At 63.1% G+C, this 56,900-nt stretch carries 52 protein-coding genes and 1 riboswitch (1 of these 53 running past the window's edge); of the genes, 30 read left to right on the plus strand and 22 right to left on the minus strand.

The window, feature by feature from the left end; translation table 11 throughout:
• The first annotated feature begins 90 nt into the window (after positions 1–90).
• Together RPE78_RS15265 and RPE78_RS15270 are read left to right on the plus strand one after the other, a co-directional pair.
• Positions 91–936 carry a hypothetical protein gene (locus tag RPE78_RS15265; RefSeq protein WP_330646941.1) on the plus strand — a complete coding sequence of 282 codons (846 nt, stop codon included), beginning with the start codon at positions 91–93 and terminating at the stop codon, positions 934–936.
• 5 nt (positions 937–941) lie between these two features.
• Positions 942–1,958 (plus strand): endonuclease/exonuclease/phosphatase family protein, encoded by a 1,017-nt coding sequence (locus RPE78_RS15270; protein WP_330646943.1) that lies wholly within the window; start codon positions 942–944, stop codon positions 1,956–1,958.
• On the opposite strand, the gene RPE78_RS15275 is transcribed toward RPE78_RS15270, so the two are convergent.
• Positions 1,901–2,845 carry a hypothetical protein gene (locus tag RPE78_RS15275; RefSeq protein WP_330646944.1) on the minus strand — a complete coding sequence of 315 codons (945 nt, stop codon included), beginning with the start codon at positions 2,843–2,845 and terminating at the stop codon, positions 1,901–1,903. The two genes, RPE78_RS15270 and RPE78_RS15275, sit on opposite strands and share 58 nt — an antisense overlap.
• A gap of 259 nt (positions 2,846–3,104) precedes the next feature.
• Here RPE78_RS15275 and leuB point away from each other — a divergent pair, with 259 nt between their 5' ends.
• Positions 3,105–4,211: a 3-isopropylmalate dehydrogenase gene (gene leuB, locus RPE78_RS15280; RefSeq protein WP_330646945.1), complete on the plus strand. Its 1,107-nt coding sequence runs from the start codon at positions 3,105–3,107 to the stop codon at positions 4,209–4,211.
• 71 nt (positions 4,212–4,282) lie between these two features.
• On the opposite strand, the gene RPE78_RS15285 is transcribed toward leuB, so the two are convergent.
• From RPE78_RS15285 to RPE78_RS15305, 5 genes are read right to left on the minus strand one after another with little or no spacing between them, the layout of a single operon-like run.
• Positions 4,283–5,254, minus strand: coding sequence for a biotin-dependent carboxyltransferase family protein (locus RPE78_RS15285; protein WP_330646946.1), 972 nt, complete (start codon positions 5,252–5,254; stop codon positions 4,283–4,285).
• Complete coding sequence (locus RPE78_RS15290) at positions 5,244–6,119, minus strand: allophanate hydrolase subunit 1 (protein WP_330646947.1); 876 nt, start codon at positions 6,117–6,119, stop codon at positions 5,244–5,246. Before RPE78_RS15290 ends, RPE78_RS15285 begins: the two co-directional genes overlap by 11 nt.
• A complete protein-coding gene (locus RPE78_RS15295; RefSeq protein ID WP_330646948.1) occupies positions 6,116–7,501 on the minus strand; it encodes an acetyl-CoA carboxylase biotin carboxylase subunit in 1,386 nt (461 codons plus the stop codon). Before RPE78_RS15295 ends, RPE78_RS15290 begins: the two co-directional genes overlap by 4 nt.
• Positions 7,502–7,505: 4 nt before the next feature.
• Complete coding sequence (locus RPE78_RS15300; protein ID WP_330646949.1) at positions 7,506–7,742, minus strand: acetyl-CoA carboxylase; 237 nt, start codon at positions 7,740–7,742, stop codon at positions 7,506–7,508.
• A 32-nt stretch (positions 7,743–7,774) separates the two neighbouring features.
• Entirely contained in the window at positions 7,775–8,491 is a 717-nt protein-coding gene (locus RPE78_RS15305) for a LamB/YcsF family protein (protein WP_330646950.1), read from the minus strand.
• A 487-nt stretch (positions 8,492–8,978) separates the two neighbouring features.
• On the opposite strand from RPE78_RS15305, the gene RPE78_RS15310 reads away from it, so the two are divergent.
• A complete protein-coding gene (locus RPE78_RS15310; protein ID WP_330646951.1) occupies positions 8,979–9,872 on the plus strand; it encodes a LysR family transcriptional regulator in 894 nt (297 codons plus the stop codon).
• Positions 9,873–9,898: 26 nt separating this feature from the next.
• On the opposite strand, the gene RPE78_RS15315 is transcribed toward RPE78_RS15310, so the two are convergent.
• Entirely contained in the window at positions 9,899–10,900 is a 1,002-nt protein-coding gene (locus RPE78_RS15315) for a GntR family transcriptional regulator (protein WP_330646952.1), read from the minus strand.
• Between the two features lie 284 nt (positions 10,901–11,184).
• On the opposite strand from RPE78_RS15315, the gene RPE78_RS15320 reads away from it, so the two are divergent.
• The 15 genes from RPE78_RS15320 to RPE78_RS15390 all read left to right on the plus strand — a co-directional run bounded on the left by RPE78_RS15320 (position 11,185) and on the right by RPE78_RS15390 (position 25,420).
• Positions 11,185–12,255 (plus strand): ABC transporter ATP-binding protein, encoded by a 1,071-nt coding sequence (locus RPE78_RS15320; RefSeq protein WP_330646953.1) that lies wholly within the window; start codon positions 11,185–11,187, stop codon positions 12,253–12,255.
• Entirely contained in the window at positions 12,252–13,166 is a 915-nt protein-coding gene (locus RPE78_RS15325) for an ABC transporter permease (RefSeq protein ID WP_406721703.1), read from the plus strand. The genes RPE78_RS15320 and RPE78_RS15325 overlap by 4 nt, the downstream gene beginning before the upstream one ends.
• Positions 13,167–13,169: 3 nt before the next feature.
• Positions 13,170–14,009, plus strand: a complete 840-nt coding sequence (locus RPE78_RS15330; RefSeq protein WP_330646955.1) for an ABC transporter permease — start codon at positions 13,170–13,172, stop codon at positions 14,007–14,009.
• Positions 14,006–14,740, plus strand: a complete 735-nt coding sequence (locus RPE78_RS15335; protein ID WP_330646956.1) for an SDR family NAD(P)-dependent oxidoreductase — start codon at positions 14,006–14,008, stop codon at positions 14,738–14,740. Before RPE78_RS15330 ends, RPE78_RS15335 begins: the two co-directional genes overlap by 4 nt.
• Positions 14,737–15,495 carry an SDR family NAD(P)-dependent oxidoreductase gene (locus RPE78_RS15340; RefSeq protein ID WP_330646957.1) on the plus strand — a complete coding sequence of 253 codons (759 nt, stop codon included), beginning with the start codon at positions 14,737–14,739 and terminating at the stop codon, positions 15,493–15,495. The genes RPE78_RS15335 and RPE78_RS15340 overlap by 4 nt, the downstream gene beginning before the upstream one ends.
• Positions 15,496–15,562: 67 nt before the next feature.
• Positions 15,563–16,780, plus strand: coding sequence for an extracellular solute-binding protein (locus RPE78_RS15345; protein ID WP_330646958.1), 1,218 nt, complete (start codon positions 15,563–15,565; stop codon positions 16,778–16,780).
• 76 nt (positions 16,781–16,856) lie between these two features.
• A complete protein-coding gene (locus tag RPE78_RS15350; protein WP_330646959.1) occupies positions 16,857–17,915 on the plus strand; it encodes an ABC transporter ATP-binding protein in 1,059 nt (352 codons plus the stop codon).
• Positions 17,916–17,937: 22 nt separating this feature from the next.
• Positions 17,938–18,816 (plus strand): polysaccharide deacetylase, encoded by an 879-nt coding sequence (locus RPE78_RS15355; protein ID WP_330646960.1) that lies wholly within the window; start codon positions 17,938–17,940, stop codon positions 18,814–18,816.
• Between the two features lie 63 nt (positions 18,817–18,879).
• Positions 18,880–19,203 carry a hypothetical protein gene (locus tag RPE78_RS15360; protein WP_330646961.1) on the plus strand — a complete coding sequence of 108 codons (324 nt, stop codon included), beginning with the start codon at positions 18,880–18,882 and terminating at the stop codon, positions 19,201–19,203.
• Complete coding sequence (locus RPE78_RS15365; RefSeq protein ID WP_330646962.1) at positions 19,200–20,198, plus strand: GTP-binding protein; 999 nt, start codon at positions 19,200–19,202, stop codon at positions 20,196–20,198. The genes RPE78_RS15360 and RPE78_RS15365 overlap by 4 nt, the downstream gene beginning before the upstream one ends.
• Entirely contained in the window at positions 20,195–21,394 is a 1,200-nt protein-coding gene (locus tag RPE78_RS15370) for an extracellular solute-binding protein (protein WP_330646964.1), read from the plus strand. Before RPE78_RS15365 ends, RPE78_RS15370 begins: the two co-directional genes overlap by 4 nt.
• A 29-nt stretch (positions 21,395–21,423) precedes the next feature.
• Positions 21,424–22,407: an asparaginase gene (locus RPE78_RS15375; RefSeq protein ID WP_330646965.1), complete on the plus strand. Its 984-nt coding sequence runs from the start codon at positions 21,424–21,426 to the stop codon at positions 22,405–22,407.
• Positions 22,408–22,502: 95 nt separating this feature from the next.
• Positions 22,503–23,912: a capsule biosynthesis protein gene (locus tag RPE78_RS15380; RefSeq protein WP_330646966.1), complete on the plus strand. Its 1,410-nt coding sequence runs from the start codon at positions 22,503–22,505 to the stop codon at positions 23,910–23,912.
• Positions 23,913–23,930: 18 nt separating this feature from the next.
• Entirely contained in the window at positions 23,931–24,590 is a 660-nt protein-coding gene (locus RPE78_RS15385) for an ABC transporter ATP-binding protein (RefSeq protein WP_330646967.1), read from the plus strand.
• On the plus strand, positions 24,587–25,420 hold the full coding sequence (locus tag RPE78_RS15390) for an ABC transporter permease (RefSeq protein WP_330646968.1): 834 nt from the start codon (positions 24,587–24,589) through the stop codon (positions 25,418–25,420). Before RPE78_RS15385 ends, RPE78_RS15390 begins: the two co-directional genes overlap by 4 nt.
• A gap of 74 nt (positions 25,421–25,494) precedes the next feature.
• Here RPE78_RS15390 and RPE78_RS15395 read toward each other — a convergent pair whose 3' ends face one another.
• Positions 25,495–27,516 carry a polysaccharide biosynthesis tyrosine autokinase gene (locus RPE78_RS15395; protein ID WP_330646969.1) on the minus strand — a complete coding sequence of 674 codons (2,022 nt, stop codon included), beginning with the start codon at positions 27,514–27,516 and terminating at the stop codon, positions 25,495–25,497.
• A 206-nt stretch (positions 27,517–27,722) separates the two neighbouring features.
• On the opposite strand from RPE78_RS15395, the gene RPE78_RS15400 reads away from it, so the two are divergent.
• The gene (locus RPE78_RS15400) at positions 27,723–28,466 is read left to right on the plus strand and encodes a sulfotransferase family 2 domain-containing protein (RefSeq protein ID WP_330646970.1); all 744 of its coding nucleotides are present in this window, start codon (positions 27,723–27,725) and stop codon (positions 28,464–28,466) included.
• 3 nt (positions 28,467–28,469) lie between these two features.
• Positions 28,470–29,822, plus strand: a complete 1,353-nt coding sequence (locus RPE78_RS15405) for an oligosaccharide flippase family protein (protein WP_330646971.1) — start codon at positions 28,470–28,472, stop codon at positions 29,820–29,822.
• A gap of 21 nt (positions 29,823–29,843) precedes the next feature.
• Here RPE78_RS15405 and RPE78_RS15410 read toward each other — a convergent pair whose 3' ends face one another.
• From RPE78_RS15410 to RPE78_RS15435, 6 genes are all read right to left on the minus strand, one after another.
• Positions 29,844–30,968 (minus strand): glycosyltransferase family 1 protein, encoded by a 1,125-nt coding sequence (locus RPE78_RS15410; RefSeq protein ID WP_330646972.1) that lies wholly within the window; start codon positions 30,966–30,968, stop codon positions 29,844–29,846.
• Entirely contained in the window at positions 30,965–32,131 is a 1,167-nt protein-coding gene (locus RPE78_RS15415; protein WP_330646973.1) for a glycosyltransferase, read from the minus strand. The genes RPE78_RS15410 and RPE78_RS15415 overlap by 4 nt, the downstream gene beginning before the upstream one ends.
• Positions 32,128–33,408 carry an O-antigen polymerase gene (locus tag RPE78_RS15420; protein ID WP_330646974.1) on the minus strand — a complete coding sequence of 427 codons (1,281 nt, stop codon included), beginning with the start codon at positions 33,406–33,408 and terminating at the stop codon, positions 32,128–32,130. The genes RPE78_RS15415 and RPE78_RS15420 overlap by 4 nt, the downstream gene beginning before the upstream one ends.
• Positions 33,405–34,610 carry a hypothetical protein gene (locus RPE78_RS15425; protein ID WP_330646975.1) on the minus strand — a complete coding sequence of 402 codons (1,206 nt, stop codon included), beginning with the start codon at positions 34,608–34,610 and terminating at the stop codon, positions 33,405–33,407. The genes RPE78_RS15420 and RPE78_RS15425 overlap by 4 nt, the downstream gene beginning before the upstream one ends.
• An 11-nt stretch (positions 34,611–34,621) precedes the next feature.
• Positions 34,622–35,299, minus strand: coding sequence for a sugar transferase (locus tag RPE78_RS15430; protein WP_330646976.1), 678 nt, complete (start codon positions 35,297–35,299; stop codon positions 34,622–34,624).
• Between the two features lie 294 nt (positions 35,300–35,593).
• A complete protein-coding gene (locus RPE78_RS15435) occupies positions 35,594–36,877 on the minus strand; it encodes an Nramp family divalent metal transporter (protein ID WP_330646977.1) in 1,284 nt (427 codons plus the stop codon).
• Positions 36,878–37,069: 192 nt separating this feature from the next.
• Here RPE78_RS15435 and mntR point away from each other — a divergent pair, with 192 nt between their 5' ends.
• The gene (gene mntR, locus RPE78_RS15440) at positions 37,070–37,513 is read left to right on the plus strand and encodes a manganese-binding transcriptional regulator MntR (RefSeq protein ID WP_330646978.1); all 444 of its coding nucleotides are present in this window, start codon (positions 37,070–37,072) and stop codon (positions 37,511–37,513) included.
• On the opposite strand, the gene RPE78_RS15445 is transcribed toward mntR, so the two are convergent.
• The 3 genes from RPE78_RS15445 to RPE78_RS15455 are packed head-to-tail and all read right to left on the minus strand — an operon-like array spanning position 37,510 to position 42,202.
• Complete coding sequence (locus RPE78_RS15445; protein WP_330646979.1) at positions 37,510–38,481, minus strand: D-2-hydroxyacid dehydrogenase; 972 nt, start codon at positions 38,479–38,481, stop codon at positions 37,510–37,512. The two genes, mntR and RPE78_RS15445, sit on opposite strands and share 4 nt — an antisense overlap.
• Entirely contained in the window at positions 38,478–41,084 is a 2,607-nt protein-coding gene (locus RPE78_RS15450; RefSeq protein ID WP_330646980.1) for a chromosome segregation protein SMC, read from the minus strand. The genes RPE78_RS15445 and RPE78_RS15450 overlap by 4 nt, the downstream gene beginning before the upstream one ends.
• On the minus strand, positions 41,081–42,202 hold the full coding sequence (locus tag RPE78_RS15455) for a metallophosphoesterase (RefSeq protein ID WP_330646981.1): 1,122 nt from the start codon (positions 42,200–42,202) through the stop codon (positions 41,081–41,083). The genes RPE78_RS15450 and RPE78_RS15455 overlap by 4 nt, the downstream gene beginning before the upstream one ends.
• Before the next feature lie 221 nt (positions 42,203–42,423).
• On the opposite strand from RPE78_RS15455, the gene RPE78_RS15460 reads away from it, so the two are divergent.
• The 3 genes from RPE78_RS15460 to RPE78_RS15470 are packed head-to-tail and all read left to right on the plus strand — an operon-like array spanning position 42,424 to position 44,965.
• The gene (locus RPE78_RS15460) at positions 42,424–43,503 is read left to right on the plus strand and encodes a methionine ABC transporter ATP-binding protein (RefSeq protein ID WP_330646982.1); all 1,080 of its coding nucleotides are present in this window, start codon (positions 42,424–42,426) and stop codon (positions 43,501–43,503) included.
• A complete protein-coding gene (locus RPE78_RS15465; RefSeq protein WP_330646983.1) occupies positions 43,493–44,167 on the plus strand; it encodes a methionine ABC transporter permease in 675 nt (224 codons plus the stop codon). The genes RPE78_RS15460 and RPE78_RS15465 overlap by 11 nt, the downstream gene beginning before the upstream one ends.
• Before the next feature lie 21 nt (positions 44,168–44,188).
• Positions 44,189–44,965 (plus strand): MetQ/NlpA family ABC transporter substrate-binding protein, encoded by a 777-nt coding sequence (locus RPE78_RS15470; RefSeq protein ID WP_330646985.1) that lies wholly within the window; start codon positions 44,189–44,191, stop codon positions 44,963–44,965.
• Between the two features lie 44 nt (positions 44,966–45,009).
• Here the strand turns inward: RPE78_RS15470 and RPE78_RS15475 are convergent, their stop codons facing one another.
• Positions 45,010–45,141 (minus strand): hypothetical protein, encoded by a 132-nt coding sequence (locus RPE78_RS15475; protein ID WP_406721690.1) that lies wholly within the window; start codon positions 45,139–45,141, stop codon positions 45,010–45,012.
• A 104-nt stretch (positions 45,142–45,245) separates the two neighbouring features.
• Entirely contained in the window at positions 45,246–46,076 is an 831-nt protein-coding gene (gene yghU / locus RPE78_RS15480; RefSeq protein WP_330647277.1) for a glutathione-dependent disulfide-bond oxidoreductase, read from the minus strand.
• A gap of 221 nt (positions 46,077–46,297) precedes the next feature.
• Between yghU and RPE78_RS15485 the strand changes: the two genes are divergently transcribed.
• From RPE78_RS15485 to rimK, 3 genes are all read left to right on the plus strand, one after another.
• Complete coding sequence (locus RPE78_RS15485; RefSeq protein WP_330646986.1) at positions 46,298–46,789, plus strand: molybdopterin-dependent oxidoreductase; 492 nt, start codon at positions 46,298–46,300, stop codon at positions 46,787–46,789.
• A gap of 14 nt (positions 46,790–46,803) precedes the next feature.
• Complete coding sequence (locus RPE78_RS15490) at positions 46,804–49,371, plus strand: ATP-binding protein (RefSeq protein WP_330646988.1); 2,568 nt, start codon at positions 46,804–46,806, stop codon at positions 49,369–49,371.
• Between the two features lie 171 nt (positions 49,372–49,542).
• Positions 49,543–50,916, plus strand: a complete 1,374-nt coding sequence (gene rimK / locus RPE78_RS15495) for a 30S ribosomal protein S6--L-glutamate ligase (protein ID WP_330646990.1) — start codon at positions 49,543–49,545, stop codon at positions 50,914–50,916.
• A 24-nt stretch (positions 50,917–50,940) separates the two neighbouring features.
• Here the strand turns inward: rimK and RPE78_RS15500 are convergent, their stop codons facing one another.
• The 3 genes from RPE78_RS15500 to RPE78_RS15510 form a co-directional block, all read right to left on the minus strand.
• Complete coding sequence (locus tag RPE78_RS15500; protein ID WP_330647278.1) at positions 50,941–51,405, minus strand: cell wall hydrolase; 465 nt, start codon at positions 51,403–51,405, stop codon at positions 50,941–50,943.
• 124 nt (positions 51,406–51,529) lie between these two features.
• Positions 51,530–52,780: a D-amino acid dehydrogenase gene (locus RPE78_RS15505; RefSeq protein ID WP_330646991.1), complete on the minus strand. Its 1,251-nt coding sequence runs from the start codon at positions 52,778–52,780 to the stop codon at positions 51,530–51,532.
• Positions 52,781–52,913: 133 nt separating this feature from the next.
• On the minus strand, positions 52,914–54,932 hold the full coding sequence (locus RPE78_RS15510) for an FUSC family protein (protein WP_330646992.1): 2,019 nt from the start codon (positions 54,930–54,932) through the stop codon (positions 52,914–52,916).
• Positions 54,933–55,180: 248 nt separating this feature from the next.
• Positions 55,181–55,379, plus strand: a riboswitch (cobalamin riboswitch).
• Between the two features lie 100 nt (positions 55,380–55,479).
• Between RPE78_RS15510 and RPE78_RS15515 the strand changes: the two genes are divergently transcribed.
• Together RPE78_RS15515 and RPE78_RS15520 are read left to right on the plus strand one after the other, a co-directional pair.
• Positions 55,480–56,508 carry an ABC transporter substrate-binding protein gene (locus RPE78_RS15515; RefSeq protein WP_330646993.1) on the plus strand — a complete coding sequence of 343 codons (1,029 nt, stop codon included), beginning with the start codon at positions 55,480–55,482 and terminating at the stop codon, positions 56,506–56,508.
• Positions 56,509–56,528: 20 nt separating this feature from the next.
• Positions 56,529–56,900 carry the beginning of a FecCD family ABC transporter permease gene (locus tag RPE78_RS15520; protein ID WP_406721704.1) on the plus strand. Its footprint extends 636 nt past the window's final position, so 372 of the gene's 1,008 nt are visible here — the first part of the coding sequence; it begins with the start codon at positions 56,529–56,531; its stop codon lies beyond the right edge, outside the window.

Genomic DNA, 56,900 nt, shown 5'->3' on the forward strand with positions numbered 1-56,900 from the left:
GGCAAAATCATGGCAAGATTAAGGCAGTATCCAGATCCGGTATAAAACCCCGACAGTGTATCGCGGTTGTCCGGACCAGAGGGCAGGGCAGTGGTTTTACGTATCTTCGGCGCCAGTCTTCGGGCGCTATTACTGGCATTCGTGATCTGTGTTCCGGCGCTTCTTCTGCCCGGAGCAGGGGCCGATACGATGCAGGTCGTGGCCTTTGTCGCCTTGTTTCTCGCAGGGCTGACCGTGTTCGAATACAGTTCCGTCTATCCCTGCCTTGTCGAATTCCGCGATGCCGCGCCCTATAACCGCATCCGTTTTCTGGTGTTTTTCGGGCTGGTGATCCTGTTGTCTCTGGCCAGTATCGCCCCTGCGGTGCCCAGCACCTTCAACCGGCTTTTGCTGGCGCTCGGGCATGCTTTCGGCGGTCTGCTGGATTTCCCCTATAGCCCCTTGCGGCTTCTGATGCAGGTTCTGCCCGCTGCGGCGCAATCGCGTTTGGGGGTGTTGCAAAGCCTTGCGGGGCTTGCAAGCATGGTGTGCCTGACGGGCATCGGGGCTTTTCTTGTGGCGATTCATGCGCTGGGATGGCCCAACCGGCAGGAGCGGTTCAATGTCTGGGTCAATCTGCCGACCTTCGATCCGACGATGGGCGGGGATGTGGTGGACAGGTTGCGCCGCGATTCTTGGGTGAATGCGAGTGTCGGTGTGGTTCTTCCCTTTCTGCTGCCGGTGCTGCTGAAGCTGGTCTCTATTGTGTTTGTTTCGGTGATGCCGCGCAGCCCGCATGCTTTGATCTGGCTGGTGATCCTATGGGCATTCCTTCCTACGGCTTTGGTGATGCGTGGCATGGCGATGGGCCGGATCGCGGCGATGATCGCGCAACGCAGGCGTCACGCCCGTGCCGAGGCCGAAGCCGGAGACGACGGTACCTATCAGGCGGCCTGATCTGTGTGGCCCTGTGGCTATGGGGCCTGACACTGGCCGTGGCTGAAGAGGCATCGGGGCTGCGGATTGCGCTTTGGGATCCGCAGCTTGGCCGGAAGGGGCCGGGGCTTCTGTATCGCGATATTCTTGCGCGGAAGGACCCGCAGGTTGCGGCCAGTGTCGCGGAAATGGCCAGCTTGTCTGCGGATGTGCTGCTGCTTCTTGATTTCGATTGGGATGCGCAGGGGCTGGCGGCAGAGGCCTTTCGCAAGAGGCTTGCCGCGCAGGGTCTGGACTATCCCTATGCATTGCATCTCCAGCCCAATAGCGGCCTGCCATCGGGGGCGGATCTGGATGGGAACGGCGTTCTGGGCGAGGCAAGGGATGCGCAGGGATATGGCCGGTTTACGGGGCAGGGCGGGGTGCTGTTGCTTTCACGGTTGGAGATCGGGCCGGTGCAGGATCTGAGTGGCACGCTCTGGCGGGACATGCCGGACACTCTGATCGCGGGCGCGGGCCTGTCCGAGGCGGCGCAGCGGGTGCAACGCCTGTCCTCCACCGTGCATTGGGATGTGCGCCTGCACGAGGCCGGTCACGCATTGCGGCTTCTGGTCTGGGCGGCCACCCCCCCGATTTTCGACGGGCCCGAAGATCGCAACGGGCGGCGCAATCATGACGAGACGGCGTTCTGGTTGCCCTATCTTGCGGGCTTGCCCGACGATCCGCCCGTGGTGATGCTGGGGCGCGCCAATCTGGACCCCGACCAGTCCGAAGGACGCAAGGATGCGTTGCAGGCGCTTCTTGCCCATCCAAGATTGCAAGATCCCCGTCCCGCATCCACGGATGCCGCGCAGCAGGGAAGCCCCTTTGCCACGAGCGATCTGTCGGGCAGGCTGCTGCGGCTGGATTACATCCTGCCGGATCGGCAGTTGCAGGTCTCTGGGGCCGGAACGCGGTGGCAGGCTCCGGCCCATGTCTCGACGCGTTACAAGATGGTCTGGGTCGACATCGCTTGGCCATGCGATTGCGCACGGGGCGATTGATCGGCGGCGCGACCCTCGGGTTTGACCTTCATGCCGCGCATATAAAGGTGCTCGAAGGCGATCCGGTCCAGTGATTTGGTCTCATAGGTCGGGAACAGCATGCGGAACGGACCTTCGTCAATGACGTGGTCATTTTGGTAGAACGCACGGTTGGCCGCCATCTGACGCCCGCTTGCGCTGAACTGTGCCCGCCACCACGGATAGGATTTCAGGCGGATCTTCTTGTCGATCTGTCTGGAGAGGCTCTCGGCGAGCTGACGGGCGGAAAAGCGCGTGCCGGGGAAGGGAATGTCCAGAAAGCCGCCGCCTTCGTCTGCGGTTTCGGCCAAGGCCACGGCGACCCGCGTCAGATCTTCCAGATCGGCATGGATATGCAGCTTGTCCGCCGGACCCAGCGCCGTGATCTCGTGTTTGGCAAGCTTGGGCAGGACGAGGCTGTTCATCAAGGTGGCCTGTGCGCCCGGCATGACGAAATCGCCCGCCCGTAGCATCAGCATGGCATGATCGGCATCGGCGGCCTCGCGATAGCGCTTTTCGGCTTCGCTGCGGGCTTTGGCACGGCGGCTGACCGGCGCGTGGGGGCAGTCGGGGCCCCACGCCGTGCCGCTGCGGCCATAGATGTGGAAATTCCCCGGGACGATGACCGAAGCCCCCGAGTTGCGGGCTGCGGCAATCACCTTCTTGGTCAGGTCCGGCAGGTCGCGCTCCAGCTCTGCGGTATTGGCGGGATTGGTGGCGTTGATGATCCAGCGGGCGCCGCGCGCCGCAATCGAGACATCCGAGCCGCGATGGTAGCGGTCGACATCCCAGCCTGCGGCACGAAAGGCGCGGGCGGCGGCGGCTCCGAAAAGCCCCCCCATCCCGAGAATCAGGAGTCTGCGAGTCATGCGTTTTTCCGTTCTGCTCTTTATGGTCCTATCATGCAAAATCGGACGCCCCTGCGCGAGCGGCTGATTTTCACGACTGCGAAACCTCGCCTATGACGCTGCGTCACCTTCGATGCTGCCGATTTTTTCTCCCCGCGCACCGTCTTCCGGTGCCGTCCAAGTGCACGTTCGGAACTTGACCCCGAGGCGGGCATTGGCTACGCCCTCGCCCAACCTTGTCTTATTGGCCAGTTGGGCCTGAACATGCGGGAGGTATTTCATGGCAAACCCTTCGATCCTCATTCTGGCGGGCGACGGCATCGGCCCCGAGGTCATGACCGAAGTCAAAAAGGTCATCAACTGGTTCGGCGCAAAGCGCGATGTGGCCTTTGATGTCTCCGAAGATCTGGTGGGCGGCGCGGCCTATGACGTGCATGGCGTGCCGCTGTCGGACGAAACCATGGCCAAGGCGCAAGAGGTCGATGCGGTGCTTCTGGGCGCCGTGGGCGGCCCGAAATACGACGTTCTGGATTTCTCGGTGAAGCCCGAGCGCGGTTTGCTGCGTCTGCGTAAGGAGATGGATCTTTATTCCAACCTGCGCCCCGCACAATGCTTTGACGCGCTGGCCGATTTCTCCTCGCTGAAAAAAGATGTGGTCGCCGGTCTTGATATCATGATCGTGCGCGAGCTGACCTCGGGCATCTATTTCGGCGAGCCGCGCGGCATCATCGTTGAAAATAACGAGCGTGTGGGTATCAACACCCAGCGCTATACCGAGAGCGAAATCGAGCGCGTTGCCCGTTCGGCCTTCGAACTGGCCAAGCGTCGCGGCAACAAGGTCTGCTCGATGGAGAAGGCCAATGTGATGGAGTCGGGCATCCTGTGGCGCGAAGTCGTGCAGCGCGTGCATGACGAGGAATACCCCGAAGTCGAGCTGTCGCATATGTATGCCGATGCGGGCGCGATGCAGCTGTGCCGCGCGCCCAAGCAGTTCGACGTCATCGTGACCGACAACCTGTTTGGCGATCTGCTGTCGGATGCGGCGGCGATGCTGACCGGCTCGCTTGGCATGCTGCCCTCGGCCAGCCTTGGTGCGCCGATGGCCAATGGTCGCCCGAAAGCGATGTATGAGCCCGTGCACGGCTCGGCCCCCGATATCGCGGGTCAGGGCAAGGCCAACCCGATCGCCTGCATCCTGAGCTTCTCAATGGCGCTGCGCTACAGCTTCGATCTGGGCGCGGAAGCCGACCGTCTGGAAGCGGCCGTGGAAAAGGTGCTTGCCGATGGCGTGCGCACCGCAGACCTGCTGGGCCCCGAAGGCGGTGTGCCGGTTTCGACCTCGGAAATGGGCGACAAGATCATCGAAGCGCTCGACGCCTCGCTCTGATCCCTTTCGTTCCTGCACGCCGCGCCCCCGAACAGAGGGCGCGGCGTTTTCATGTCTGGCTTTGGCCCATATCAGGCCAATGCCTTGCGGATCCTGTCCAGTTGCTGGCGCCGGTCATGGCGCGCTTGCAGGGCGGTGGCCATATCGACCGGCACAAACCGGACATGCATATTGGGCTGGAGCTGGCCGATCAGGTCCATATCCGCCGAAATCACCGTGCCCAGCATGAAATACCCGCCGCCCGAAACCGCATCGCGGTGCAAGATGATGGGTTCTGCCCCGCTGGGCACCTGCACCGACCCGTAAGGGTAGCAGGCATCGGTGATATTTGACGGGTCCGATCCTGCGCCAAAAGGCTGGTCCTGTGCGACAAATTCCAAAGGCGTGCCGCCTTGGAACCGGTAGCCCATCCGGTCGGCCTCATTGGCCACGCGCCAGTCCTCCTTGAAGAATTGCGCAAGGCTGGCCTCGGTCAGGCGGTGGTTGTAAAGCCCCGGGAGAATGCGCAGCTCGGCGCGGGCGGCCGGAAGGCGGCGCAGCTCCGGCGGCAGGCTCTTGCCGGTGCCGGCCTTGGCCCCCGTCCCGATCGGTAATTCATCCCCCGGCTGCACGGCCCGCCCCTTGACCCCGCCAAGCGCGCCGATGGCATAGGTCGAGCGCGATCCAAGCGCCATCGGCACATCGATCCCGCCTGCCACGGCGATATAGGCTCGTGCGCCCGCTTGCAGATAGTCGAACGACAGCACCTGACCCGCGCGCACGTCCAGCGCGGTCCATGTGGGCTGGGGCGCACCATCGATCTTGGGCGGCAGCTCCGCGCCGGTGATCGCGATCACGGCATCTTCGGTAAATTCCAGCTCCGGCCCGAAAAAGGCGCATTCCAGACAGGCCGCCCCTTCCTCATTGCCGACCAGAAGATTGCCCGCGCGCAGCGCCATACGGTCCATCGCGCCGCCCATCGGGATGCCCAAGTGGTAATAGCCCGGGCGGCCAAGGTCTTGCACCGTCGTGGAAATTCCGGCGGAGATCACATTAATCGGCATGGAGCGCCTCCATCAGCTTGGCATTTGTGCCGTCGATATCGGCGTTGAACTCCTCAAGCGAGAAGCGCACGGGCCGGATGCGGGGGGTGTAGCTGCCCTCTTCGACCTCGCGCAGGATACGGTCATATTCCTCGCGGGTGATGGGTTTCCATTTCACGATGTCGCCGGGGCGGAAGAAGACCATGAACTCCTTCAGATGCGCGACCTTCTGCTCGGGGTCGTAGATTGGCATCGGCGTGATGCCGAACATCTGGTATCCGCCCGCGCCACGCACCGAATAGATGCAGGAGAAACAGCCGCCATAGCCTACGGTCTGCTTTGGCGTATCGGTGCGCGGGCGCAGATATTTGGGCACCTCGATCTGCCGGTCGCGATCCACCATCTGGTAAAGGAACGGCAGCCCCGACACGAACCCCACCATCGACACGAACCAAGGCGCGCCGGAATGCGCCTCGATGAAGGCCGCAACACTGTCATAGCCGTTGATCCGTGCGGCATATTCAAGGTCGGTGGCCGCGGGGTCCTGATGGCGCTCGCGAAAGCGCATCAGGGTCTCATGGGTCCAAGGGTCCTGATAATACACAGGAATTTCAACGATGCGGGTGTCGAGCACGGCAGGGGCCGCCTCGGCCTGTGCCTCCAGCTCCTGCAGCCGCGCCATAAGCATGTCGGGTGCGATCACATCAGGGTCGAATTTGATCTGGAACGAGGCATTGGCGGGGCAGATCTCGGTGATGCCCTCGATTTCGGCGTCGCGCACCGCATTGGTCATGGAAAGCGAGGTAAAGAACGCCTCGAGCGACATGGACGGGTCGACTTCGACGAAGATATGCTCGTCTCCGCCATAGGAATAACGGCAGCTCATGCGGCTTTATCCTTTTCTTGCGCGATCAGATGGGCGTGGGTCTCTAACCAGGGTTCCAGCCATTTGGTGTGGACGTGATTGGCGCGCAGCTCGGCATCGCCCAGAAGCGCGCTGAACAGCGGCGCGGTGGTGGGCAGGCCGTCAACCTGCAATTCGCCAAGCGCACGGCCAAGGCGGGTCAGCGCCGCCTCGCGGGTGTCCGCCCAGACCACCAGCTTGCCCAGCAGCGAGTCGTAGAAAGGCGGGATCGCATAGCCCTGATACAGCATGTGATCCATCCGCACGCCAGGCCCGTCGGGCAGGCGCAGCCCGCTGACCACACCGGGGAAGGGCATGAAATTATTGGCCGGATCCTCGGCATTGAGCCGCACCTCAATGGCATGGCCGCGCCGCTGGATGTCGGATTGGCGCAGCGAAAGGGGCGCGCCGCCCGCCACGCGGATCATCTCGGCCAGAAGGTCATGGCCGGTGATCATCTCGGTCACCGGATGCTCGACCTGAATACGGGTATTCATCTCGATGAAGTAGAAGGCCCCCGTCGCATCGTCATAGAGATATTCCAGCGTGCCCGCCCCAAGGTAATTGACCGACTTGGCCAGCGCCACGGCAGACTGACACAGCGCCTCGCGGGTGGTGTCATCAAGCGCGGCCGAAGGGGCCTCTTCCCAGACCTTCTGGCGGCGCCGCTGCAGCGAGCATTCGCGGTCGAAGAAATGCACCACATCCTGCCCGTCGCCCATGATCTGCACCTCGACATGGCGGGCGCGGGCGATCAGCTTCTCGATATAGATACCCCCATCGCCAAAGGCGGCCTTGGCCTCGGCAGAGGCCTGCGGGGCCAGCGTGCGGAACTCTTCCGCCGTCTCCGCCACGCGTATGCCACGCCCGCCTCCACCGGCGGCGGCCTTGATCATGACCGGAAAGCCGATCTGTCCGGCAAGGGCTTCAGCGGCGGCCATATCGGTGATGATCCCCTCCGATCCCGGCACGGTGGGCACGCCTGCGGCCAAAGCGCTCGCGCGGGCGGCAGCCTTGTCGCCCATCATGCGGATCGTGTCACCCGAGGGGCCTACAAAGATGAGCCCTGCGGCCACCACCGCATCAGCGAACTCTGCATTCTCCGACAGAAACCCGTAGCCCGGATGGATCGCATCCGCGCCACTGTCGCGGGCCGCTTTCAGGATCGCGTCGATATCCAGATAGGATTTGGCCGCAGGCGCGGGGCCGATACAGATGGCCTCATCGGCCAGTTTGACCGCCAGCATCTCGGTATCGGCTTCGGAATGGACCTGCACGGTCTTTATTCCCAGATCGCGGGCCGCGCGCTGGATGCGCAGCGCGATTTCACCGCGATTGGCGATCAGAAGTTTTGTGATCCCCATCCCCTTACTCCATTACGCAGACACATTGGCCGGGGGTGACGGGGGTGCCATCCTCGACGGTGAACTCGGCAATCACACCGGCATCGGCGGCCTTGATCTCGATGAAAGTCTTCATCACCTCGACCAAGCCGACGGTCTCGCCAGCCGCAACGCTGTCTCCGGCTTCCTTGAAGGCGGGCTGGTCGGGGGCGGGTTTGCGATAGAAGGTGCCCGGAACGGGAGAGCGGATTTCGGTGGGCATGAGCAGGATCCTTTCGTGCAGGGGTGGGAGCGTCATTGGCCAAGCGCGGCCTTGACCGCTTGAGCGATCTGGACAGCGTTCGGCGTATCGGAATGGATGCAGATGGTTTCGGCGCGCACCGGCAGATGCTTGCCCGAAACGGTGGTCAGAAGGCCCTCGGACACAGCGCGCAGACAGCGTTCGGCGGCCTGTGCGGGGTCAACGGCCTGATGGTCGCGGGTGATGATCAGGCGGCCTTCGTCGTCATATTCGAGATCGGCGAAGAACTCGGCCCAGAAGGTCAGGCCGCGTTCGGTGTAAATGCGTTCATGCAGGGTGCCCGTCAGCCCCATCACCGGCAGGCCGTAGATTTCGGCGGCATCGGCGACGGCATGCGCGATATGCTCCTGTCGTGCTGCCATGCCGTAAAGCGCCCCATGCGGCTTGAGATAGTCGAGCGTCATTCCTTCGGCATCCACAAACCCTTTCAGCGCGCCGATCTGGTAGAGAATGATATCCGCCATTTCCTGACGGTCCATCTTCATTTCGCGCCGTCCGAAGCCGGGCAGGTCGGGCAGCGAGACATGCGCGCCCACGCTGACATTATGGGCCCGTGCCAGCGCGACGGTGCGCCGCATATGGCTGGGGTCCGATCCGTGAAAACCGCAGGCCACATTGGCCTGTCCGATGAGAGGCATGATCGCGGCATCATCGCCAAAGCGATAGAGGCCGAAGCTTTCTCCCATGTCGCAATTGAGGGTGGCGGGCACGTGCCTCTCCTTTTCTGGCGGATCCGGTCGCGGCAGAACGGCATGTCGGGGCGACGGCCATAGCGGATGCTGGCCGGAGCGGGCAACAGGCGGGTCTTGGCCACGCGATAGCTGCATGCCCGCAGCGCATGGCCAGGAGGCACAGCGGCGCATGGGGGCTATGGCAGGCAGAGCGTCGGATCTTCGGGTTATGGTGTCTCTGTTGGGTGGCCTCTCGCGGGCCTTGGTGCCGGATTTTTCCGGCCTTGTCCTCATCAAGACAGGGTTTCGGCGGAATGTAAAATACAGAATATGCTGGCAATGAATTCTGAAAAATGAATAATGCTTCTGGACGCGGTGGCCTCCGGTTGAAACAGATATATCGCTTTTATCCGGCGTTATCCGGCAAATGCCCCGATGATAAAGGGTTTTCATCTGTGCGGCGTGCAGTCGCTACAGGATCACCCCAAGGCTGTATCTGTTTTGTGGAATAGAGGTATCTCCTATAATGAACGAACCCACCTTCCGCCAGATTCGCTACTTTGTTGCCGTCGCCCGCGAGGGGCAGGTGTCGCGGGCGGCGAAGGAATTGAATGTCTCGCAATCGGCTGTCACCACGGCCATTCGCCAGCTTGAAGAGATTGTCGGCGCCCCCCTGTTCGACCGGCATGCGGGGGGCATGGGGCTGACCTATGAGGGGACGATCTTTCAAGATCATGCGCGGCGCGTGCTGAGTGCTCTGGACGAGGCGGTGCGCGCCCCCAATCTGCGGCGCAGCGAGGTGGAGGGGGCGCTGCGTCTGGCGATGACCTATACGGTGGCGGGCTATTATGCCTCGCCCTATCTTGAACGGTTCATCCGTGCCTTTCCGAAGGTGACGCTGCAGATGGTCGAGGCCCCGCGCGAGGCGATCGAGGACGGCCTGGTCTCTGGCCGCTATGATCTGGCACTGATGCTGACCTCGAATATCGCCAATCAGGAAGGGCTGCTTTACGAGACGCTGTTGCAATCGCGGCGCAGGCTTTGGGTCGGTGCCGAACATCCCCTGCTGGAGAAGCCCGTTGTGACTTTGGCCGATGTCGCGCAGGAGCCTTATGTCATGCTGACCGTGGACGAGGCCTCGAATACCGCGCAGCGTTACTGGAACCATTTGCGGGCGCGGCCCAGAATTGCGTTCCGGACCTCGTCAACCGAGGCGGTGCGCTCGATGGTCGGGGCAGGGATGGGGGTCACGATCCTGTCGGATATGGTCTATCGACCGTGGTCGCTGGACGGGCGGCGGGTCGATGTGATCACGCTGGCCGATCCGATCCCCACGATGAATGTGGGCTTGGCATGGGCGGCCAATGTGGAGCACTCCGCCGCCGTGCAGGCCTTTTGCGAGTTCATGCATAGGGGCTAGGCCGGGGCGTAATCTAGGGAGGGACCTCAGGCAGGGCTGAGATAGGGGGCCAGATCGGTCGGCGGGTCGATGATCGCGGTGATCTTGAGCTGCGCGATGGTGCGCGCCATCGCATTGCCCAGATGGGTGGTCAGCAGGTCCGCCGCCGCCGATACCGGCCCCGTTTGCAGCAGCTCGATAATGGTCGCGATCTCGCGCAGCGTCTGCAGGTCGGGCGGCAGCCCGAGCGAGAACAGCGCAAGCTGCGAGGCATCCAGCGCGCGGCGGTTGAGTTCGGCGAAACGGGCAAGGTCGCGGTTGGGGGTGGCCATGACGGCAGCCTCGAAGAAGCAGCCCTCCAACCGGAACCAGCGGGCTGGCGACAGTCTCTCGACCGGATCAAGGCTGCGGATCTCGTCCAGAAGGTGCTGCAGGCTGGCCTGATCGGCGCGGCCCGATTTGAGCGCGGCCACCTCAAGCACCTGACGCAGCTCGAATTTATCCTTGATGCGTTGGGCGGTGAGCGGTTCGACGATCCAACGGGAGGTCTGGGTTTTCTGGACCAGCCCCCGTTCCTGCAGCCGCCCCAGCACATCCCGCACCACGGTGCGCGAAATATCGTATTCCTGCGCGATCATCGCTTCGATCACGCGGTAACGGCCAAAGATCAGGCTGCGCGACAGCTCGCGCTCGACCTCGGCATAGATGCGGTGCCAAGAGGGCTGCCCCAAGGCGTCGTCCAGCCCCTCCAGATCCAGCTCGACCTGACGTAGATCAACGCGCTGCGGCGTGCCGCACCCGCCCGCCACCACCAGCCCGCGACCGGAAAAGCGGGTCAGCAGCCCCTCGTCCTCAAGGATGGAAAAGGCGCGTTTGACGGTGGCCCGTGACATGCCCAGCCGCTCGGCAAGGGCGCTTTCCTGCAAGACGAAGCCTGCCAGAAGATGCCCTGCCTCGATATTGCTGCGCAACAGCGAGGCGGCGGCCTCGAACATGGTGGCAGGCGTGCCGGAGGTCGCGTCGTTGCGGTCGATGATCGCTGTGCTCATAGGGGGGGCTCCGTCTGCGCCGAGAAGGTCTTGCGAGTCAGAATAACGGTTTTTGCACGCAATGTATCAATGATCTTTGCACGCAAAGATCTTATTCTGATCATCAACTGAGCAGTTATCTTGCCAAAAACAGCCGGCATGTCTGGTTTTTACGCACTAGAATGATGTTATTTTGGCTTACGATCCTGAAAAAATGATTTTTGAGCACAAAGATCGAAAAAGTCTTGATCGAAAGATAGAATCGACTTTTGTATGCATATATCAAAAATAACAGGGAGACGCCGATGCTCACGCTATCCGGGGTCAGCCGAAAATACGGCGATGTAACCGCATTGGACGGTCTGGACTTCACGGTGCCTGACGACCGCTATGTATCCCTTCTGGGGGCATCCGGCTCGGGCAAGACGACCCTGCTGCGGGTGATTGCGGGCTTTGAGGAACCTGATACTGGCACGGTCAGCTTTGATCGCACCCGTCTGGACGGGGTTCCGCCGCATCTGCGTGATATCGGCTTCGTTTTCCAGAATTTCGCGCTTTTTCCGCATCTGAGCGTGCGCGACAATGTGGCCTTCGGGCTGCGTCATCGTGCCAAGGCGGCGGTGAGAGACCCGAAAGAGGTGATCGAGCGCGCCGAGGCGGCGCTGGATCTGGTCGGGCTCAAGGGCTTTGGCCATCGCGGTGTGGGGGCAATTTCGGGCGGGCAGCGCCAGCGGGTCGCCTTGGCGCGGACGCTGGTGACCGAACCGCGGATCGTGCTTCTCGATGAGCCGCTTGGCGCGCTTGATGCCAATCTGCGCGCGCGGATGTGTGACGAATTGCGCGCCATCCGCGAGCGGCTGAAAGTGTCTTTCCTGCATGTCACGGGCTCCGAGGCCGAGGCGCTGACGATGGGCGATACGGTCGCCATTCTGTCGGGCGGCAGGATCGTGCAGGATGCGCCCGCCACCCGTCTTTTTGCCAATCCCGACAATGCCGCCGCCGCCCGCCATCTGAACGCATGGAACATCCTTGCGGGGCAGGGAACGGGCGCGGGCTTTGCCACCGGTGCCGCCACATTCGCCCTGCCGCCGCATCTGATGCCGCGCGGTGCGGGCAGCCTTGGCGTGCGTTTCGACCAGATCAGCATCGCCCGCCCCGACGCTGTGCCCGAGGGGCATCTCTCCTTCCCTGCGCGCTATCTGACGGGGGAGTTCAACGGCCCCACCGCGCTGGCGTTTTTCCGCACCAATGACGGGCAGCTTGTGCAGGTCGTGGACCATCTGGGCCAGCCACGCCTGCCCGAGATGACCGAAGGCGCGACCTATGCGCTGCATTTCCATCCGGACCAGATCCGTATTTTCGAGGGAGCTGCATAATGGCTGCTGCAACCACCGACCTCCCCGAGGCCACATCCCAAAGCCCCGCCGTCGCCCGTGCCCGCAAAGACCGGAACCGCGCGCTGATGTTGCTGACGCCCGGCGTGATCTGGATGGCACTTTTCATGGTGCTGCCGATGGCGATGGTTATCTATGTCAGCTTCTGGACCCAGACCACCTTCAGCGTGAATTCGACGCTGACCACCGCCAGCTGGGAACGCTTCCTGTCGTCCCCGACCTATCTTTCCGCCATTGGCACCACGATCCGCATCTGGGCGATCGTGCTGGTGGCGACGATTGCCATCGGCTATCCGGTGGCGCTGTTCATCGGGCTTTTCGTCCGTAACAAGACCCTCCAGACCGCGCTTCTGGTCGCCTGTGTGATTCCGTTCTGGACCTCGTTCCTGATCCGCGTGATCGCTTGGCGTCCGATGCTGGGCACGGAAGGCGCGATCAACACGATCCTGCTCAATCTCGGGATCATCCACGAGCCGCTGACCTTCCTGCTGTTTTCCGAGTTCTCTGTTTTAGTAGGGATGACCCAGATCTACTGCGTCTTCATGGTGGGGCCGATCACCTTCATGCTTGGCCGCATCGACCCGTCGGTCATCGAGGCCGCACGCGATCTGGGGGCCTCCTTCGGCACCATCTTCCGCCGCATCATCCTGCCTCTGTCGCTGCCCGGTGTGGTGGTGGGCGCGATCTTCGTTTCGGTGATGGTGCTGGGCGAGTTCGCCACTGCCGCCTCGCTTTCGGGGCGCAAGGTGAACCTGCTGGGCAATATTATCGTCTCGCAGGTCGGGTCGCTCAAATGGGCCTTTGCCGCCGTGGCGGGCGTGGTCCTGACCATCATCATCACTGCCGTCATCGCGCTGGCGCTGCGCATCGTCGACCTGCGCAAGGAGATGTAACCCATGCACTCGCGTATCCTCAAACCCGTTCTTGGCGTCTATACGGCGATCTTCCTCCTCTTCCTCTACGGCCCGATGATCGTGCTGGCGATCCTCAGCTTCCAAAGCGCCGATGGCGGGCCGCAATTCCCGATCCGCGACTGGTCGATCTACTGGTACGAGCATCTTCTGGGCATGGTCGATGGATCGCGCGTCTCGCAGCTTCCTGTGGGTGATAGCCTGATCCGCTCGCTGGTGCTGGCCTTCATGACGACCGTGGTCTCGACCGTGCTGGGCGTGATGAGCGCCGAGGCCTTCCGCACCAAGTTCCGTGGCTCTGGCCCCGTTTTCTACCTCATCATTCTTGGCATGATGGTGCCAGGCGTGCTGGTGGGGCTTGGTATGGCGCTTTTGTCGAACACGCTGGGGATCGGCCGCGCATGGTGGGGCACCAGCTTCGTGCTGCATGTGGTCTATACCTATCCCTTTGCCTTCCTCGTGTTGCTGGCGATCTTCAATCGCTTCGACCGCAGCGTCGAGGAAGCCTCGATGGCGCTCGGGGTCAGCCCCGCGCAGACCTTCCGCCGTGTGACCTTCCCGATCATCTTCCCGGGCGTGCTGTCGGCGATGCTTTTTTCCTTCACGCTGTCTTATGACGAATTCGCCCGCACGCTCTTTACCGCAGGGCGCGACCTGACCCTGCCGCTGGCGATCTATGGCACCTTCTCGGTGGAGATCTATCCCAATATCTTCGCCTTCGGGGTGCTGACCACGCTCTTTTCCTTCACGCTTCTGGTGATCTACGGGCTCTTGATGAAGCGCTTCACCGCACGGGCGGGCAAGTTCAAGGGGCAGGAAGCATGAGCCGCGTCGCATTGGTCACGGGCGCGGGCTCGGGGATCGGGGCGGCCATTGCGCTCCGGCTTGCCGCAGACGGGGCGCGGGTGGCGGTCAATGACCTGCATCCTGACGCGGCCCAAGCGACCGTCGCCGCGATTGTGGCGTCTGGGGGCGAGGCGATGGCCGTGGCCGCCGATGTCGCGGACGAGGCCTCTGTGGGCGCGATGATGGATCAGGTGCGCGCCTCGCTGGGCGACCCGCAGATCTTGGTGAACAATGCGGGTTTCGGCCATCAGGCCCCCTTCGCCGAGATCACGCCCGCCCAGTTCGACCGGATGTTTGCGGTGCACGTGCGTGGCAATTTCCTGTGCACACGGGCCTGCCTGCCCGCGATGCTCGCGGCGGGCGAGGGGGTGGTGGTCAATGTGGCCTCCCAGCTTGGTCAGGTCGGCGGTGTCGAGCTTGTCCATTACGCAGGCGCCAAGGCCGCGATCATCGGCATGACCAAATCGTTGGCGCGCGAGGTCTCGAACCGTGGCGTGCGCGTCAATGCCGTGGCCCCCGGTCCGATCAATACGCCCCTCGTCGAGGCGCTTTCCGAAGACTGGAAAGCCGCCAAACGGGCAGAGCTGCCTCTGGGCCGGTTTGGCGAGGTGGCCGAGGTGGCCGGAAGCGTGGCCTTCCTCTGTTCCGATGACGCAAAACTCTATGTAGGCCAGACGCTTGGCCCGAATTCCGGAGATGTGATGCTATGACCCAAGACAAACGGGTGGTGATTGTAACGGGCGCAGGGATCGGGATTGGTCGCGCCGCCGCCGAGACCTTTGGCGCTAAGGGCGATCATGTGATTGTCACCGATATTCTGGCCGAGGAGGGCGCGCGCGTCGTCGCGGCGATCACCGATGCGGGCGGCTCGGCGGAGTTCATGGCGCTGGATGTGCGCGACACGCCTGCCTGTGATGCGCTGGTCGCCCGCGTGCTGGAGATGCATGGCCGGATCGATGTGATCGTGGCCAATGCGGGCATCGCCCATTGTGTGCCGATGGCCGAGATGACCGACGAGAAATGGGACGAGACGTTCGAGATCGACCTCAAGGGGATGCTGCGGGTGATCCGTCCGGCCCTGCCTGCGATGAAGGCGGGGGCCTCGATTATCTGTCTCAGCTCGATCATGGGCACGGCCTATGGCTGGGACGAGCATGTGCATTACTCGGCGGCCAAATCCGGCGTGATCGGGCTGGTGCGCGGCCTTGCGGTGGAATTTGCCGCGCGTGGCATCCGCGTGAACGGCGTGGCGCCCGGCTATATCCGCACCGCGCAGCTTCTGAACCCCGGCCATAGTCTTGGTCCGCAGGCGGCTGAAATCGCCTCCCCCTATATCCCGATGCAGCGGCTGGGCGAGCCTGCCGAGATCGCCTCTGTCATCGGGTTCCTCGCCTCCGCTGATGCCTCCTACCTTACGGGGCAGGTCATCACGGTCGATGGCGGCCTGACACCGGGCCGCTACTGAATACCGCAAAAACACAAAAAGAAGCGGTGCCCTTTTTGCAACCTCATCCTCAACAGGGAATAGACATATGACCATCATCAACAGACGGCATCTCCTGCGTTCGGGCGCGGCACTGGGCGCGGTGGCGCTTGGCTCGGGCATGCATCCTTGGGCGCGTTATGCGCGTGCGCAGAGCCTCTCGTCCGAGCAGCTGCGCACCACGGGTCTGTCGACCACGGTGCAGGACCGCATCCTTGACATGTTCAAGGAGGCCAGCGGGGTGGGGTCGGTCTCGGGCACGCCCTCGACCTATCCCGATGCGCAGACCAAGATCCTGTCGGGCTCCAGCGATTATGACTGCTGGGAGATCATCGGCGAGCGCCTTCCGGCGCTGATTGCCACCGATAATGTCGAAACCATTCCGGTCTCCGAAGTGCCCAACTGGGCCTCGATCCGCGACACCTTCACGAAGACCAACCCCAAATGGGATGCCAAGGCGCAAATCTCCGGCCAGATCTGGGCGGATGCGGCGCAGACCCAGCTTTATATGGTGCCAGCGGTCTATAACTACGATTCCATCGGCTATAATCCCGATGTGCTCTCGGCCGAGGAAGCCAATACATGGACCGCGCTGTTTGACGACAAATGGAAGGGCAAGTCGGGCCTCAATGTGGACCCGCTGATTGCCATCGGGCAGGCTATTCTGGCGATGAATTCGCTGGGCCTTCTGGAGGCCAAAAATCCCGGCAACCCGACCAAGGACGAGATCGACGAGGCCGCCAGGTTCCTGATTGCCAAGAAGAAAGCGGGCCAGTTCCGCGCGCTCTGGGGCGATTTCGGCGAGCTGGTGAACCTTATGGCTTCGGGCGAGATGGTGGTCTGTGATGCGTGGCAGCCCGCGGTCATGGCGGTCAAGGCGCAGGGCAAGCCCGCCAAATACGCGACCCCCAAAGAGGGCTATCGCGGCTGGGCCATCGGGCCGTCGATGCTCAAGGGCACGCCCAACCGCGAGGCGGTCATCGCCTATGCCAATTTCTGGCTCTCGGGCAAGCCGGGCATCATGGTGACCGAACAGGGCTATTACTCGCCCGCGACCAATATCAAGGATGCGATGGACCCCGATGAATACGCCTTCTGGTATGAAGGCCAGCCGTGGAAAGGCGCGGCCACCCGCGGCATCAATCCGGGCGATCTGCGCGATGGCGGCTCGCTGGAAGAACGCGCGGCCAATGTCGCTTACTGGCATCAGTGGCCGGATGAATATGACCACCTGATCCAACGCTGGGACGAGTTCCTGAACGCCTAAAACCGGGGTTTCCCCTGACTGGCCCGGGCGGGATCGCCCGTCCGGGTCTTTTTCCTCAGACTTAACAGGCTGCCCCATGATCTACGACCTCGAGCTGATTTCGGTCGGCAAGACCTATTCCGATGGCACGGTCGCCGTGTCCGATTTCGACCTGAAGGTGGAAAAGGGCGAGTTTGTCGCCTTTCTCGGGCCGTCGGGCTGCGGCAAGTCCACGACCCTGCGCATGATCGCCGGTTTCGAGGACATCACCAATGGCGAGGTGATGATGATGAACCGCAATGTCACGCATCTTCCCGCCGAAAAGCGCCCGACCTCGATGATTTTCCAGAACTATGCGCTCTTCCCGCATATGACGGTGCGCCAGAATATCGGCTTCGGGCTGGAGGTGAAGGGGCTGCCCCGCGCGGAACGCGACCGCAAGGTGGAGCGCATCCTCGATATGTTCGACCTCACCGCCGTGGCCGACCGCAAGGCCGACCGCCTGTCGGGCGGACAGCGCCAGCGGATCGCGCTGGCCCGCGGGCTGGTGGTGGAGCCCGAGATTCTGCTGCTGGACGAACCGCTTGGCGCGCTGGATGCCAATCTGCGCCGGATCATCCAGAACGAGCTGAAGCTGTTGCAGCGCGAACTGGGGATCACCTTCATTTTTGTCACTCATGCGCAATCCGAGGCCCTTGGCCTGTCGGACCGCGTGGTGGTGATGTCGAACGGGGTGGTCGAGCAGATCTCGGCCCCGAAAGAGCTTTACCGCCGCCCCGCGACGCCGTTTGTTGCCGATTTCATCGGGGCGAATACGCTGATCGAGGGGCGCAGCCTGCCGTCCGAGGGCGGGTTTGCCCGCCTCGACACGCCTCTTGGGGCGCTGGCGGGGGTAGGAGCGCCCGAGGCGACGCTGGCGGTGATCCCCGCCGAGGCCTTCCGCCTGAGCCCGCAAGGCACGGCAGGCGAGATATGCCTGCCCGCGACCGTGACGGGCCGCCAGATCGTGGGCGCCACCGGCTACTTCCGGATGCAGCTCGCCGACCAGCGCGAGATCCGCATCGAAACCCATGCCGAGCGCGCGCTTGGGCTGGATGCCGGCGCGTCCGTCACGCTCGCACTCGACCCCGCCTCGGTCACGATGATCGCAGGCTAAGATTTTCAAAAGGAGACGAAAAATGGCAAAGGAAATTCTTGTTGGCTTCGGCATCGACGTGGATGCGGTGGCGGGCTGGCTTGGCTCCTATGGCGGCGAGGACAGCCCCGATGATATCTCGCGCGGGTTGTTTGCAGGCGAGGTGGGCGCGCCGCGCTTGCTGGATATGTTCGACAAGTTCGGCATCAAGACCACATGGTTCATCCCCGGCCATTCGGCGGAGACCTTCCCCGAGCAGATGAAGGATGTGGCCGCGCGCGGCCACGAGATCGGCATTCACGGCTATAGCCACGAAAACCCGATCGCCATGACCCCCGAGCAGGAAGAGGCGGTGCTGGATAAATGTATCGGCCTGATCACCGAGATCTCGGGGAAACGGCCCACGGGCTATGTGGCGCCTTGGTGGGAATTCTCGAATGTCACCAATGAACTCCTGCTGAAGAAGGGCATCAAATACGACCACTCCCTGATGCATAACGATTTCACCCCCTATCGGGTGCGGGTGGGCGATAGCTGGACCAAGATCGATTATGCAGGCAAGCCCGAGGACTGGATGAAGCCTCTGGTGCGTGGCGAGGAGACCGATCTGATCGAGATCCCCGCCAACTGGTATCTCGATGACCTGCCGCCGATGATGTTCATCAAGAAATCGCCCAATAGCCACGGCTTCGTCAATCCGCGTGACATCGAGGAGATGTGGCGTGACCAGTTCGACTGGGTCTATGCCAATATGGAGTATGCGGTCTTCCCGATCACCATCCACCCCGATGTCTCGGGCCGTCCGCAGGTGCTGATGATGCTCGAACGGCTCTTCAACCATATCAAATCGCATGAGGGCGTGAAATTCGTCACCATGAACGAGATGGCCGATGATTACGCGGCCCGTTTCCCGCGCAAATAACCACTCGCGCAACAGATCCGGGCGGGGCGACCCGCCCGGATCACCTAAGAGAAAGGTTCGGATATGTGCTCGCTTTGCGGCATCTTGGGATGCGATGACCATTGGACGAATGCTGTGGGGCGCGAGGGCGTGTTCACCCGCAATACCGACAGGCAGGCCCGCCGTGCCGAGGGCGCGCGCCGGATCCGCGCGGCCAATGCCGTGCTGGCCCATCGCCGCCTGACCCTCGCCGAATGGCAGGGGATCAATTATGTGCTCTCCTCGCCCACCGGAAAGTCGAGCGTGTTCGAGGCGCTCTCGCATCTGTGGCCAGAGGCCGAGGCACTGGCGGGGCGGGCTTTTGACCCGCTGGACGAGGACCTGATTGCCTTCATGGAGGCCAAATGACCCCAGTCATCCTGCTCACGGGCTTTCTTGGCTCGGGGAAAACCACGCTGTTGCAGCGGCTGCTGGAGGCCCCCTCGCTGTCGGATGCCGCCGTCCTGATCAACGAATTCGGAGAGGTCGGGCTTGACCATCACCTCCTCGACCGGATCGACGAGAATGTGGTGCTGCTGAAATCGGGCTGCGTGTGCTGCACCGTGCGTGGCGAGGTGGCGGAGGCACTGCAAAACCTCCATAGTCTGCGCACGCGGGGCGAGATCTCCTTTGGGCGCGTGGTCATCGAGACCACGGGGCTGGCCGATCCCTATCCCGTCTTGCAGACGCTGACCGCCCATCCGGTGCTGCGCAGCCATTTCCGCACGGGCGGGGTGCTGACCACGGTGGATGCGGTCAATGCGGCCTTGCAGCTTGACCATCGCGCCGAGGCGATCCGCCAGATTGCCAGCGCCGACCGGATCATCCTGACCAAGACCGATCTGGCCGATGAGGCGCAGGTGGCAAGACTGCGCGAGCGGCTGCATAGGATGAACCCCGCCGCATCGGTCTGGAGCACGCAAGACAGCGTGACGCAGATGCTGGGCGGGCTGGATGCCGACCGCGCGCGTCTGCCCGCACTGTGCGGCGACGCAGGCCCGTGTGCCTCGCACCACCACCATCATCACCACCATCATAATGACTTAGGCGTGACCTCCTTCTCTCTGGTGATCGAAGAGCGTATAGATTGGACCATGTTCGGGATTTGGCTCACGCTTTTATTGCATCGTTATGGTGATCGTATTTTTCGCGTGAAGGGGATCCTGGCTCTGGAAGGAGAGGATCGTCCCGTGGCCATTCATGGCGTTCAGCATCTGGTGCATGCCCCCACCCATATGACGCATTGGCCCGAGGGCCAGCGTCTGTCGCGGCTGGTCTTCATACTGGAAGGGCTGGAGCCCGACCTGATCCGCCGTTCGTTTGCCGCCTTCACCGGCCTTGCCTGCGCGAGGGCCGTGGCTTGACGGACCGGCTGCGTATTCTGACCACCGAAATCCAGCCTTGGCGCAGGTTCAAGGACCGTGCGGAGGCCGATCTCGGGTTCGAGCTTGATTTCATCGAGATGGATTTCGTGAATGCGCAGCGCATCGCCGCCATGTCGCCGCATAGCTATGATGTCTATGACCAGTGTTTCCACAATCTCGATATCGTCTGGCACTGGCGCGCGATCCAGCCGATCGAGATCGACCGCATCACCTATTGGCCCGAGATGGAAAGCCCCGCGCTAGATCCGGTGCCGGGATCGCTTGGCTATGGTGATGTTCCGGCGACGCGGCTTTGGGTGCAGGCGGATGCCTCGCTTTCCGCGCGACCGGGACGGCAGATCTCGATGCTGCCAACCGTCTATAATTACGACAGTTTCGCCATCGATATCGGTGCGACAGGACTGAATGTCGACAGCGATGTCACAAGCTGGGCCGAGCTTCTGGACCCGCGCTGGCATGGGCGGGTGGCGCTGGTGGATGATCCGGGGATCGGTGTTTTCGACCTTGTGCAGGCCTTGATGGCCGCCGACCGGATGAAGGTCGCCGACCCGGGCAATATGACCGTGGCCGAGATCGACGAGATGGCGGCTTTGGGGCTTGATCTTGTGGCCTCGGGGCATCTGGCGCCGTTCTGGCGGCGCGCGACCGAGCCGCTGGAGCGGTTCCGCGCGGGCGAGCTGGCGATCTCGTCGCTTTGGTCGCCGACCGTGGTGGCGATGAAAGAGGCGGGGCTGCGGGTGCGTCAGGCCGTGCCGGAGGAAGGCTACCGTGCATGGCATGGGGGCATGTGTCTGGCGCGGCATCTGGAGGGCGCGCGGCTGGATCGTGCCTATGCATGGCTCAACTGGTATCTGTCCGGCATCGCGGGCGCGCAAGTCGCGCGGCAGGGCTATTACATGTCGGTGCCCGGACGGGTGCGCGACACGCTGCCCCCTGCGGAATGGGACTATTGGTATGAGGGGCGCGCCGCCGCGACCGATCTGCCGGGACCCAACGGGCATGTCGCGGTGCGCAAGGGCGATATGCGCTCGGGCGGGTCGGTCAGGGCGCGGTCGAAGAATGTCGCGGTCTGGAACTCGACAATGGACGAGCATAACTACCTCGTGCGCCGCTGGACCGAAATTATCACCGCAGCGGCGCAGGCGCAGGGCCGCGGATCGCGTAAGGCCGGATAGGGCCGCTTCCCCTTCAGGAAAGGATGACTATGGCACGGATACATCTGATTGCCACCGGCGGAACGATTGCGTCGCGCGCCGAAACACAAGGCGGGCCGGTGACGGCGGGGCTTTCGGCGCAAAGCCTGTTATCGGGGCTGCATGATCCGCTGGACGGGATCGAGGTCAGCGCCGAGAGCTTTCAGGCGAAGGGAAGTTATGCACTTGATCTGGCAACGGTTTTCGCGCTTTGCCAGCGGATCGAGACGGTGCTTTCCGCGCCGGAGATTGACGGGGTTGTGGTGACGCATGGCACCGATACGATGGAGGAAAGCGCCTATCTGGCCTATCTTCTGGTGGGCTCGGACAAGCCCGTGGTGTTTACCGGTGCGCAGCGCCATGCCGGTGTCGCCGATACCGACGGGCCGCGCAATATCGCCGAGGCCATCCGCGCCGCCGCCTGTCCCGCGATGACCGGCATGGGGGCCGCTATCGTCTTCGAAGGCGAGATCCATTCGGCGCGCCATGTCACCAAATTCCATGCCTCGCGGGTCGATACGTTCCGCTCTCCCGGATTTGGCAAGATCGGGGATGTGGACGAGGGGCAGGTCTACGTGGCCCGTGCCAACGCGACCCCCCGCCGGATCTACAGGCCCGAACGGCTTGATCCTGCGGTCGAGCTGGTCCTGCTGGGGCTGGGGAGCCGCCCGAGCTATCTGTCATGGGCGGTCGAGACGGGGGCAACAGGGGTGGTTCTGGCAGCCTTCGGGCGCGGGAATGCCCCCGAAGGATTTGCGCAGGCCGCAGCGCAGGCGCGGGCGCAGGGCTGTCCGGTGGTGGTGGCGACACGCTGCCCCGAAGGCCGGACGCTACCGGTTTACGGCAATGATTCCGGCGGGCGCAGTCTGGAAGACGCCGGGGTGATTTTCGCCGGAGCCCTGCCGCCGGTCAAAGCGCGGCTTCTGCTGGCGGTGCTGCTGGGGCAGGGGGCGGATCTGGTCCGGATCGCGGCGGCCTTCGCGCAGGAGGGGTAGCGCGCCCGAGGCAGGCGGGCGTGGAAAATCGTGACTAGAGATTTCGCGCTGTGCTCGTTAAAGTCGCACCGAGCAATAAGACAGGCGTATCAAACGTGAACGAGACCCCCCGGCCCGGCGCCACGAAAGACCAGATCACGCAGGTTGGTGAAACCCGCCCTGCGGCAAAAGCGTCCGCAGCACCGGAACCGGCTCAAAAGCCAGCCCCCGATCCGGCTCAGGCGAAAGCCGCACCGGTTCCGCCGCAGCCGAAGCCACAGCCGCAGGCAAAATCGCAGGGCAAGCCTCAGGGCAAATCTGCCGAGACGCCCTTGAAAGACAAGATTCTGGTTGCGCCGACGGTGGCGATGGCGGCGCTGAAATCGCGCCACCGGGCAATGGCGCTGAGTTTCCTGTTCATTGTGGTGCTGCCGGTCTTTCTGGCGTCGTTCTACCTTTATACGCGCGCCCATGATCGCTACGTCTCCCATGTCGGGTTTTCCGTGCGATCCGAAAACACGTCCTCCGCAATGGAGATGCTGGGCGGTCTGGCCGAGATTTCGGGGTCTTCTTCCTCGGATACCGATATTCTGTATAATTATATCAAGAGCGAAGAGCTGGTGCGCGCGCTTGATGCCAAACTGGACCTGCGCAAGATGTGGGCCAAGGCGGGGGATCGCTGGTGGCATTGGGGGGACGACCCGTGGTATGCCTATCATCCCGGTGGCACGATCGAGGATCTGACCGATTATTGGGGCCGCATGGTTCAGGTCTATTCCGATAGCGGCACCGGCCTGATCGATGTCGAGGCGCAGGCCTTCACGCCGGAAGATGCCCATAAGCTGACACAGGCGATCTTCGACGAGAGTTCGAAGATGATCAACCGCCTGTCGCAGATCGCGCGGGAAGACAAGATCCGCTATGCGCGCGACGAGCTTGAAACGGCGGTGCAGCGTCTGAAAACGGCCCGCGCGGCGATGACCCAGTTCCGCAATGAAAACCAGATCGTGGACCCGCAATCGCTGATCGAGGGGCAGGTGGGGCTGCTGTCCTCGCTGCAACAGCAGCTTGCGCAGTCGCTGATCGAGCTGGACACCCTGCGCCAGACCACGCGCGACAATGATCCGCGGATCGTGCAGACCGAACGCCGCGTGCAGGTGATCTCTGACCGTATCGCCGCCGAGCGCAAGAAGCTGGGGCTGAGCGGGACCGTCGGCGGCGCGCCTGCCTCCAGCGATATGACCGATGGCGAGGGCTATGCCAATATCGTCGGGCAATATGAAAGCCTTGCGGTCGACCAGCAATTTGCCGAGCAAAGCTACACCGCCGCAATGACCGCCTATGATACCGCCAAAGCCGAGGCGAACCGTCAGAGCCGCTATCTTGCGGCCCATATCCGGCCCTCGATGCCCGAAGCGTCGATGGAGCCCGTGCGCGGCGAGATCGTGGCGCTGCTGGCCATCATCATGACGATGGTCTGGGTTCTGGTGGTTCTGGTTGCCTATGCCCTGAGAGATCGCCGCTAAGCGCGCGGGAGGCATGTCGTGATCGTTTTGAAAAACCTCACCAAAGTGTTCCGCGCGGCAGGTCAGAAAAAGGTCGTCGCCCGCCAGATCAATGCCGTGTTTCCGACCGGTGTATCGGTCGGCCTGCTGGGCCGGAACGGCGCGGGCAAATCCACTTTGTTGCGGATGATCGCGGGGCTGTCCTCGCCGAATTCCGGCGAGGTGCTGACCGACGGGCGGATTTCCTACCCCGTGGGGCTGGCCAGCTCCATGCATCAGGATATGACCGGTGCGCAGAATGCCCTGTTCGTGGCACGGGTCTACGGGGCCGATACCGACGAGATGGTGAATTTTGTCGAGGAATTTGCCGAGCTCGGGCCGCATTTCCATATGCCGGTGCGGACCTATTCTTCGGGGATGCGCGGGCGGCTGAGTTTCGGGATCAATATGGCGCTGGATTTTGACACCTATCTCGTGGACGAGGTGACCGCTGCGGGCGATGCCAGCTTCCGCGACAAGAGTAACGCGATGTTTCTGGATCGGGTGCGCTCCCGTTCGGCCATCTATGTCTCGCATTCGGATGCGCAGATCCGCCGGATCTGCACGGCGGGGGCCGTGTTGGAAAAAGGCACCCTGACCTATTATCCGGATGTCGACGAGGCCATCGCCCATCACAATCGGAATATGAAACAGAAATGACCCAGAACCCGATTGACCAGCTCAGCCCCGAAGAACTTGGCCGCTTGCGCTCTGTCAAAAGCACGCCACCGCTCAGCACGTTCCGCACGATTTTTGCCCTGATCCTGCGCGAGATGAGCGCGACCTATGGCCGCTCGCCCGGTGGTTATCTCTGGGCGATCCTCGAACCGGTTCTGGGGATTGCGGTCTTGGTGGCGATCTTCTCTATCGGCTTCCGCTCGCCGCCTCTGGGGAAGAATTTCGCCCTGTTCTATGCCACGGGTATGATGCCGCTTTGGATGTTTACCACCACCTCCACGAAAGTGTCGCAGGCCATCAACTTCTCGCGGCAGCTGCTCAGCTACCCGCGTGTGACCTTCCTTGATGCGGTGCTGGCGCGTTTCATCCTCAATGTTGCCACGCAGGCGCTGAATTCGACCATCATTCTTTCGGTCATCCTGATGGTTTATGACACCCGCACGACGTTCATCCTGCCGCGCGTTCTGTCTGCCTATCTGATGGCGTCCTGTCTGGGGCTCGGGGTGGGGATGCTGCTATGTACGCTGATCTCCCGCCATCCGCTCTGGCAGATGGTCTGGAGTGTGATCACCCGCCCGCTGATGCTGATCTCGGGGGTCATCTTGCTGCACGAGACCTTGCCGCGCCCCTATAGCACATGGCTCAACTGGAACCCGCTGGTCCATGTCACGGGCGAGATGCGCACGGCGTTCTACTATTCCTATCACGCCGAATATCTCAATCCCGGCTATGTCTATCTGGTCGCTCTGATCTGCGGCACATTGGGTCTGTTTTTCCTGCGCCGTTATTACCGCGACATGATGGAGAAATAGGGGCGGCTCCGGCGCAGACCCGCGGGAAGCTTGCCGGTGCCAGTCTGAGGGGTGCCAGTCTGAGGGGGCGCCGGTCAGAGGGGGCGCTGGCTGGGACGCCCTGTCTCGGTGCTGTAATAGGCGGTATAGTAGAACTCTTTGGTGCTGCGCGGATCGATACGGTTCAGGATCAGCCCCCCGAGTTTACGCCCCGAGCTGTGCAGCGCGGCCAGGCCGTCGCGCACCTGAACCCGCGTGGTGATATTCCAGTTGACCAGAAACAGCGCCCGGTCGCAGCCCTGCAAGATGATCCGCGTGTCGGGCACGCAAAGCACGGGCGGGGTGTCGATGATGACATAGTCATAGCTGTCGCGCGCCTCGGCCAGAAGCCGCGAAAACGCTTCTGATGCGAAGATATCGGCGGGGTTGCCGTGGGTTTTCGTCCCAAACAGCACATCCATCCCGCTACGCGGATCGGTATGCACCGCCTCCGCCAGCGACAGGCTTCCGGTGAGTGCGCCGATCATGTCCTGCGCGGCTGCAACCCCGAGATACTCCTTGAAGACCCGCCGCCGCAGATCGCCCTCGATCACCAGCACGCGCTTGCCCAGACTGGCCATCTGACGGGCAAGCCCCAGCGAGACGGTGGTCTTGCCCTCCTGCGGATTGGCCGAGGTGATGGCGATCACCTTCTGGCCCAGCAACAACTGTTCAAGCACGATATTCGTGCGCAGCCCGCGCAGGGCCTCGGCGGCGGGCGAGTCCGGATAGTCATGCAGGAAATCGATGCTCGAGCGTCCCTTGCCGCCCGGCAGGCGGGGAAGCTGGCCGATCACTTTCTGGCCGGTGAACTCTTCCAGCTCGTGGGCCGAACGGATGGTCTGCCGGAATGTCTGCCGCAACAGCAAGATCATCAACCCCAAGGCCGCCCCCAGCATCGCGCTGAGCGACAGCACCAGAGGTGGTCGCGGCAGATAGGGCGCGCCCGGTTCGACTGCTGCCGAAAGGACGCGGCTATCGGCCATCTGGCGGCCTTCGCGGGCGATCGTATCCTTGAGGCGGGTCAGGAAATGGCCATAGACCAGCAGATCGGTTTCGCTTTGCTGTTCCAGCAACTTCTGGCGGGTGGCCGTTTCCGTCTCGCTGCGCAGACCGGTGTCGATCTCGCCATATTGGCGTTCGAGATTGCGCAGCGTGGCCGCGTCGATCGCCACTTGCGCCTCGCGGGTGGCACGCGCGTCGGGCGCAGCCGTGGCGGGCAGAGCCTTCAGACGGCGCTGGCTTTCGGACAGGGCCAGCCGCGCGGTCGCCAGATCGTCTTCCAGCTTCTGCAGGCGGCGGGTCTGCACCACAGTGCGCGCGGTCTCTGTTGCTGCCGAACCGCTCAGTCGCGACAGTTCGGCATTGGAGGTCTCGATCTGGTGCTGGAGATCGGTCAGCCGCTGCCCCAGCCAACGGATCGCATTATCGCTTTCGTGCCGTTTCAGCGCGATCTGCTGGCTGATATAGTTCTGTGCGAGCCGGTCGGCGATCAGGGCCGATTTCTGCGGGGTCTCGGTGACCGCGCTCAGTTCGAACACGAGGCTCGGTGCAAGATTGCGGATGGTGACATTTTCGCTGAGCATCGAAATTGCCGCCTCGCGCTGTTGGTCGGGCGTCGGGCGTGTGCTGGCCTGTCCGGGCAACAGGGCCCTGAGCCGCGCGCCAAATCCGGGGGCCCGCAGACTGGCGTTGAATTCCGGATCCGCGGTCAGTGCAAGATCATCGACGACCGTGCCCAGCAAGGCCCGACCGCGCAGAATTTCGACTTCGGTGCGGCGGATCGTGTCATCGATCGGTCGGGCGCGGTCGGGCACGCGGTCCGGATCGGTCAGGCTTTCATCTTGCGGCTCCAGCAGGACAGAGGTGGTGGCGCGGTAGAGTGGCGTGGCGAATTCTGACAGCCAGAGCTGTCCCAGACCCAGTGCCAGTACCGTCGTGCTGGCAATCAGCCACCGTCCCGACCAGAGTGTTTTCAGCGTCGTGGCAACCTGACCATCGGTCACGGCGATCTGGTCCGGCGCGCCTGACAGGCTCAGATGTGGCTGGCTTGTGCGAAAGCCCGATTGAATGCTCATGATATGCCCCCTCTGACGGCATCTTGTGGCAGCAAAAGAGGACAGGCAGAAAACGTCTGTAAAGTCTGTACCATTTACGAACCGGAAGCGATGCGCGAACGCGGTGAAAGAGATCTATTTTTTCGAGCATTCGCCGATCTCGGTTAATTCGCGTTTAACGCCATTAAGGTAAATCGATTGCATTCGAATTATCTGTGCCGAGTGTCATGTCCCGATCCTTCCTCTATATTCACGTCCCAAAATGCGGTGGTACCAGCTTCGGTGCGGCTTTGCGGCTGGCCTTCTGGCCGTCTCAGGGAACAATCGACATTGATCGCACCAAACGGATCGCGCAGGCGCTAGAGCCGCAGGCGCGCGACACGGCCCTGATCTTGGCGGATTATGCCGTGCGGCGGGTCGAGCTGGCCCAGATGCTGGAGCGCAACCTGCGCTGTATTTCGGCCCATGTGCAGTTCAACGCGGATCTGGTGGCGCAGCTTGCGCCAGAGCGGGCCTGCGTCAGCCTGCTGCGCGAGCCCGTCGCACGGTTCCTGTCGCATTACGCCTATGTCCAGCGCCGCCACCCCGATCCGGCGCGGGCCGATCTGCTGGAGGCCTTTCTCGAAACCGAGCCTGCGCAGCGTTTCGGCTCGCAATATCTGTATTATTTCGCCGGCACCTATCAGCATCACAGTGCTGTTCCTGCCGCAGATGTCGCGCGGGCCTGTCAGGCGCTCGAGGGTTTCGCACTGGTCGGGTTTCTTGACGAGGGGGCCGCGTTCCGTGCCGCATTGCGACGGCTGGCCGGTCGCCCTCTCCTGCCTTTGTCGCGCAACAAGCGCCCCGATCCGGCGCCGCAATGCCCGCCCCATCTGCGGGCGCGGATCGAGGATATCTGCGCGCCCGATCTTGCGATCTACCGCCATATCCGTGCCGCCGCGCAGGGCGGGGTCTATCGCGGCGGGGCCTGAGCCATGTCCAAGGCGCTCTGGTCTGTGGTGCTGCAACTGTCGCGACTGGGCGGCAATGTGATCTTTTTCCTTGCTATGGCGCGGTTGCTGCCGGTTGCGGATCTGGGGGCATTCGCAACGGCGCTTGCGGTGTTCCGGTGGTCGCAGGTGCTGCATAAGGGCGGCATTGCCGATGCGGTGGTGTTGACCGCGCCTGCCGATGCCGCGCGGCTGGCGGCCTTGTTCTGGCTGGCGCAGGCGCTGACGGTCGGCATTGCGGTGCTGGCTTTGGGGCTGATCGGTCTGGCATATCTGGGGGTGGGGGCGTTGCAGGATATGCAGGCCCAGATCGCCACCCTGTTGCTGGTGCCACTGTTTCAGGGGGCGAGTGCGGTGCAGGAGGCGCAGCTACGTCAGGCGCTGCGGCTGCGGGCACTGGCGCTGCGCACCGCCGCCGTGCAGCTTCTTTCGGGGGCGGGCGGGTTTGCGCTTTATGCGATGGGCGGCGGGGTCTGGTCGCTGGTCGGGTTTGCGGTGATCAACGCTGTTGCCTCGGCGCTTCTGTCATGGCGGATGGCGCGGTGGTGGCCCTCTGACGGGCCGCGTCTGGCACAGATGCGCGCCCTTGCTCCCGAGGTGATGGCGATTGCCGGACGCGGGCTTGTGGCGGGGGCGGCCCTGCCCTTGATCCAGTTCCTGCTGGGGCTGGTTTATGGCGGTGCGATTGCGGGCGGGTTCCAGATTGCACAGCGGATCTTCCAGCTTGTGGATGCGCTGACATTGGCGCCGCTGCGCTTTCTGGTGCTGCCCGTGATGATGCGGGCCAAGGACCGGAGCGGGGGTCTGGTTGTGCGGGTTCTGCGGCTGGCGGCCCTTGTGTCGGCACCGGCCTATATGGCGGTGGCAGTCTGGGCGCTGCCGGTGCTGAACGCGCTATTGGGGGCATCTGCGGCAGGGCTTGCCGCGCCAATGGTGCAGGCGCTTGCAGCGCTCGGGCCGGTGGCGACGACGGTTCTCGGGGTCGATCAGGCTTTGGTGGTGCGTAAGGGGGCGGGGCGGGCCTTCCTGCGTGCGGGGCTGGGATTGGGCCTGAGCGCCGGATGTGTTGTCCTGATGGTGCCGGTGTCCGCGCAGGCGATGATCCTTGGCCATGTGCTGGCCTCCTATCTTGCCTTGGGGCTGCTTTTGCCGCGCATGTTGCGGCTGATCGGGCTGGAGGTTCGGGCCTTGCTCTGGGCTGTCGGGCTGCCCTATCTGCTCTGTGCGGGACTGGCGGCCTGTTTGGCCCTGCCTTTCGGGGCGGTCGCATTTGGCGGCGGCTGCGGGGGGGTGGCCTTGTGCTGGTGGCGCATGGTGCGGCAGGTCGGGCGGGCCTAGCCCCACCGCGCCTGCCGCGTGTCAGCTTAGGCGTTTGGCCAGCAATTCGGCCAGTTGCTTGGCCGAGCGGTCCCAACTGAAGCGGCGGGCGCGGTCATATCCGGCAATCACCTGCGCGTCACGGGCTTCGGTCGGCAGCGCCAGAAACTGCGCGATGGCGCGGGCGATATCCTCCACGTCCTGTGGCTCGAAATAGATCGGGGCCTGTGCCAGAACCTCGGGCATGGCGGTGCTGTTGGATGACAGGACAGGGGTGCCGAAGCGCATCGCCTCAAGCGGCGGGATCCCGAACCCTTCGCGCAGCGGGGGCCAGAGAAAGGCGCGGGCATTGGCATAGAGCACGGCCAGCGTGTCATCATGGACCCGCCCGAGAAAGCGGACCTGCCCAGAGTGTGCCAGTTCGGGCGGAAGACCGGCCTTGGCAAGCCCCGAGGCTTCTGCCCCCGCAATCACCAGAGGCAGCGGATAGCCCAGTTTCGCCATTGCCTGTGCCAGACGTACCAGATTTTTATTGGGCGACAGATTGCCCACTGCCAGAAAGAATCCGTTTTTCGACAGCCCCAGAGCGGACATCACAGCGGCACAATCCCGCGGCGGCACCAGATGGTCGGCACCGTTGGGAATGACCCGAAACCGCAGTTCCGGCTGGTCGAGCACCTGCGCCAGTTCCTGTGCGGAAAACTGGCTGACCGTTGCCAGATCACGCGCGCGGCGGGCCAGAACCGGACGCAGGGTCTTGTGAAAACCGCGATAGCGGCGCGAGAAGGCGTCGGGGACGTGCCAGATATTGGCGTCATGGATCACCAGAAGCTGGTCGCGATGCAGCGCCGGACCGGACCCCGTCAGATTGAGCAGATACCCCCCCCTTGCCGCGCGGGCCAAGGCGGTCTGTTCCCAGATATGGCCACCGCCCGGCCATCGGCAGGGCAGTGGCTCTAACGTGATATGCCGCCATGCGGGGGTAACCTGCAGCCCTGCATCCGCGGGATAATAGGCCGTGACCGGCCCGAGGCGCTGCGCCAGCGAGGGATGCTCCAGCAGCCGGTCGAAGGCTGTCATCAGCATATGGGCATAGCGCTGGACGCCCGATTGGGCCTGGGTCAGGAACCGTGCATTCAGCACCAGACGGCGCGGCGCGGGGGTCACAGCGGGGCCTCCTTCGGGACGCGATGATAGGCATAGCCCGCTTGGCGGGCGCGACGATGGCGCCATGCCTGCTGGCTCAGTCGGGTGCTTTCGCGGCCCAAGCGGTCCAGCTCCCATTTCGACAGATCCGTGTCGCGCGCGCCCTGTGCCAGCTGCGCCAGCCTGGGGCGGCTCTGGAGCAGGGCGTCGATGGTGCCCATCATGCTGGGCAGGTCGTCGGGCGGGCAGATCAGGCCGTTCTCCCCGTCGCGCAGCACCTCGCGCAGCGCAGGCAGGTCGCAGGCCACAACCGGACAACCTCCGGCCAGCGACTGGACGATCACGCGCGGCAGCCCCTCATTGGTGGAACACAGGACCGAAAGATCGGCCCGCGCAATCAGCGCCTCGGGATCGGTCCGGTGACCCAGCATATGCACATGCGCCGCAAGGCCCATATGCCGGATCAGCGTGGCAATCCTGTCCTGCTCGGGGCCTTTTCCGGCAAGATAGACCCGTAGATCGGGATGGCGGGCCAGAAGCGGCGGCAGGGCGCGCAGGAATTCGGCATGGCGTTTGCGGGGCTCGAACGCGGCCAGCATCAGCAGGACCGGCCCCTGTATGGCAAGGTCGGCGGCCGGTAGGGCCGTGCGGAAGCGGCGCAGATCCATGCCCGAATGGACAGTGGCGACCTCTTGCGTGATCCCCGCGCGCAGATAGGCCTGCCCTGTCGCCTCGGAGACGGCGATATAGCTGTCGCTGAACAGCGCCGCCAGATGCTCCAAACCGATAAACAGGGCCCGCTTGACCGGCGAGGGGGTCTCGAAGGACACGATATGCAGCCCGCGCAGCACGGCCATGCGCGGACAGGCCGGAGCGGCCAGCGCGCCCAGAACGCCTGCCTTGCTTTGATGGGTGTGCAGGACATCCGCATCAAGGGCCCGAAACAGGGTGCGCAAGGCCAGAACCGCCCGCAGATCGGCCAGCGGAGCAACGGGGTGGCGCATATCGGGCAGGGTGTGGAAGCTGAGCAGATGGCCGTAATCCTCGGCCCAGCTTGGATCGGGGTCGGGCCCGTGGACGATATGCACCTCATGGCCATGCAGGGCCTGCCAGACGGCTGTGGCAATGGTGTTCTCTTCCGAGCCGGCATGAAGCAAGCGGGTGAGAATATGGATGATTTTCACGGGCTTCTCCTTCTGGCCAGAGGGTAGGTGGGGCGCAGGGCGGGCAAGCTGCGCAGGGGGGCGGAGGCCCCGATAAAGCCGGTCAGGCACAGGATGACGACGAAGTTGATATTGGTGAAATACTGGACATGTGTGGACAGCATGAAACCGGCCGCCATATGGGCGTAAAGCCCTGCGGCGGTCAGGCTGAAATGGCCGCGATGGAAGGTGACAGCGGTTGCGATGGCGAAAAACGCCAGCAAAACCAAGGCGCCTGCAACGCCGAAATCGACATAGGGGGTTGTCAGCATGGACCATTCACCGCCGCCACGCACCTCTTCCACACCTTCAAGGCGGGACGGGATCAGGCTCAGCACGCTGCCCTCGGTCTGGGTCAGGATCAACAGGAAGCGGAAGCTGAAGAAGCCCAGCGTATGGTCGAAATCGCGCGTGAAGGGCTGTAGGGTGTTGAGCAGATCATTCGAGGCGTAGAAGACCAGCTTCTGCAGCCCCAGTTCGACCGCGCCATGATCCGACAGCGTCGGATTGGTCACGGATTCGCGCAAGATCCAGATCAGCAGGAACAGCCCCGCCCCGAGCACCAGTTGCGGCAGGGCGACGATGCGCTGATGCACCATGCAGATCCCGAAATAGCTGGCCATCAGCAGATGTAGCAACAGGATCCGCTGGGACATGATGATGGGCAGCAGGGTCAGCGCGACGAGGTCGGTCAGAGCCACGCTCAGCAGAAGCCGCCGCGCATGGGGGGACAACGTGCCGAATTTGCGCCCTGCGGCCAGCAGCACACAGGCCATCGCGCCTGTTGCAGGCAAGGCGCCGTAAAGCAGGCGCATACCGCTGAACAGCTTGTTTTCCAGCATCTGGTCGCGCAAGGCCAGCGCATTGCTTTGGGCCTGTGCGACCAGCGCGCCCAGCCCGCCCATCTGTGCCGCGCTGACCGCAATCCATGCCAGCGTCACGCCGAGGCAGAAGCAGTTGACCCGAAAGACCCGCCGCGCCATGCGGTCGAGATCGGTATGGGGGCGGGCGTCGAAGCGGTCCGGTGCCCCCAGCAGGGTCAGCCCGCTCAGGGCCACGAAAAACATCAAGGCCACCCCTAGCCAGAGGATACCGGCCCAGCTGATCAGCTCGGGGCCCAGCTCTTCGCGGGCCAGAAAATACAGGGCCAGCCCGTAATGCTCGGGGTTGAGAAAGGGCAGGGCCCCGATGCCGATGGTCAGCGTCCAGGAGAAGGCCAGAAGCGCGATTGGCGATAAGATCCAGAGTTTTCTCGTCATGCGGGACGCCTGCTTTCAACCTGACAATGCACGCCCGGCAGCACCGAGAGCAGACGGTCCGTAAGACGGGACCAATCCTCGATATCGGGATCTCCCGGACCGCGCTCTAGGGTGGCGATACGGTCCAGGGCGTGACGGATGCTGGCCGCATCATTGGCCTCATAGCCCGCACCGCGCAGCGAGATCCCGCTGAAGACGCGATGCGGCCCGAGGATCGGCAGGCCGAAATAGCGGTAAAGCAGCATCCGGTTGCTGTGATGGGCCTGATATTCGATGCCCGGAAGGTCGCGATACAGCGCCAGCCCGATATCGGCATATCGGATATAGGAGACGCTTGTCTCATAGCTGACTTCGCCATGCAGCACCAGATTTGTGGGCAGATCATCCGGCTTGCGGGCGATGCGGCCCAGAATATGGAAGGTCCAGTCGGGGCGGGCTTCGGCCATCAGAGAGGCGCTGGCCAGATCGATCTGGGTGGTTCCGGCGCAAACGGCCTGACAGCCCCTCTGCCCTGTAAAAGGCGAGGCCATCGGTTGTTCCAGAACCGCGCGAGGCACGCCGATCGGGTCGATCCGCGTTTGCGCAAAGTCGTGGAACCGCGCGGCGATCTGCGGGCCTGCCATGCTGATCCGGTCGAAAAGCGGCGCCTTTTCCAGTTCGGCCTGAAGCACCGTTCGGGGCAGCCCCAAAGATTTGCAGTCATCGCTGGCGCGATAGACGAATTTCGCATGAGGCGCATGTTTTTTGGCGATATCGGCGAGCAGGATGGGCGGTCCGCTTTCTATGAGCACCAGATCCGCCTTTGCCAGAAGGGCGGGAAGCCGTTTGGCCCAATACCCTCGAAACAGCGCCATCGCAGGGGCCATAAGCGCGTCCAGCAGCGGCTGGCGCAGGCTGAACGGATGGATCGGCGCATAGCCGAAATACGCATCGAAAGAAGGGGAGAGGCGGCGATAGCCTTCGGGTACGCGCCCGTCGACCTGCATCAGCCGCCGGTCTTTGCGCCATCTGGACAGCCAGCTATACCCGACACTGACCATCGTCACATGGCCGCCGCGCTTTTGCACGTCTTCGCAGAACCACTGCATCGACGCTTTGCGTTTTTGCAGGGGAAGATGGCCGGTAATCAGCACGACCCTCAGCCCGCGGGCATGGATGTGGCGCGCTATCGGGGGGACAGGCTGTGTGGTCTGGGCGTTCATGAGGGTCTCCGCTACTGTCCGGTGCCCCGCAGAACGGTGGCTGCGGTCAGAAGGATCAGGCCGATATCCATAAAAAGGGACGACTTCTGCACATAGGCCGCATCCATTTCGACCCGTAGGGAATAGGGCAGGTCGGAACGGCCAAGGATCTGCCAGAATCCCGTGATCCCCGGACGCAGGCAGAGATAGGCGTCGCGACGGTGGTGATAGAGGGCCAGCTCGTCTTCGGTGACGGGGCGCGGGCCGACAAAGCTCATTTCGCCGCGCAGGACGTTCCATAGTTGCGGCAGCTCATCCAGCGAGGTCTTGCGCAGGAAGCGGCCCAGCCGCGTCACTCTGGGATCATCGCTGAGTTTGCGCGACAGCTGCCATTCGACAGCGGCATCGGCATTGGTCGCCAGATAGAGCGCCAGCCGACGTTCGGCATCGGGCACCATTGTGCGGATCTTCCAGCAACGGAAGACCTTCCCGTTGCGCCCGATGCGGCGATGGCCGTAAAACCCCGGCCCCCCGTCCAGTCGCGCCAGGCCCCAGAGCACGCCAATGACGGGGGCAAGCAGCGGCACGAAGGCCAGAGCCAGCAAGAGATCGAATAGCGGCTTGATCCGCCGGTGGTAGATCCGCCGCGTGGAAATCTGGGCCGAAGCCCTGTTCTGGAGCGATTTGGAAAGGGAAGCCGAATGTAGCATGTGAAGGCCTGAAACCAAGAACTCGTTACCTGCCGGACAACATGCTCCGGCCCGAGCAGATTTTGCCGAAACCTCTAAAGTTAGGGTAAATGCCGTTAAGTTACATCCTGAGCGTGCGTTTCGCGGGAGGCATTATCCTGTAGCGTTTCCCCAAGGGTAAGTATCTGTCTTTTGAGGCGTATCTCTGGGGGTGGAGTGCAACCTTCGGCGGTGGGCGCGGGTTAGGGAAAACTTAATGTACGAATCAAAAAGCACCCCCGAAGGGGTGCCTTGGCTGTTACGGGGCGGGAGGGGTTACAGGAAGGGGATCGCGATTCCGAAGAAATCGGCCAGCAATACGAAGTTGAGCACAAGCACCAGAGACGCCCCCAGAATGGACAGCAGGCGCGTTACCATTGAGGTCGCGAATTCGCCCATGATGTCGCGGCGCGAGACAAAGATGACCAAGGCGATCATCGGCACGGGAAGCGAGATCGACAGGACCACCTGCGACCAGATCAGCGCCTGAGTGGGGTTCACCCCCAAGGCCACCACGGCAAAGGCGGGCACCATCGTCACCAGCCTCCGCACCCAGACCGGCACGCGGAAATGCAAAAAGCCCTGCATGATCATCTGTCCGGCCATCGTTCCCACAACCGAGCTGGAGATCCCCGAGCAGATCAGCGAGGTCAGGAACATGGCCGCCGCCGCCGCGCCCAGAAGGGGCGTCAGGGTATGGTAGGCGGTTTCGATTTCGGCCACCTGCGAATGCCCTTCGTGGAAGGCGCTCGCGGCCATCATCACCATCGCCATATTGATCATGCCCGCCACGGCCAGTGCCAGCACTACCTCGATGTTGGAGAACCGCACAAGCCGTCGTTTATGTTTGATATCGGTGACTTGGGTGCGGTTCTGCGTCAGTCCGGAATGCAGGTAGATTGCATGGGGCATCACGGTTGCGCCGATGATCCCCACGGCAATCGCCAAGGCGGCGGAGTCGGGCATATCTGGCGTGACAAGGCCGCGTGCGGTTGCGCTCCAGTCGATCGGGGCAATCAGGACTTCGGCCAGATAGCACAGGCCGATAATGCCAACGAAAGCGCCGATGATCAGCTCCATCGGGCGGTAGCCGCGCCCCTCGAACAGCAAGATCCCGTAGGTAATGATCGCTGTGATAATCATCCCCGCAAAGAGCGGCAGATCGAACAGCAGCGCCAGACCGATGGCCCCGCCCAGAAATTCCGCCAGATCGGTGGCCATTGCCGCGATTTCGGAAACCACCCACATGATCCAGACCACGGGGCGGGGGAAATTGTCGCGCGAGAGTTCGGCAAGGTTCTTGCCCGTCACAATTCCCAGACGCGCCGAAAGCGCCTGAAACAGCATGGCGATCAGATTGGCCAGCAGCACGACCCATAACAGTTTATAGCCATAGCCCGCGCCCGCCTGGATATTGGTCGCGTAATTGCCGGGGTCCATATAGGCGACCGAGGCGATGACCGCCGGTCCGAGAAACATCAGACGGGCTTTCCATCCGATCGTCGGGCTTGCCAAGGCATCTTCGATGCTGCTGCGCGCCTTGTCTGTCAGGGAATTCATCAAGATTGCTTTCACTGGAACGCGGGGTCTCGACCCCGGATATTGCTCTTTGACAGAAATATAGCCTGTGCTAACTTTCTTGCAACCGGAAAACTAACATTCATCCACTGGCCCCACGCGGCCCCCCATGCTATGAGACGGGTCTGACATCCGCACCCGCCAGTCTTGTGGCCCTGTGACCGGAGGTCGGGAATGAAGGAGACGACCGTGCCGCAAGATCAAACGCCCCCCGAAGAGATGGCGGACCGTTTCGCACGGGCGCGCGAGGTGCAGGCCAAGGCGCTTTCGGAAGATTATGTCGAGCTGATCGGGGACCTGATTGCCGAGATGGGCGAGGCCCGCGTGGCCGATATCGCTGCACGGATGGGGGTGGCCCAGCCCACAGCGACCAAGGCGATCTCGCGCCTCAAACGCGAAGGTCTGGCCACGGCACGGCCCTATCGCGGGGTCTTCCTGACCGATGAGGGGGCCGCGCTGGCCGATCGTGTCAGGGCGCGCCACCGTATGGTGGTGGCGCTGCTGGTGGCGGTGGGGGTGCCGCAGGAAGTGGCCGAACTGGATGCCGAAGGGATCGAGCACCATGTGTCGGAAGACACCCTCCGCGCCTTCGAGGCGTTTTTGACCGCGCGCGGTTAAGTCAGCACGTTCATCGGTGCGCCAGCCAGAAATCCTTCGATCACCTGACAGAGTTGCTGTGCCAGTGCCGTTTGTGCCGCGTCGGAGGCCCATGCCACATGCGGGGTCACGATCACGCGCGGATCTTTGGCAAGCTGCATCAGCACATCTTCCGCCGGTGGGGGTTCCTGATCTGCAACATCGATACCCGCCCCTGCAATCTGTCCGGCCTCTAACGCATCGCGCAGCGCGGGCAGGTCGATCAGCCCGCCGCGTCCGGTATTCACGATAACGGGTTTGCGGGCCATCTTCCCGAAAGCCGTTGCCCCCAGCAGGCCGCGGGTGTCCTCTGTGAGCGGACAATGCAGCGAGATCACATCCGCGCGGGCCAGCATTTCGTCAAAGGGCAGGCGCCCGTCTTCTGCCGCCTGTGCCTGTGCCTCTAGCTGTCCGGGGCGGGCGGCAAAACAGACCTGCATCCCGAAGGCTTCGGCCAGCTTGGCCACCTTGCGGCCGATCTGCCCGCGCCCGACAATGCCCATTACCCCTCCTGCGAGATCCCGGATCGGGTGATCGAAAAAGCAGAACTGGCCGCTTTCCTGCCAGCGCCCTGCCTCGACATCGCGGGCATAGGGCAGAAGGTTGCGCCGCAGGGCCAGAAGCAGCGCCATCACATGCTCGGGCACCGTATTCACCGAATAGCCGCGGATATTGCACACGGTCACGCCGCGCGCCTTTGCCGCCGCCAGATCCACCCCGTCAAAGCCTGTTGCGGCAATCGCGACCAGCCGCAGCTGGGGGCAGGCCTGCAATATGGCGTCGGTGATCCTGACCTTGTTGGTGATTACCACTTCGGCCCCCTGCAACCGTGCGGCCACCTGATCGGGGCGGGTGCTGTCATATTGTACCCAGTCGATCCGGCCTGCAGGCTGCGGCACGGGGATATGCGGGGCAATGGTGGCGCGGTCCAGAAAGACGATGCGGGTCATGGCAAGCTCCTGTCAGGGGTGGGGGCGGTCAGGCGCAGGCGCTGCCCGCCCAGATCACGGAACGCGCGCTGGCGGCAGGTCAGGACAAGGATCTGCAGATCCCCCGCCTGCCGGTTCAGCGCATCGAACATTTTCTCGATCCGGTCGTCATCGGTATAGACCAGCGCATCGTCCAGAATGATCGGCGCGATACGGCCCGCATCCTGCAAGAGCCGCGCAAAAGCCAGCCGGACCATCAGCGCGATCTGTTCCTGCGTGCCGCCGGAGAGGATCTCGACAGGCTCGGCCTGTCCGTCGCGGATCAGGGCCTCGGGCAGAAGCTTTTCCGAGGTCCATTGCAGGTCGGCTTCGGGCCAGAGCAGGCCCAGCAGTGGGCGAAGCGCCGTGGCAATGGGGGTGAAATACTGCTCGCGCGCGGCATTGCGGGCATGGGTCAGCGCGTCCTCAAGCCGGATCAGAACGGCCACCTCATGGTCGAGCCGTGTCTGGGTGGCTCTGGCCGCCTCCAGCGCCTCCTGCGTGTCGCGCAGGGTTTCCTCGATGGCCTGCCCGTTGGCGGCCAGAATGCGTTCATCCAGCCGCGCCAGCTCTGTCTGCAGGGCGATGGTCTCGCTGCGGGCGGCGTCCATCACCGATTGCGCGCGGCTAAAGGCGGCTTCGGCGGCGGCCAGATCGGGGGCCTTGCGCGCCAGTTCCTCCAGCAATGCACGGCTGGCCTGCAAACGGTCACGCCCGCGCGCCAGGTCGGCGGCCAGATCGTCTTCCTCGCCCAGTTGTGCGATATCGTCACAGGCCATGCGGGCGCGGGTCAGCCGGTCTGTGGCGGCCTCCAGCGCCTGTTTGAGACCACCGGCCTCCAGCCGTGCCTCCAGCGCCCTATCCTGTGCCTGCGCGGCCAATGGTCCCAGCCGCGCGACCTCGGCCTGTGCGGCCTCCAGCGTGGTCTGCGTCTGGGCCGGAGGCGGCAGGTCCGGCATGTCCAGTGGCGCGGGGATCTGCGCATGATCGCGGCGCAGTGCCTCGATGCCCTTGGGGGCCAGAACGGCCAGTTCGGCCTGTGCGTCGCGTGCACGGGCTGCGGCCTCGCGGTGGCGTTGGGCCGAGGCCCGCGCCTGCGCCAGATCGGGCATCGCCACCCGCGCCAGAGCCTGTGCCAGCCGGTCTTCGGCCAGTGCCACGGCCCCGCTGTCATGCCGCGCTCCCGGATCGATATGCAGCACGCCCAGACCCGGCAGGGTGAGTTCGGTCTGGGCCCATAGCGCGGCAGGCACCGGCCCGAGCGCCACCCCGTCCAGCCGCACCTCCTGCGCGCCGCTGGCATGGAAGGCGATCTGCACAGCCCCCGCCTCGCGCAGCCTGCGCTCGGTGGCGACCGCGCGGGCCAGTGTCTCCAGCGTGTCAAGCTGTTCGGGCGTCAGGCACAGGCTGGCCTCGGCGCGCGCTTCCTCATGGTTCTTGCGGGCGGCTTCGGCCTGCGTGATGCGCAGCGCCAGCTCGGCCTTGCGGGCCGCCCCCTGTCGGGCCGCCTCGGCGAGGCTGGCACGACGATGCAGATCGGCCTGCTGCTGTTCGCTCTGGCGCGCGGTTTGCAGGGCCTCTTGCAGGGTTGCGGCATGGGCCAGCGCCGCGCCTTCGGCGGTCTGTGCCGCTGCAAGGCGCGGGGTCACCCCGTCAATGGCCGTTCGCGCGGCATTCAGTTCGGTTTTGGCCCGCTGGACCTGTTTCAGCCGCTCCCCGGCGCGTGACAGGGCCAGTTCGTCTGCCGCCACGACCTGTTCTGCATTGGTCATCTGTTCCGCATGACGCAGCGCCTTGGCGCGGGTCTCGCCCGCATGGGCCAGACGCGCCTGACGGGCCTGATGTTCTTCGGGATCTTCCAGATCGGCCAGCGATTTCCGGTGCCGCTTGCGGGTTTCCAGATCACGATGCAGCGCGTGGACACGGGCCTGCTGTTCGGTCTCGTCGCGCTCGAGCCCCGCGATCCGGTCGATCACCTCCTGCAGGGGGCCGTTCTTACGGGGCCTGCGATTGGGCGTTACATATTGCTCAAGTTCCGCTTTCACCCGTGCCAGCGCCATATCCATCCGGCGTCCGCCCGTCATCGCCTCGACCTCTTCGGTCACGCTCGACATCAGATCACGCCGCGCCTCCAGCGCCGCCTCGTTTTCGGCCTTCACCGGGCCTTCCAGCTCGGTCATGCCCTGCCGGACCCAGATCAGACCGGCGGGGCCGCCCTCGGAGGTGCCCAGAACCCGCGCGATCCAGTCCTCTGCGGCATCCGATTGCGCGATCACCCGCCCGTTCTGGCGCACCTCGGCCATAGGCTTGGCAAACCAGCGCTTGGCCAGCGTGAACCGGCCCTGTTCCGTCTCGATCTCGGCCTGCACTTCGGGGGCACCGCCAGAATAGGGCCGCAAGGACGAGACGGCCTTGTTCTTGGAGCTGTGGCGCTCGAAGAATAGTGCCCTGAGCGCGTCGAACAGGGTCGATTTGCCGTGCTCGTTGGGTTCTGAAAGGACGTTGAGGCCGTCGCCGATGCCGCACAGCTCGACCGGATCGGTAAAGCGGCGGACATTGTCCAGCCGGATGGCGCGCAGCTTCATGGGGTGTCCTCGCGCATATAGGCATAAAGCCGTGCCAGCGCATCGCCTGCCACCAGACGCGCGGCCTGATCCAGACGCTCGTCCCCGAATTCGGTGCGCAGCGTTTCGGCGGCATGGCGCAAGGCTCCGCCATGATCGATATCATCAAGATCTTCGGCGGCATATTGCACCGACAGGCCTGTATCCCGCAGTCGGAAATACGCGAAATCAGGGGCCTGCGCCTTGGCGGCTTCCTGCAGGGCGAACTGCCCGGGCAGGGTGGTCCAGCCGGTGGCGTTCAGCCGCATCAGGATATCGCGGCGTCCGGTGGCGGGCAGGACCTGCTGGAGTGCCTCGGCACTGTCTTGCAAAGGCGTCAGATCCAGCGCCAGATCCTGCCACAGGAACTGCCCTGTCTCGATCTCCTCGACCTGCGGCAGATCGCCCAAAGTCACGGAAAGGCACAGCCCGCGCCGGTTATGCTTGAAGCGGTCCTGTTCGGGGGTGCCGCTATAATGGGTGCGCGCGCTGACCGCCATCCGCCCGTGCCAGTCGCCAAGCGCCAGATAGTCCAGCCCTGCGCGTATGTCACGGTCGGGCGCGATGGTTCCGCCCCCTTCGGTGAAATCGGTGATCCCGCCATGCGCCAGCCCCACACGCCGCGCGCCTTCGGGCGTGACCATATCGGAGAGCCCTACGGACGGGTCATCGGCCTGCGCCCGCCAGCGGATCGGCGCGGGCAGCAGGAAGACCCCTGCGGTCATCTCTTGCGGGGTGCCTTCGGTCAGCGCGCGCAGATTGGCGGGGGCCTCGCGGGTCAGGCTTTCCCAAAGCGGTTCGGCCTCGCGCAGGTTGTCATGGTTGCCGGGCAAGAGCCACCACGTGATATCCTGCGCTTCCTGCATTGCCCCCACCGCCTGACGCAGCAGCGCCGCCGAAGGGGTGGGGGTGTCGAAGGTATCGCCGGCCAAAAGCACGTCCCTCGCACCTTGCGCGCGCGCGGCCTGCGCCAGATTGACCAGACTGTTATGGCGGGCTTCCATCAGCCGCCCCCGGAGATTCGTATCCTGTCCCTCGGGCAGATTGGCAAAGCGACGGCCGATATGAAGATCTGATGCGTGGATAAAACGGAATGTCATAGGCTCTGGTGGCAAAGAAGAAAAACGATCTGACTGCGGATGATCTGACAGATCATCGTGATCGAAGACAAGGGGGTCGGCGGATATTGTTCGCATACGGCGTGCAGATATCCCAGTAAAACAGGCGGAAATCGCGGGAATACGCTTGAATATCGGCCAAAGTTTCTATCTATCCCTGCGCATCCTTTACCAACCGTTCAAACCGTATGGACCCGAGTAAGATGAGCATATCAGACGATCTTTCCCCCTCGGGTGCCGCCGCAGGCCAAGGGGCCGCGATCCGTTTCGAGGCGGTCAGCAAATCTTACTCCAAGCCGGGTGGCGGGCGGTTCGATGCGCTGTCGGAGGTGTCTCTGGATGTGACGCCCGGGACGATCACCGGCATCATCGGGCGGTCAGGCGCGGGGAAATCGACGCTTCTGCGGATGGTCAACGGGCTTGAGGTGCCGAGCTCGGGGCGGGTGATCGTGGCGGGCCATGATGTGGGGGCGGCCCGCGGGGGCGCGCTGCGCGCGATCCGTCGCGATGTCGGCATGATCTTCCAGCATTTCAACCTTCTGGCCTCGCGCACGGTGCGCGACAATATCGCGCTGCCTCTCGAGGTGGCGGGGGTGCCCAAAGCGCAGATCAAGCCGCGCGTGGCCGAGTTGATCGAGCGCGTGGGTCTGGGCGTACAGGCCGACCGCTATCCGGCCGAGCTGTCGGGCGGGCAGAAGCAGCGCGTGGGGATCGCGCGGGCGCTGGCCACCAATCCGAAGGTTCTGCTGTCGGATGAGGCGACCTCGGCGCTGGACCCCGAGACCACCCAGACCGTTCTGCAGCTTCTGCGCGATATCAACCGCGATCTGGGGCTGACCGTTCTGCTGATCACCCATGAGATGGCCGTGGTGCGCGATATCGCCAGCCATGTGGCGGTAATCGATGGCGGCAGGATCGTCGAGGCGGGGGAGACCTATGATGTCTTCGTGCGGCCCCAGCATCCCACGACCCGCAGCTTCCTGTCGGGGGTGACCGGCGTGACGCTGCCCGATTTCGTGGCCTCCCGCCTGCACGAAACCGCGGGCAGTGAAGAGGTAATCCGCGTGACCTTTGCGGGCCAACATGCGACCGACCCGATGCTGGCGCTTCTGGGGCGCGATCTTGGGATCTCGGTCAATATCCTTGCCGGCGCGGTCGAGGAAATCAGCGGGCGGCCCTTCGGCAATCTTCTGGTCTCGCTGCCCGCCCAACGCGGGGCCGAGGCGCGGGCTTACCTGGAGCGCCACAATCTGACGACGGAGGTTCTGGGCTATGTCGGCTAACCTTATCCACCTGCTGATCGAGGCCACCGGCCAGACGCTTTATATGGTGGCGATCTCGGCGCTTCTGGGCACGGTGTTCGGGCTGCCCTTGGGGACCTTCCTTGCCTGCTCGCAAAAGGGCGAACTGCTTTCGGCGCCTTTGGTCAATAAGGTGCTGGGGCTGGTGGTGAATGCCACGCGCTCGGTGCCTTTCATCATTCTGGTGGTGGCGATCATCCCCTTCACCCGTTTCATCGCGGGCACCTCTATCGGCACCACGGCGGCTATTGTGCCGTTGACGATTGCGGCGGTGCCCTTCATCGCGCGGCTGATCGAAAACGCCATCCGCGAGGTCGATGGCGGGCTGATCGAAGCCGCGCGGTCGATGGGTGCCACGCCCATGCAGATCATCCGCAAGGTGCTGATCCCCGAGGCCGCCCCTTCCATCACGCTGGGGCTGACGCTCGCGGTGGTGTCACTGATCGGCTATTCGGCCATGGTGGGCGCGGTCGGCGGCGAGGGTCTGGGCGATCTGGGCATCCGCTACGGCTATCAGCGCTTCATGCCCGAGGTCATGCTGGCGGTGGTCGTCATTCTCATTGTGCTCGTGCAGCTGGTCCAGTCGATTGGCGAATGGATTGCCGCACGGGTGGATAAACGCGCGCCTAAAAGCCGCGGACAATAATCTCAGTTAAGGAGCATTCTCATGCTGCGTATTCTTACCCTCACCTCTGTGCTGGCGCTTTCGGCGGCGGCTGCTATGGCCGAAGAGATCAAGGTCGGTGTGTCGCCGGGCGAACATGCCGAGATCATGGAAGAGGTCAAAAAGGTCGCCGAGCCGCTGGGCCTTGATATCGATATCGTCGAATTCTCGGATTACGTCGTGCCGAACCAGGCGCTGGCCGATGGCGACATTCAGGCCAACTCTTTCCAGCACAAGCCCTATCTGGACAACCAGATCAAGGATCGCGGGTTCGATCTGGTGCCGGTGGCCGATACGATCACCACGCCGATGGGCATCTATTCCGACAAGATCAAGGATATGAAAGATCTGGCGGATGGCGCGAAAGTCGCGATCCCGAACGATCCGACCAATGGCGGCCGCGCGCTTCTGCTGTTGCAGGATCTGGGGCTGATCAAACTGGCCGATGGTACGGGTCTTGTGCCCTCGACGCTGGATGTGGTGGAAAACCCCAAGAAGCTCTCCTTCCTTGAACTGGACGCCGCCCAGCTGCCGCGCTCGCTGGCCGATACCGATATCGCGATCATCAACACCAATTACGCGATTGCCTCGGGTCTGAACCCCAAGACGGATTCCATTGCGATGGAAAAAGCCGATAGCCCCTATGTGAATATCATCGTGGTGCGTAAAGGCGATGAGGATCAGCCTTGGGTGAAAACGCTGGTTGAGGCCTATCATTCGGATGAGGTGAAGAAATTCATCCAAGACAGCTATCACGGTACGGTTCTGACCGCGTGGTAATCAAACAGGCCGGGGGAGACCCCGGCCTTTTTATGTGGCCTTTTTTATGGGGCATCCTGCCCGAACCCGCCCATATCCGAGATATGGTCAAAGCTCCCGCCGGTAAACACGACCGTGCGCGTGCCGGAATAGGATGCGGGAAGCGGCAACAGCCCGCGCCGTAGGAAGACCGTCACGCGATCCCCCCATCTTATGCCGAATGCCGAAACCGTCCATCAGCGAAAGAGCTTCGGGCGTCGTGAAAAGACCATGCGGTTTGGGGCCGCATGATCGGTCTGACTTAGTCCAGATCGGCGGCGCTATGGCGGTTCGGTACGCCGTTCTCGCCCATAGAATTGACACGGCAGCCGCGTTGAACCGCCGGGCGGGCGGCCATTTCTGCGGTCCAGCGCGCGAGATGCGTGTAGTCCTGCACCTGTAGGAAGGTCGCGGCGTCGCCATAGCGTTTGCCTTCGACCAACCCGCCATACCACGGGTAGATCGCCATATCCGCGATGGAATAGTCATCCCCCGCGATAAAGGGACGCTCGGCCAGCGTGCGGTCCAGCACATCCAGCTGGCGCTTGACCTCCATCGCATAGCGGTTGATCGGATATTCAAGCTTTTCTGGCGCATAGGCATAGAAATGCCCAAAGCCTCCGCCCAGGAACGGGGCCGAGCCCATCTGCCAGAACAGCCAGTTCATCACCTCGGTGCGGGCGGCGCCCGAAGCAGGCAGGAAGGCGCCGAATTTTTCGGCGAGGTACATCAGGATCGAACCGGATTCGAACACACGTACCGGCTCGGGGGTGCCATGATCGACCATCGCCGGAATTTTCGAATTGGGATTAATTTCAACAAAGCCCGAGCCGAACTGGTCGAGCTTCATGATTTCGATCAGCCATGCATCGTATTCTGCATCGTGACCTGCGGCCAGCAGCTCTTCAAGAAGAATGGTGACCTTCTGGCCGTTCGGGGTGCCCAGAGAGTAAAGCTGCAAAGCATGCTCACCTTTGGGGAGAGCCTTTTCGAATCGCGCCCCTGCCGTAGGTTGATTGATGGCGCCAAACCGTCCGCCGGTTTCTTCGGGGGCGGACCAGATTTTGGGTGGGATATAGTTTGATGTCACGATGCCTGTCCTGCAGCTGCGGTTTTCAACATGGGTCTCAAGCTAGGGGCTGAATTATAAAAGGAAAACCCCGCAGGCGGGGCAGCATAAGCGCAGAGACCACTCACTGGCTGCACAGACCGGAAAGAGGCCGTCATTACCAATGAATTAAGAGTTGCCCTCTATTGATTGTGCATCTCTTGCGCCGATCTGCGGCGCGTCCCGTTTTCAACCGGAGTAGGCCCGTGCGCTACCTGAAGTCTGCCCTTGCCATTCTTGCTCTTGTCATCGCCTCCGCGCTGACCCCGCTTCCCAGCCATGCGGCACAGACCGTTCTGACGGTGCTTGGCGCGCCCGATCACGACGGGCCGGTGCCGATGGATATGGCTGCGCTGAAGGCTCTGCCAGCCGCAAGCTTCACCACAACCACCACATGGACCCAAGGCCCGCAAGCCTTTACGGGGATTTACATGGCGGATTTCCTTGCCGCTTTCCATGTGACGGGCGGATCGGTGAAGCTGACGGCGGTCAATGATTACTCGGTGACCGTGCCGGTGTCCGATTTGCGTCAACATGAGGCTCTTCTGGCCTATGAACGCAACGGGTCGGTCATGTCCGTACGTGACAAAGGGCCGCTCTGGCTGGTTTACCCCTTTGATTCCGACGAAGATCTGCGCAACGAGGTCATCTATTCGCGCAGCATCTGGCAGGTCGTGAAAATCGAGATCCTGCAATAAGGATCTGAACGGCTATGAGTCATCGGTTCATCCGCGATGTGACACGGCGAAACCGCTCGATTGCGGCCTTCGGGCTGCTGATCTTTGTGGCGCTGGCGATTTTCGGGATTACGCGGAACGCGCGGCAGGTCGCGTTGGAAATCGACACGCTCGCCAGTGCCAATTCGGACAGTCCGCAATGGACCCTGTCGCAGATCGAGGTCGAATATGACCGGATGCGTCTGGCACTTCTGTCCGCGCAGCCGGATGACCCTGACTCTGTCGATGAGTTCGGACGACGGTTCGATATCTTCTACAGCCGCATCCAGACGGTGTCGGAAGGGTCGGGATTCCGCGCCATATTACGGAATGAGGGCGGGGCCAAGCCCTTGGCGTCGATCCAGCTTTTTCTGGACCATACCGCCGCCCGTCTTGATGCGCAGCAGCCCTTCACCACGCAGATGAAAGCGCAGATCGAAAGCGAGGCGCGGTCTGCCGAAGGAGATCTGCGGGCCTTGGCGCTGACGGGGCTTGCGATTTTTTCCGAGCAGATCAAGGACCAGCGCGAGCTTGTTTTTGCGGCGCTTGTCAAACTGGCGGTGATGACGCTGGTGCTTTTCGCGATTTTGGCGGTCAGTGCCGTGGCCTTGTGGATCTTGTGGCGGTTCGGGCAGCAAAAGGCCGTGTCGCTGCGCGATGCCATGACGAGGATCACCGCGGTGGTGAATGCTTCGGTCGATGCGGTGATTGTGGCCGATGAACAGTCGCGCATTCTCGAGTTCAACGGGGCGGCGGAAAGTATTCTGGGTTGTAGCAAAGGCGAGGCGATCGGGGCAAGTCTGGAGGAATTCGTGGTTTTGCCCGAGGATCTGCAGCCGCGCAGGGGGCTTTTGGAACTTCAGGCCAAACGCGCCAATGGCGATGAGTTTCCGGCAGAACTGTCAATGCGCGAGGCGCAGGTCCATTCGGGGAAACTCCGCGTGATCTATCTGCGGGATATTTCCCGTAGGGTGGCGGCCAATGCCGAGCTGATTGCCGCGCGGGATCGTGCGCTGGCGGGCGAACGTGAAAAATCGCGCTTTGTTTCGGTGATGAGCCACGAGCTGCGTACCCCTTTGAACGGGTTGCTCGGATCACTCGAGCTGATCCGCGATACCCAGTTGGATGAGCGACAGGCGTCTTTTGTCGAGGCGATGGAGTTTGCGGGGAAATCCCTTCTGCATCATGTGAATGATGTGCTGGATGTCGAGCGGCTGGATGCCGGCAAGCTGGAACTGGCGAAGATCGATTTCGACCCTTATTCCCTGGTTGTTGATGTGGCCACGACCTTGCGACCGGCTGCGACGGGGCGCGGCAATAGCCTTTCGGTCGAGGCGACGAATTCGATTCCGAAGGCGGTGATCGGGGATCCGGCCCGCCTGCGGCAGGTGTTGATGAACATCATCGGGAACGGGATCAAGTTCACCCGCAACGGGGTGGTCCAGATCGAGCTGGAATATGCGATGGCGGGGCAGTCGCTGGAAATTCGCGTTATCGACAGTGGTATCGGCATTTCGCGCGCCGACCAAGAGCGGATTTTCGACGATTTCGTGTCGATCCTGCCGGTGGGCGCGCAGGATATTTCGGGCACGGGGCTTGGCCTTGGTATCGTGCGGCGGCTGTTGAAAGCGATGGGTGGCGAGATCCGCGTGGAGAGCGAGCCGGGGGAGGGCACGGTGTTCTGGTTCTCGCTGCCTGCGCCCTGTGCGATTGTGCGCCACTCTGCTGACCATCAGGCCAAAGACGCCGCCCCGCCGCCGCCGGTGCCGCCGCGCGACATTCTGATTGTGGAGGATAACGCGCTTAACCGCGAGGTTCTTCGCCAGATGCTTTTGCAGGGCCAGCACCGTGTTACAATGGCGATTGACGGGCAAGACGGGGTGGATGCCGCGCGCAAGCAGAAATTCGATCTGATCCTGATGGATCTCAATATGCCGGTGCTGGACGGGATGCAGGCCACCCGTATCATCCGCGCGGGCGAGGGGCCCAATAGCGATACGACCATTGTTGCGGTCACGGCGAATATCTCGCGCGAGGCCGCAGCGGATCTGCAGGCTGCGGGTTGTGACGATGTCGTGTGCAAGCCGATCAATCGTGCGGCGCTGAACCGTTTGTTGCAGGCCCATCATCGGCCTTCTGCACAGGCCGGAACGCCGGGGGACGAGTTTGTCGATCAATCCACGCGTGACGATTTGCTGGAAATGTACGGCCCTGCCGAATTTGCCACCCTGCAGGAGGCGTTCCTGCAGGAAGGGCGCAGACGGATTTCGGCTTTGCAGCAACATCTGATGTATGGTGATCTGGAGGCCTATGCGGGCGTGGCCCATCAGCTGGCGGGATCGGCAGGGATTCTGGGCCTGCAAAAGCTGCATAAGCTTCTGAAGATCCATGAAAATGCAGCGCGCGCCGAAGAGAAAGAGACCCTCTCGCAGCAGATGGAGGATCTGCTGGATCTTTGGGTGCGGGTCGAAGAGCTGATACAGGGGGCGGCGGCACGGACGGCAGGCTGGTCCGGCGCCTCGGAGACGCCGCTTGCGCGCACGGGGTCGAAGCTCTTGCACTAAGGGGGAACGCGCCTGTGAGGCGCAGGATCGTGTGGTGCGGGGCTCTTGCGTTGCGCCTGATTGATCGCTAGAGGCGGCGCGGAAGAGGCTGTTCGAGGATGGCCTCTTTTGTCATACGGGCGTCTTCCTCCCTGTGGCATGTTTTCACAAAATGCGCGAAAGGGTTGGCTGATGGCAAAGACGCCGTTGCAAATGGGGTGGGAAGAATGGCTGTCGCTGCCCGATCTCGGTGTGTCGGCCATTCTCGCCAAGGTGGATACGGGCGCGCGCACCTCTGCCTTGCACGCATCGGAGATTACGCTGAGCGGTCCGGCAGACGCGCCGTTGGTGCAGTTTACCCTGCATCCGGTGCCCGATAATGACGCGATTGCCATCCGCTGCGAGACACCGCTACTGGACCGGCGCGAGGTGACGTCTTCCAATGGCGAGACCGAGCAGCGCTATGTCATCGGCACCACGGTGGCGGTGGATGGCGAAAGCTGGCCGATCGAGATCACGCTGACCGACCGTAGCACAATGGCTAGCCGGATGTTGCTGGGCCGTCAGGCCCTGCGCGATCATGTGACGGTGCTGCCTGCCGTGCGCCGTCTACAACCCGAATTGAACTATGCCGCCTATGAGACGCTGGCCGCCGATGCGCAAAGCCGCCCCAGCCTGCGCATCGCCATCCTGACCCGCGAAGACAATTATACGACCCAGCGTCTGGTGGATGAGGGACGCGCGCGGGGCCATAAGGTCGATGCGATCGACACGACGCGCTGCTATATGGCGATCAATACGCTGGCGCCGGAAATCTACTATGACGGGCGCAAGCTGCCCCGCTATGATGTGGTGATCCCGCGGATCGGGGCCACGATTACTCCTTACGGCGCTGCCGTTCTGCGGCAGTTCGAAACCCTGGGCACCTATTGTGTGAACGGGTCTCACGGGATCATGGCCTCGCGCGACAAGCTCTGGGCGCATCAGATACTGGCAAGCGCGGGGATCGGCATGCCCGATACGGCTTTTGCGGCCTCGCCCAAGGACACGACGAATCTGATCGAGCTGGTGGGCGGCGCGCCGCTGATCGTGAAGCTTCTGGCATCGACGCAGGGCAAGGGGGTCGTTCTGGCCGAGACCCGCAAAGCGGCGGAAAGCGTGATTTCGGCGTTTCGCGGCCTGAAGGCGAATTTTCTGGTGCAGCATTTCGTGCGCGAAGCCGCAGGGGAAGACATCCGCTGTCTGGTGATCGGGGGCAAGGTTGTTGCCGCGATGAAGCGCAAGGGGGCCGAGGGGGATTTCCGCTCCAACCTGCATCAGGGCGGCACCGGCGAGGCGGTGAAGATCACCACGCAGGAAAGGCGGATGGCGGTCAAGGCGGCGCGCAGCTTCGGGCTGGGTATCGCGGGGGTTGACCTGTTGCGGGCGAAAGACGGGCCGAAAGTGCTGGAGGTCAATTCCTCGCCGGGATTTCAGGGCATCGAAACCGTCGCCAACAAAAACCTTGCCGAGCTGCTGTATCGGGAAATCGAGGCCCGTAAGGGGCGGGTGGTTGGGCTGGCCTAGGGCCGCCCCCGCCGCTTTAGGGTCTCAATAGCCGGTTATGCCTTCCAAAGGCGGCAGCGGGCTGGCATTCACAACGTTTTCCGGACGGCGTTTTTGATAGAAGGCATTGCCGCCGGTGGTCAGCACATAATCGATATTGTTATAAGAGGCGCGATAGCTGGCGGTATGGAAATATTGCGCGTTCTGGATATAGGGGTGACGCTCTCCGCGCAGCACGGCGCGGGCGGCCTCGCGCAGATAGGGAGCCGAGCGGGTGTCCATCTTGCGCGACATGATCCCGCGGGCAAACTGGTTTTTCTGGCTGACGACACCGCAGACGGTGTTCGGGAAATCCGGTGACTTCACACGGTTCATCACCACGCTGCCCACGGCCACCATGCCATCGCGGCTGGAGCGGTTGGATTCGAAATACATGGCGCGTTCCATGCATTCCTCCGGCGTGGCCCGATGGCCAAGCCCGCATCCGGATAGAAATCCGGCGCAGGTCAGTGTGAAGACCACAAAAAACGGGGAAGCGGCGCGTTGGGGCAAGATGGTTTTCCGTATGAAAGCAGTCCAGAACCTGCCGGATAATTTACGTCGGCCCGCTATCGGGGCGCAAGCGGTGCAACGATTATTTTCGCACCCTGTAGGGGGCTGCGGAAATCGGGCTCGGGGTGCCGCTGACCAGATCGGCCAGCAAAGCTGCCGCGCCTGCGGCCATTGTCCAGCCGAACGTCCCGTGACCGGCATTGACATAAAGCCCCGCAAGCGCGGTCTCTGCGATGAACGGCAGATTGGTCGGTGTGGTGGGGCGCTGACCGGCCCAGAATTGCGCCTCTTCGGCCACATAGCTGTCGGGGAACAGGCTTGCCAGCGACAGGCGCAGGGTTTCCAGATGGCGTCGGGTCAGCCCTTGTCGCCCGCCTGCAATCTCGGCGATGCCCCCCACGCGGATCGTGTTCTCCAGCCGTGTCAGCGCCACTTTATAGGTGTCATCCAGCACGGTGGATTGCGGCCCGTAGGCAGGTATGCGCAGCGGCACCGTCATCGAATAGCCCTTGAGCGCGGCAATCGGCAGGTCCAGCCCCAGCGGGGCCAGCAGGGCTGGTGTTTCGTGACCGGTGCAGAGCACCACCCGTTCGGCGCGCAGCGCCTCGCCCTTTTGGTCCATCGCCCCTCTCACATGGCCGTTTTCCACCAGAAGGCCGGAAACAGGGGTGTCATAGCGGATCTCGCCGCCCCGTGCGACAAAGGCGGCGGCAAGCTGTCTGGTAAAAAGGCAGCAGTCACCGGTTTCATCCTGCGGCATGTAAAGCCCGCTGACGGGCGGTGTTTCGGCCCGTTCCAGCCCCGGTTCCCTGGCAAGGCAGCCCGCGCGGTCCAGCACCTCATAGGGGATCTCGCGCTGATCCAGATAGTCGGTATGCAGGCGCAGATCCGTCAGGCTGACGGGATGGCGGAACAGTTGCAAGGTCCCGCCAAAGCGCTGTGCATAGTGCAGTGGCACAGTGTCGCGAAGGCGGGCCATCATCGCCTGACTATAGACCGACAGGGCCATCATGGCCTGAATATTGGCCGTGTAGCATTTTGCGCGGCACTGGCGCAGGCTGGCCAGCATCCAGCGCAGATCACGGCGCGACAGAGGGGGGGATATCGCGAAAGGCGTGTGGGTCTGTAACAGCCATCTGGGCAGTTTGCGCCAGATTTTGGGGGCGGGCCACGGCGCGGTATAGCCGGGGGTGATCATCCCCGCATTGGCGTGGGATGTGCCCTCGGCGGCGGTGCTTTGGCGCTCGATCAGGCAGACATCATGGCCTTGCTCTTGCAGCGCCCATGCGCTGGTCGTGCCGATCACACCTGCCCCGATCACCAGAATTCTCATCGCCCTTGCCCCAGATATCCGCGGTTTCTCGGGCGTATCTTCGCCTCCGGCGGGCCGATGGCGAGAGAAATCCGGCGTGATCGCCGGATTTGCAGGGAGAGGGTCGGACGTTTGCCTAGCAAAAAGGCGCCGCTCAGGCTTTCAGATAGAGGTCAAGCCGGTTTTGCAGCAACTCAAGCGCCTTGCGGAGGTCCGTGGGCGAGGTCTGCGCGGGCAAAGCGGGCAGGGAGGCATCGCCCGCATGGCGGATGGCATCGGCGAAAGACTGCGCGGTCTGCCGGAGCAGATGCTCTTTCTCGGGATCGGCTTCGGGCGAGATCAGCGCATGGGTGGTCACCGCCCCCGCCAGCACCCGCAATGCCCCCAGAACATCGCCCGCCGCGTTCAACTGGTCGGCACCGCGCCGCCCTTCCATCAGCTTGCGCTGGCGGATGGTCTCGGCATTGGTGCTTTCCAGTCCGGCCTGACGACGCAGCGCATCGACCGGCTCGGGCAGGCTCGTGCTGCCCACGGCGGCGGCGGCATAATCCATATTCGCCTGCACGGCCTGCGCCAGAATATCGCGGAAATGCGGCTCGGCGCGTCCGGGCCAGAGGGTCGCCCCAACGATAAAGGCGATGACCGACCCCAGAATATTGTCCAGCGCCCGCGAGAGGGCAATGCCGTGATTGGGCATGACCAGCTCGGTCACCAACACGAAGAGCGCGCTGACCCCGATGGTGAAGATCGTATAATTGACCCGTTTGAACGCGATGGTGATTGCGGATGTCGGGATAATGACGGCCAGAAGGGGCAGTTGCCCCGGCGACAGGGCCAACAGGCCAGCGGCAAAAAGCCCCCCCGTAATCGAGCCGAGCACCCGTTCCAGCATGCGCGGCCATGTGGTCGAGAGCGCGGGCTGTAGCACCACAATGGTGGCCATCGTGGCCCAGTAGAAATACTTCATCTCCAGCGCCACACAGACCAGATAGGTCACCACCACTGCCACCGTCAGACGCAGGGCATGGCGCAAGGTCGCATCGGGGATCTGCCGCCAGCTTGGGCGCGGCGTGCCGTCCTGCTGCGGCGCGCTGCCCGACAGGCTGTCGCCGCGCAGATGTTCGGCAAAACGCAGGAAGGCTTCGGCCAGATTGCGCACCACGGCCTGACTGCGCGCACCGGCGCGGTCGGCAGCGCGGGCAAGGTCCTCGGCTTCCCAGACCAGCCGCTCGGGATGGGGATGGCGGGTCATGGATTGCATCTGCGCCTCGCTGAGCAGGGCGCCGATACGGGCCAACTGTTCGCGAAGGGGGGCTTCTTCCTCGGGGCTCAACGGATCGCTGAGCATATGGTCAAGGGCAATCATGGACGCAAAGATCCGGTCGGCGCTGCCCAGTTCTGCCATGAACTGGGTATGGCCATTGCCCAGACCAAGGATCGTGCCGCGCGCGCGTTCGATGGCGGCCCGCAGCGCGCGACGGTATTCGGGTTCTGCCGCCCCGAGGATCTCTTCGCGGCCCAGACGTGCGGCCATGGCGCTGTTCATCTCGGCCAGACGGGTGAAAACCGAAGCGATCGCGCGCCGTGCAGGCCCCTGCGAACGCAGCTTCCAGATCCAGAAACTGAACACCAGCGCCCAGATCCCGCCCACGAGGAACGCCCCCGCCAGATGGAGCGAGGCGACCGGATCATTGGGAAACCCGACGGCGACCCCGCCCACCACACAGATGAGCGTGCCCGATTGGGCCCCGCTTGGTCCGAAGATGCCGCCCAATGCCGGCAGGAAGATCAGCGGGATCAGCGTCAGGCTGGCATAAAGCGGGCCAAGCCCCGCGCTGGCCGCACCGAGAAAGGCGGCAAGGGTTCCGGCGGCCACGAAGGCGCCCATTGCGCGGATACGGGTCCGGTCGCGCCCGCCCGGATCGCAGAGGCAGACCCAGAACGCTGCGAATGCCGCCCAAAGCAGTTTCGGCTCGCCGCTGGCGGCGGCGGTCAGCACCATCACCGCAAAGGCCAGCGAGGCGCGCAACCCTTCGGCGACACCAATGAATTCCGGCACCATGCCGATGGAATATCCCTCGAGCCGCCGCGCCATACGGTAGATCAGCGAACGATGGGCGGCGGGAGACGGCGGCCTGCCATTCTCCGGTCCGGTAAAAAACGGCGAGGCCATGCGCGGAATGCTCCCTTTAGGCTTTAGGCAGTCTTGCTGCCATTTTAGGCTGCAAGCGCGGGGAATTAAATGGGCAAAACTGTCGCGCAGGGACTGGGAAGGTCGGGCTGGCCTTGGTGCAACAGCTGGCGGTTCGGGGCGGATTGCGTGCAAGCGCCCCTTGCGGGCGGCTCCTTGCGGCATTTGGCGCGCAGAGAGCGGCATCGTGCAGTTGGGGGCTTTGGCCGCTTGACCTCGGGGCGCGGGGGTGACAAACACATCGCGTCGGTATCCGAGAGGATATAATAGGGAATCCGCCCCGTGGGACTACGGGAACCGGAACTGCCCCCGCAACTGTAGGCGAAGAGCCGGACCGGAATCCACTGAGGCAGGCATCGACTGCTTTGGGAAGGGCGGTATGGCGATGAGGCGCCAGTCAGGAGACCTGCCGACATCGGATTTTCAAACCGGACGGGGTGTGTCGGTGGGTTGTCTCCCTTCGCCCTGCGGGGCGGCGGATCCGTCATCCCATATGGTGCTTTCCGGTCCTTCTGAAGGAATTGGGCATATGAGATTGATTTTACCGGCCGGTCTGGCACTGCTTTTGGGCAGCACGCCGCTTTGGGCGCAAACGCCAGCACAGACGGGGGCTACGCAGTATCCGCTGGTGCTGGAAAATTGCGGCAAACGCCTCACGATCGAGGCGGCACCGGAGCGCGCGGTGACGATCGGACAGTCGGCGACCGAGATCCTCTATTCGCTGGGGCTGGCAGGAAAGGTCAAGGGCACCTCGGTGTGGTTCAATCCGGTGCTGCCGCAATTTGCCGATGTCAATGCGACGATCCCGCGTCTGGCCGATAACGATCCCAGTTTCGAGAGTGTTCTGGCGCAGAAGCCGGATCTTGTTGCGGTGCAATATGAATGGCATGTCGGGCCGAGCGGTATTGTCGGCACGCGCGAGATGTTCGACGATGTCGGGATCAACACCTATATCATGCCCGCCGATTGCGACACCAAGGACAATTCGACCGGTGGCGACGGCACGCGGGTCGGGGCCTTTGCCCCCGAGCAGGTCTATAAAGGGATCACCCAGCTTGCCGAGATTTTCAACGTGCAGCCCGCAGGCCGGACATTGGTATCGGCGTTGCAGGCGACAGAAGCCCAAGCCGTGGCGCGCGCGCAGGCGCTGGACCTGCCCGAAGGTCTGTCGGCCGTTTTCTGGTTCTCCTCGGCGGATCTGGAGCTGGACCCCTATGTGGCCGGTCGTCTTGGTGCGCCGGGCTATATGATGGGTAAACTCGGCATCCGTAATGTGATCGAGTCGGACGAGGAATGGCCTACCGTCGGTTGGGAGACCATTGCCAAAGCGGATCCGGATGTGATCGTGATCGCCAAAATGGACCGGCGCCGCTTCCCCGCCGATGATGTCGCGGCCAAGATGGACTTTCTGAAGACCGACCCTGTGGCAAGCCAGATGAAAGCCGTGCGGGAGGGGCATATCGTGGTCATGGATGCCCATGCGATGAGCGCGACCATGCGCAGCATCTACGGGCTCGACAGCCTGTCGCAAGCGCTTTCGGATATGACCTTCGAATGAGCGCCTCCGCCGCGCCTTGGATGGTCTGGGGGGGGATCGCGCTGGTCCTTGCGGGCACTGTGCTGACAGGGGCGGCCATTGGCGAGACCCGCCTGCCGCTGGCCACCGTCTATAAGGTTCTGGCCAATCATCTGTGGCAGGCGGGCTATCCGCTGGACCGCATCGATGCCGGTATCATCTGGAGCTACCGTCTGCCCCGCGCCATTGTCGCCGCCAGTTGCGGGGCGGGGCTGGCCTTGACGGGGGTGGTCTTGCAGGCGCTTTTGCGGAACCCTCTGGCCGATCCCTATCTGATGGGGCTTTCGGCAGGGGCTTCGACCGGTGCGGTGCTTGTCAGCGTGGCGGGTATCGGCGCGGGCGCCGTGTCGATGTCTGCGGGGGCATTGGTCGGG

Origin of the sequence: Thioclava litoralis (genome assembly GCF_045278885.1) — a bacterium.
GTDB classification, from domain to species: domain Bacteria; phylum Pseudomonadota; class Alphaproteobacteria; order Rhodobacterales; family Rhodobacteraceae; genus Thioclava; species Thioclava litoralis.

What these genes read in the sequence shown, in the direction of transcription:
- RPE78_RS15275 (WP_330646944.1), bottom strand. Translation starts at nt 2,845, where the DNA reads ATGACTCGCAGACTCCTGATTCTCGGGATGGGGGGGCTTTTCGGAGCC.
- leuB (WP_330646945.1), top strand. Translation starts at nt 3,105, where the DNA reads ATGGCAAACCCTTCGATCCTCATTCTGGCGGGCGACGGCATCGGCCCC.
- RPE78_RS15285 (WP_330646946.1), bottom strand. Translation starts at nt 5,254, where the DNA reads ATGCCGATTAATGTGATCTCCGCCGGAATTTCCACGACGGTGCAAGAC.
- RPE78_RS15290 (WP_330646947.1), bottom strand. Translation starts at nt 6,119, where the DNA reads ATGAGCTGCCGTTATTCCTATGGCGGAGACGAGCATATCTTCGTCGAA.
- RPE78_RS15295 (WP_330646948.1), bottom strand. Translation starts at nt 7,501, where the DNA reads ATGGGGATCACAAAACTTCTGATCGCCAATCGCGGTGAAATCGCGCTG.
- RPE78_RS15300 (WP_330646949.1), bottom strand. Translation starts at nt 7,742, where the DNA reads ATGCCCACCGAAATCCGCTCTCCCGTTCCGGGCACCTTCTATCGCAAA.
- RPE78_RS15310 (WP_330646951.1), top strand. Translation starts at nt 8,979, where the DNA reads ATGAACGAACCCACCTTCCGCCAGATTCGCTACTTTGTTGCCGTCGCC.
- RPE78_RS15315 (WP_330646952.1), bottom strand. Translation starts at nt 10,900, where the DNA reads ATGAGCACAGCGATCATCGACCGCAACGACGCGACCTCCGGCACGCCT.
- RPE78_RS15320 (WP_330646953.1), top strand. Translation starts at nt 11,185, where the DNA reads ATGCTCACGCTATCCGGGGTCAGCCGAAAATACGGCGATGTAACCGCA.
- RPE78_RS15330 (WP_330646955.1), top strand. Translation starts at nt 13,170, where the DNA reads ATGCACTCGCGTATCCTCAAACCCGTTCTTGGCGTCTATACGGCGATC.
- RPE78_RS15335 (WP_330646956.1), top strand. Translation starts at nt 14,006, where the DNA reads ATGAGCCGCGTCGCATTGGTCACGGGCGCGGGCTCGGGGATCGGGGCG.
- RPE78_RS15340 (WP_330646957.1), top strand. Translation starts at nt 14,737, where the DNA reads ATGACCCAAGACAAACGGGTGGTGATTGTAACGGGCGCAGGGATCGGG.
- RPE78_RS15345 (WP_330646958.1), top strand. Translation starts at nt 15,563, where the DNA reads ATGACCATCATCAACAGACGGCATCTCCTGCGTTCGGGCGCGGCACTG.
- RPE78_RS15350 (WP_330646959.1), top strand. Translation starts at nt 16,857, where the DNA reads ATGATCTACGACCTCGAGCTGATTTCGGTCGGCAAGACCTATTCCGAT.
- RPE78_RS15355 (WP_330646960.1), top strand. Translation starts at nt 17,938, where the DNA reads ATGGCAAAGGAAATTCTTGTTGGCTTCGGCATCGACGTGGATGCGGTG.
- RPE78_RS15360 (WP_330646961.1), top strand. Translation starts at nt 18,880, where the DNA reads ATGTGCTCGCTTTGCGGCATCTTGGGATGCGATGACCATTGGACGAAT.
- RPE78_RS15365 (WP_330646962.1), top strand. Translation starts at nt 19,200, where the DNA reads ATGACCCCAGTCATCCTGCTCACGGGCTTTCTTGGCTCGGGGAAAACC.
- RPE78_RS15375 (WP_330646965.1), top strand. Translation starts at nt 21,424, where the DNA reads ATGGCACGGATACATCTGATTGCCACCGGCGGAACGATTGCGTCGCGC.
- RPE78_RS15390 (WP_330646968.1), top strand. Translation starts at nt 24,587, where the DNA reads ATGACCCAGAACCCGATTGACCAGCTCAGCCCCGAAGAACTTGGCCGC.
- RPE78_RS15395 (WP_330646969.1), bottom strand. Translation starts at nt 27,516, where the DNA reads ATGAGCATTCAATCGGGCTTTCGCACAAGCCAGCCACATCTGAGCCTG.
- RPE78_RS15400 (WP_330646970.1), top strand. Translation starts at nt 27,723, where the DNA reads ATGTCCCGATCCTTCCTCTATATTCACGTCCCAAAATGCGGTGGTACC.
- RPE78_RS15405 (WP_330646971.1), top strand. Translation starts at nt 28,470, where the DNA reads ATGTCCAAGGCGCTCTGGTCTGTGGTGCTGCAACTGTCGCGACTGGGC.
- RPE78_RS15420 (WP_330646974.1), bottom strand. Translation starts at nt 33,408, where the DNA reads ATGACGAGAAAACTCTGGATCTTATCGCCAATCGCGCTTCTGGCCTTC.
- RPE78_RS15425 (WP_330646975.1), bottom strand. Translation starts at nt 34,610, where the DNA reads ATGAACGCCCAGACCACACAGCCTGTCCCCCCGATAGCGCGCCACATC.
- RPE78_RS15430 (WP_330646976.1), bottom strand. Translation starts at nt 35,299, where the DNA reads ATGCTACATTCGGCTTCCCTTTCCAAATCGCTCCAGAACAGGGCTTCG.
- RPE78_RS15435 (WP_330646977.1), bottom strand. Translation starts at nt 36,877, where the DNA reads ATGAATTCCCTGACAGACAAGGCGCGCAGCAGCATCGAAGATGCCTTG.
- mntR (WP_330646978.1), top strand. Translation starts at nt 37,070, where the DNA reads ATGAAGGAGACGACCGTGCCGCAAGATCAAACGCCCCCCGAAGAGATG.
- RPE78_RS15445 (WP_330646979.1), bottom strand. Translation starts at nt 38,481, where the DNA reads ATGACCCGCATCGTCTTTCTGGACCGCGCCACCATTGCCCCGCATATC.
- RPE78_RS15450 (WP_330646980.1), bottom strand. Translation starts at nt 41,084, where the DNA reads ATGAAGCTGCGCGCCATCCGGCTGGACAATGTCCGCCGCTTTACCGAT.
- RPE78_RS15455 (WP_330646981.1), bottom strand. Translation starts at nt 42,202, where the DNA reads ATGACATTCCGTTTTATCCACGCATCAGATCTTCATATCGGCCGTCGC.
- RPE78_RS15460 (WP_330646982.1), top strand. Translation starts at nt 42,424, where the DNA reads ATGAGCATATCAGACGATCTTTCCCCCTCGGGTGCCGCCGCAGGCCAA.
- RPE78_RS15465 (WP_330646983.1), top strand. Translation starts at nt 43,493, where the DNA reads ATGTCGGCTAACCTTATCCACCTGCTGATCGAGGCCACCGGCCAGACG.
- RPE78_RS15470 (WP_330646985.1), top strand. Translation starts at nt 44,189, where the DNA reads ATGCTGCGTATTCTTACCCTCACCTCTGTGCTGGCGCTTTCGGCGGCG.
- RPE78_RS15490 (WP_330646988.1), top strand. Translation starts at nt 46,804, where the DNA reads ATGAGTCATCGGTTCATCCGCGATGTGACACGGCGAAACCGCTCGATT.
- rimK (WP_330646990.1), top strand. Translation starts at nt 49,543, where the DNA reads ATGGCAAAGACGCCGTTGCAAATGGGGTGGGAAGAATGGCTGTCGCTG.
- RPE78_RS15505 (WP_330646991.1), bottom strand. Translation starts at nt 52,780, where the DNA reads ATGAGAATTCTGGTGATCGGGGCAGGTGTGATCGGCACGACCAGCGCA.
- RPE78_RS15510 (WP_330646992.1), bottom strand. Translation starts at nt 54,932, where the DNA reads ATGGCCTCGCCGTTTTTTACCGGACCGGAGAATGGCAGGCCGCCGTCT.
- RPE78_RS15515 (WP_330646993.1), top strand. Translation starts at nt 55,480, where the DNA reads ATGAGATTGATTTTACCGGCCGGTCTGGCACTGCTTTTGGGCAGCACG.